Source organism: Notoacmeibacter marinus (assembly GCF_002238045.1).
Lineage (GTDB): Bacteria > Pseudomonadota > Alphaproteobacteria > Rhizobiales > Rhizobiaceae > Notoacmeibacter > Notoacmeibacter marinus.
The window spans coordinates 284133-341803 of sequence record NZ_NBYO01000003.1; the positions used below are offsets into that span (position 1 = coordinate 284133).

General features: G+C 61.6%; 49 protein-coding genes (2 of these 49 cut by a window edge). 18 read left to right on the forward strand and 31 right to left on the reverse strand.

The genetic code is table 11. The features are described 5' to 3' along the window. A protein-coding gene (gene plsY, locus B7H23_RS13710; RefSeq protein ID WP_094078015.1) for a glycerol-3-phosphate 1-O-acyltransferase PlsY crosses the window boundary here: on the forward strand, nt 1-84 show its 3' portion. Its footprint begins 552 nt before the window's first position; only the last 84 of its 636 coding nucleotides appear in the window; its start codon lies beyond the left edge, outside the window; it ends in the stop codon at nt 82-84. Then, entirely contained in the window at nt 68-1213 is a 1146-nt protein-coding gene (gene dprA, locus B7H23_RS13715) for a DNA-processing protein DprA (protein ID WP_094078016.1), read from the forward strand. Before plsY ends, dprA begins: the two co-directional genes overlap by 17 nt. Before the next feature lie 21 nt (nt 1214-1234). On the opposite strand, the gene B7H23_RS13720 is transcribed toward dprA, so the two are convergent. Beyond that, the gene (locus B7H23_RS13720; RefSeq protein ID WP_094078017.1) at nt 1235-1465 is read right to left on the reverse strand and encodes a hypothetical protein; all 231 of its coding nucleotides are present in this window, start codon (nt 1463-1465) and stop codon (nt 1235-1237) included. 257 nt (nt 1466-1722) lie between these two features. Here B7H23_RS13720 and topA point away from each other — a divergent pair, with 257 nt between their 5' ends. The 5 genes from topA to rpmG all read left to right on the forward strand — a co-directional run bounded on the left by topA (nt 1723) and on the right by rpmG (nt 8192). Next, nucleotides 1723-4353, forward strand: coding sequence for a type I DNA topoisomerase (gene topA / locus B7H23_RS13725; RefSeq protein ID WP_094078018.1), 2631 nt, complete (start codon nt 1723-1725; stop codon nt 4351-4353). Further along, nucleotides 4353-6674 carry a ribonuclease R gene (gene rnr, locus B7H23_RS13730; RefSeq protein WP_094078019.1) on the forward strand — a complete coding sequence of 774 codons (2322 nt, stop codon included), beginning with the start codon at nt 4353-4355 and terminating at the stop codon, nt 6672-6674. The genes topA and rnr overlap by 1 nt, the downstream gene beginning before the upstream one ends. Continuing rightward, entirely contained in the window at nt 6671-7129 is a 459-nt protein-coding gene (locus B7H23_RS13735; protein WP_240535114.1) for a DUF983 domain-containing protein, read from the forward strand. Before rnr ends, B7H23_RS13735 begins: the two co-directional genes overlap by 4 nt. Then, nucleotides 7126-7908, forward strand: coding sequence for an NUDIX hydrolase (locus B7H23_RS13740; protein WP_240535115.1), 783 nt, complete (start codon nt 7126-7128; stop codon nt 7906-7908). The genes B7H23_RS13735 and B7H23_RS13740 overlap by 4 nt, the downstream gene beginning before the upstream one ends. A 116-nt stretch (nt 7909-8024) precedes the next feature. Then, on the forward strand, nt 8025-8192 hold the full coding sequence (rpmG, locus tag B7H23_RS13745; protein ID WP_094078020.1) for a 50S ribosomal protein L33: 168 nt from the start codon (nt 8025-8027) through the stop codon (nt 8190-8192). 426 nt (nt 8193-8618) lie between these two features. Here rpmG and B7H23_RS13750 read toward each other — a convergent pair whose 3' ends face one another. Next, a complete protein-coding gene (locus tag B7H23_RS13750) occupies nt 8619-9989 on the reverse strand; it encodes a PleD family two-component system response regulator (RefSeq protein WP_094078021.1) in 1371 nt (456 codons plus the stop codon). Between the two features lie 38 nt (nt 9990-10027). Beyond that, a complete protein-coding gene (locus B7H23_RS13755; protein WP_094078022.1) occupies nt 10028-10399 on the reverse strand; it encodes a response regulator in 372 nt (123 codons plus the stop codon). 190 nt (nt 10400-10589) lie between these two features. On the opposite strand from B7H23_RS13755, the gene B7H23_RS13760 reads away from it, so the two are divergent. The 3 genes from B7H23_RS13760 (at nt 10590) to B7H23_RS13770 (ending at nt 12951) form a co-directional block, all read left to right on the forward strand. Then, nucleotides 10590-10883: a DUF3572 domain-containing protein gene (locus B7H23_RS13760; RefSeq protein ID WP_094078023.1), complete on the forward strand. Its 294-nt coding sequence runs from the start codon at nt 10590-10592 to the stop codon at nt 10881-10883. Continuing rightward, the gene (locus B7H23_RS13765) at nt 10880-11530 is read left to right on the forward strand and encodes a hypothetical protein (protein WP_094078024.1); all 651 of its coding nucleotides are present in this window, start codon (nt 10880-10882) and stop codon (nt 11528-11530) included. The genes B7H23_RS13760 and B7H23_RS13765 overlap by 4 nt, the downstream gene beginning before the upstream one ends. Nucleotides 11531-11625: 95 nt before the next feature. Continuing rightward, complete coding sequence (locus B7H23_RS13770) at nt 11626-12951, forward strand: DNA polymerase IV (RefSeq protein WP_094078025.1); 1326 nt, start codon at nt 11626-11628, stop codon at nt 12949-12951. Here B7H23_RS13770 and alaS read toward each other — a convergent pair. From alaS to dksA, 5 genes are all read right to left on the reverse strand, one after another. After that, nucleotides 12948-15605 carry an alanine--tRNA ligase gene (alaS, locus tag B7H23_RS13775; RefSeq protein WP_094078026.1) on the reverse strand — a complete coding sequence of 886 codons (2658 nt, stop codon included), beginning with the start codon at nt 15603-15605 and terminating at the stop codon, nt 12948-12950. The genes B7H23_RS13770 and alaS overlap by 4 nt on opposite strands. A gap of 186 nt (nt 15606-15791) precedes the next feature. Further along, the gene (gene recA / locus B7H23_RS13780) at nt 15792-16877 is read right to left on the reverse strand and encodes a recombinase RecA (RefSeq protein ID WP_094078027.1); all 1086 of its coding nucleotides are present in this window, start codon (nt 16875-16877) and stop codon (nt 15792-15794) included. Nucleotides 16878-17020: 143 nt separating this feature from the next. Further along, nucleotides 17021-19600 (reverse strand): cell cycle histidine kinase CckA, encoded by a 2580-nt coding sequence (gene cckA, locus B7H23_RS13785; RefSeq protein WP_094078028.1) that lies wholly within the window; start codon nt 19598-19600, stop codon nt 17021-17023. Nucleotides 19601-19623: 23 nt separating this feature from the next. Continuing rightward, a complete protein-coding gene (locus B7H23_RS15960) occupies nt 19624-19818 on the reverse strand; it encodes a hypothetical protein (protein ID WP_139944419.1) in 195 nt (64 codons plus the stop codon). A 20-nt stretch (nt 19819-19838) separates the two neighbouring features. Further along, on the reverse strand, nt 19839-20270 hold the full coding sequence (gene dksA / locus B7H23_RS13790) for an RNA polymerase-binding protein DksA (RefSeq protein WP_094078029.1): 432 nt from the start codon (nt 20268-20270) through the stop codon (nt 19839-19841). A gap of 198 nt (nt 20271-20468) precedes the next feature. Here dksA and B7H23_RS13795 point away from each other — a divergent pair, with 198 nt between their 5' ends. The 4 genes from B7H23_RS13795 (at nt 20469) to B7H23_RS13810 (ending at nt 24186) form a co-directional block, all read left to right on the forward strand. Further along, entirely contained in the window at nt 20469-20987 is a 519-nt protein-coding gene (locus B7H23_RS13795; RefSeq protein WP_094078030.1) for a SixA phosphatase family protein, read from the forward strand. 128 nt (nt 20988-21115) lie between these two features. Then, nucleotides 21116-22522: a YcjX family GTP-binding protein gene (locus B7H23_RS13800; protein WP_173861927.1), complete on the forward strand. Its 1407-nt coding sequence runs from the start codon at nt 21116-21118 to the stop codon at nt 22520-22522. After that, complete coding sequence (locus tag B7H23_RS13805) at nt 22519-23595, forward strand: YcjF family protein (protein WP_094078032.1); 1077 nt, start codon at nt 22519-22521, stop codon at nt 23593-23595. Before B7H23_RS13800 ends, B7H23_RS13805 begins: the two co-directional genes overlap by 4 nt. 63 nt (nt 23596-23658) lie before the next feature. Further along, entirely contained in the window at nt 23659-24186 is a 528-nt protein-coding gene (locus B7H23_RS13810; protein ID WP_094078033.1) for a hypothetical protein, read from the forward strand. Between the two features lie 24 nt (nt 24187-24210). Here B7H23_RS13810 and folK read toward each other — a convergent pair whose 3' ends face one another. The 4 genes from folK to B7H23_RS13830 form a co-directional block, all read right to left on the reverse strand. Then, on the reverse strand, nt 24211-24735 hold the full coding sequence (gene folK / locus B7H23_RS13815) for a 2-amino-4-hydroxy-6-hydroxymethyldihydropteridine diphosphokinase (protein ID WP_094078034.1): 525 nt from the start codon (nt 24733-24735) through the stop codon (nt 24211-24213). Then, a complete protein-coding gene (gene folB / locus B7H23_RS13820) occupies nt 24719-25081 on the reverse strand; it encodes a dihydroneopterin aldolase (protein WP_094078035.1) in 363 nt (120 codons plus the stop codon). Before folB ends, folK begins: the two co-directional genes overlap by 17 nt. Continuing rightward, nucleotides 25081-25971 (reverse strand): dihydropteroate synthase, encoded by an 891-nt coding sequence (gene folP / locus B7H23_RS13825; protein ID WP_094078036.1) that lies wholly within the window; start codon nt 25969-25971, stop codon nt 25081-25083. Before folP ends, folB begins: the two co-directional genes overlap by 1 nt. Nucleotides 25972-26087: 116 nt before the next feature. Beyond that, on the reverse strand, nt 26088-31556 hold the full coding sequence (locus tag B7H23_RS13830) for an apolipoprotein A-IV repeat region-like domain-containing protein (protein WP_094078037.1): 5469 nt from the start codon (nt 31554-31556) through the stop codon (nt 26088-26090). Between the two features lie 287 nt (nt 31557-31843). On the opposite strand from B7H23_RS13830, the gene B7H23_RS13835 reads away from it, so the two are divergent. Together B7H23_RS13835 and B7H23_RS13840 are read left to right on the forward strand one after the other, a co-directional pair. Further along, nucleotides 31844-32221 carry an Hpt domain-containing protein gene (locus B7H23_RS13835; RefSeq protein ID WP_094078038.1) on the forward strand — a complete coding sequence of 126 codons (378 nt, stop codon included), beginning with the start codon at nt 31844-31846 and terminating at the stop codon, nt 32219-32221. Between the two features lie 119 nt (nt 32222-32340). After that, on the forward strand, nt 32341-32661 hold the full coding sequence (locus B7H23_RS13840; RefSeq protein WP_094078039.1) for a 2Fe-2S iron-sulfur cluster-binding protein: 321 nt from the start codon (nt 32341-32343) through the stop codon (nt 32659-32661). Between the two features lie 32 nt (nt 32662-32693). Here B7H23_RS13840 and B7H23_RS13845 read toward each other — a convergent pair whose 3' ends face one another. The 4 genes from B7H23_RS13845 to B7H23_RS13860 form a co-directional block, all read right to left on the reverse strand. Next, nucleotides 32694-33326 carry an ABC-type transport auxiliary lipoprotein family protein gene (locus B7H23_RS13845; protein ID WP_240535116.1) on the reverse strand — a complete coding sequence of 211 codons (633 nt, stop codon included), beginning with the start codon at nt 33324-33326 and terminating at the stop codon, nt 32694-32696. Between the two features lie 157 nt (nt 33327-33483). Next, nucleotides 33484-35145: an MlaD family protein gene (locus B7H23_RS13850; protein WP_094078040.1), complete on the reverse strand. Its 1662-nt coding sequence runs from the start codon at nt 35143-35145 to the stop codon at nt 33484-33486. 36 nt (nt 35146-35181) lie between these two features. Beyond that, nucleotides 35182-35988, reverse strand: a complete 807-nt coding sequence (locus B7H23_RS13855) for an ABC transporter ATP-binding protein (protein ID WP_240535150.1) — start codon at nt 35986-35988, stop codon at nt 35182-35184. Nucleotides 35989-35996: 8 nt separating this feature from the next. Beyond that, on the reverse strand, nt 35997-37151 hold the full coding sequence (locus tag B7H23_RS13860) for an ABC transporter permease (protein ID WP_094078042.1): 1155 nt from the start codon (nt 37149-37151) through the stop codon (nt 35997-35999). A 76-nt stretch (nt 37152-37227) separates the two neighbouring features. Here B7H23_RS13860 and dgcA point away from each other — a divergent pair, with 76 nt between their 5' ends. Both dgcA and B7H23_RS13870 read left to right on the forward strand, forming a co-directional pair. Beyond that, nucleotides 37228-38211: an N-acetyl-D-Glu racemase DgcA gene (gene dgcA / locus B7H23_RS13865; protein WP_094078043.1), complete on the forward strand. Its 984-nt coding sequence runs from the start codon at nt 37228-37230 to the stop codon at nt 38209-38211. 107 nt (nt 38212-38318) lie between these two features. Beyond that, a complete protein-coding gene (locus B7H23_RS13870) occupies nt 38319-38780 on the forward strand; it encodes a hypothetical protein (protein ID WP_094078044.1) in 462 nt (153 codons plus the stop codon). Here the strand turns inward: B7H23_RS13870 and B7H23_RS13875 are convergent. From B7H23_RS13875 to B7H23_RS13945, 15 genes are all read right to left on the reverse strand, one after another. Further along, the gene (locus B7H23_RS13875) at nt 38698-40071 is read right to left on the reverse strand and encodes a glutamate--tRNA ligase (RefSeq protein WP_094078045.1); all 1374 of its coding nucleotides are present in this window, start codon (nt 40069-40071) and stop codon (nt 38698-38700) included. The two genes, B7H23_RS13870 and B7H23_RS13875, sit on opposite strands and share 83 nt — an antisense overlap. Before the next feature lie 32 nt (nt 40072-40103). Continuing rightward, a complete protein-coding gene (locus B7H23_RS13880) occupies nt 40104-41330 on the reverse strand; it encodes an MFS transporter (RefSeq protein WP_094078046.1) in 1227 nt (408 codons plus the stop codon). Between the two features lie 96 nt (nt 41331-41426). Next, nucleotides 41427-44903, reverse strand: coding sequence for a DNA polymerase III subunit alpha (dnaE, locus tag B7H23_RS13885; protein WP_094078047.1), 3477 nt, complete (start codon nt 44901-44903; stop codon nt 41427-41429). A 323-nt stretch (nt 44904-45226) separates the two neighbouring features. Continuing rightward, nucleotides 45227-45913, reverse strand: a complete 687-nt coding sequence (locus tag B7H23_RS13890) for an ABC transporter ATP-binding protein (RefSeq protein WP_094078048.1) — start codon at nt 45911-45913, stop codon at nt 45227-45229. Next, nucleotides 45906-47201 carry a lipoprotein-releasing ABC transporter permease subunit gene (locus B7H23_RS13895; protein ID WP_094078049.1) on the reverse strand — a complete coding sequence of 432 codons (1296 nt, stop codon included), beginning with the start codon at nt 47199-47201 and terminating at the stop codon, nt 45906-45908. The genes B7H23_RS13890 and B7H23_RS13895 overlap by 8 nt, the downstream gene beginning before the upstream one ends. Next, a complete protein-coding gene (proS, locus tag B7H23_RS13900; RefSeq protein WP_094078050.1) occupies nt 47198-48532 on the reverse strand; it encodes a proline--tRNA ligase in 1335 nt (444 codons plus the stop codon). Before proS ends, B7H23_RS13895 begins: the two co-directional genes overlap by 4 nt. A 505-nt stretch (nt 48533-49037) precedes the next feature. After that, nucleotides 49038-49313, reverse strand: a complete 276-nt coding sequence (locus B7H23_RS13905) for a DUF1467 family protein (protein WP_094078051.1) — start codon at nt 49311-49313, stop codon at nt 49038-49040. A 5-nt stretch (nt 49314-49318) separates the two neighbouring features. Beyond that, a complete protein-coding gene (gene mce, locus B7H23_RS13910) occupies nt 49319-49723 on the reverse strand; it encodes a methylmalonyl-CoA epimerase (protein ID WP_094078052.1) in 405 nt (134 codons plus the stop codon). 43 nt (nt 49724-49766) lie between these two features. Continuing rightward, nucleotides 49767-51434, reverse strand: a complete 1668-nt coding sequence (locus B7H23_RS13915) for a ribonuclease J (protein WP_094078053.1) — start codon at nt 51432-51434, stop codon at nt 49767-49769. A 7-nt stretch (nt 51435-51441) separates the two neighbouring features. Then, nucleotides 51442-52194, reverse strand: coding sequence for a biotin--[acetyl-CoA-carboxylase] ligase (locus B7H23_RS13920; RefSeq protein ID WP_094078402.1), 753 nt, complete (start codon nt 52192-52194; stop codon nt 51442-51444). A 26-nt stretch (nt 52195-52220) separates the two neighbouring features. Further along, nucleotides 52221-53666, reverse strand: a complete 1446-nt coding sequence (gene nuoN, locus B7H23_RS13925) for an NADH-quinone oxidoreductase subunit NuoN (RefSeq protein WP_094078054.1) — start codon at nt 53664-53666, stop codon at nt 52221-52223. Nucleotides 53667-53678: 12 nt separating this feature from the next. Further along, a complete protein-coding gene (locus B7H23_RS13930; protein ID WP_094078055.1) occupies nt 53679-55196 on the reverse strand; it encodes an NADH-quinone oxidoreductase subunit M in 1518 nt (505 codons plus the stop codon). 1 nt (nt 55197) lies between these two features. Then, nucleotides 55198-57162, reverse strand: coding sequence for an NADH-quinone oxidoreductase subunit L (gene nuoL / locus B7H23_RS13935; protein ID WP_094078056.1), 1965 nt, complete (start codon nt 57160-57162; stop codon nt 55198-55200). Nucleotides 57163-57172: 10 nt separating this feature from the next. Next, a complete protein-coding gene (gene nuoK, locus B7H23_RS13940; RefSeq protein WP_094078057.1) occupies nt 57173-57481 on the reverse strand; it encodes an NADH-quinone oxidoreductase subunit NuoK in 309 nt (102 codons plus the stop codon). 2 nt (nt 57482-57483) lie between these two features. Next, a protein-coding gene (locus B7H23_RS13945) for an NADH-quinone oxidoreductase subunit J (protein WP_173861919.1) crosses the window boundary here: on the reverse strand, nt 57484-57671 show its 3' portion. Its footprint extends 448 nt past the window's final position; only the last 188 of its 636 coding nucleotides appear in the window; its start codon lies off the right edge, out of view; it ends in the stop codon at nt 57484-57486.

Sequence of the window (57671 nt, forward strand, 5' to 3'; positions counted from 1 at the left end):
TACGCCAAGCATCACGCCAATATCCGCCGCCTACTGGACGGCACCGAACCGCGTATGGGGCAGAAGCGTGAAGCGGCGGGTTGAGGAGGCTTCCAGGGAACGACCGCGCCTTTCGGCCCGGCAGCGGTTTGCCTGGCTGCGCCTGATCCGCAGCGAGAATGTCGGTCCAGCGAGTTTCCGCGCCCTGATCAACCGATACGGCTCGGCGGAGCTGGCCCTTGCGGCCCTGCCTGAACTGGCGGCACGTGGCGGCGCGAAGAAACTGCCGCGCATTGCCGATGAGAGCGAGGTTCAACGCGAACTGGAGACCGCGGAACGGCTCGGCTTCCGCTTTGTCGCCATTGGCGAGCCGGACTATCCCTTCATTCTCTCACGCACGGAATTGCCGCCGCCCATTCTGTGCCTTTCGGGCTCCGCCAAGGTTTTCGAAACGTCGCTGGTCGGGATTGTCGGTGCGCGAAACGCCTCGATCACCGGAACCAAGATGGCGCGCAAGATCGCTGCCGAACTCGGCGAAGCCGGCTATGGCACGGTCTCCGGACTGGCGCGCGGGATCGACGCCGCCGCGCACCAGGCCGCTCTACCCTTCGGCACGGTCGCGGTTCTCGCTGGCGGACTGGATCAGCCCTATCCGCAGGAGAATATCCCGCTCATGGAGGCGATCGTCGAACAGTGCGGCGCAATCGTCAGCGAAATGCCCCTTGGATGGCGGGCAACGGCACGCGATTTCCCGCGGCGCAACCGAATCGTCGCCGCACTCGGCCTCGGCCTCGTTGTCATCGAAGCGGCAAAAAGGTCCGGCTCGCTGATTTCGGCGCGGCTGGCCGGCGAACTCGGACGCGACGTCTTCGCCGTGCCCGGCTCCCCGCTCGACCCGCGAAGCGAGGGCAGCAACAGGTTGATCCGCGAGGGTGCGACGCTGGTCACGTGCGCGGCTGACATCGTCGAGGATCTTAGACCCCAACAAAGCGTTCTGGACAGCGATTCCTCGCTCGCGGCAGACGAGCCGGAACAACCTGCATATGAGCCGAATGAGGACGAGCGCGAGCGGATTATCGATGTGCTGGACTTTTCGCCCGTCGAGATCGACGAACTCATTCGCCATACGGGTTTGCCCGCTTCAGCAGTGCTGGCAAACCTACTGGAACTCGACCTTGCCGGCCGTATTCAACGGCTACCTGGGAATCGCGTTCAACGCCTGCCGGACGAATAGGCGCCAATCGTTGACCACGCGTCAGCTTAGATGGCGCCGAATAGAGATGGGAAGATCACCCAATTTCGTATCCTTCTTTCCGGTCAGCCGGCCGGGCCGCTCGCCACGTAGAACGTCGCTGCATTCAATGTAGGACATCTCGATCATGTAAGCCAAAATGTCATACCTTTCGGCCTGCGCTAGCGTATACAGTTCGCGGAGCATCGTCTGGATGTAATCGAGCGTCTCTGTCCTGCTATTCTGGCTCGCCATGACGGCTCCTCTATCTCGACTGGCTTATGGTTGCATATTTATTATTACACCCCTTTAGATTGTAAAGAAAAATTTCCTACCGCGTCGGAGATATGTCTTTTCGGGCCCGCTCCGGGCTGCCTTGGAGATGCGGACGGTTCGTTTTGCAGAAACTTGAAACTTGTCGAGCGTGTGCGGCGCACTTGACCCAATGCGTTCGTCCCGCCATGTGAAGCGCCACTCGCATCGCATGGCGGTGCCCCAACATTGGAAGTTTCATGGACGTCGTCGTCGTCGAATCGCCTGCCAAGGCCAAAACCATCAACAAATATCTGGGTAAGGGCTACAAGGTCCTGGCCTCTTATGGCCATGTACGGGATCTGCCGCCCAAGGATGGTTCGGTTCGTCCCGACGAAGACTTTGCCATGAGCTGGCAGGTCGACAGTGCATCCAACAAGCGGCTGACGGAAATCGCCAAGGCATTGAAGGATGCCGACAATTTGATCCTCGCAACCGACCCCGACCGCGAGGGCGAGGCCATTTCCTGGCATGTGCTGGACGTGCTCAACAAGAAGCGCGCGCTGAAGGACAAGCCGGTCAGCCGCGTCGTCTTCAATGCCATCACCAAGAAAAGCGTGCTGGAGGCGATGGCCAATCCACGCCGGATCGACGACGATCTGGTCAATGCCTATCTGGCGCGCCGAGCGCTCGATTATCTGTTTGGCTTCACGCTGTCGCCGGTGCTCTGGCGCAAGCTGCCCGGCAGCCGTTCGGCGGGGCGGGTCCAGTCCGTCGCGCTGCGTCTCGTTTGCAGCCGCGAAGCGGAAATCGAGCGCTTTATTCGCGAAGATTACTGGATGGTGGCCGGCACCTTCCTGACACCGCGCGGCGACAGCTTCTCGGCGCGTCTGACGACATTCGACGGCAAGCGGACCAACAAGCTCGACATCAGGGACGAAGATCACGCCAAGCGGATCGAGACCGTCCTAAACCAGTCGGCGTTCCGCGTTGAAAGCGTCGAGGCGAAACCCGGCAAGCGCAATCCCGGACCGCCCTTCACGACATCGACGCTTCAGCAGGCCGCCTCGTCGCGCATGGGGTTCGGCGCCTCGCGCACCATGCAGGTCGCCCAGCGCCTCTATGAGGGCGTCGACATCGGTGGCGAGACAGCCGGTCTGATTACCTATATGCGAACGGATGGCGTGCAGATGGCGCCGGAAGCCGTCAGCGATGCGCGCTCGGCCATCGGCGCGGAGTTCGGCGAGCGCTACGTGCCGGAAAAGCCGCGCCATTATTCCACCAAGGCCAAGAACGCCCAGGAGGCGCACGAAGCGATCCGCCCGACCGACTTCACGCGCACGCCGGCCAGCGTGAAGCGCTTCCTCGATCCCGACCAGTTCAGGCTCTACGATCTGGTCTGGAAGCGGGCCATCGCCAGCCAGATGGCCGCCGCCGACCTCGAGCGCACCACGGTGGAACTGATTGCCTCCGGCGGCGGTGCGCCGGCCACGTTGCGCGCCAATGGCCAGGTCATCCGTTTCGACGGCTTTCTCGCCGCCTATACCGATCAGCGCGATGAAGACGATAAAGGCGACGATGAGAACGACGATCGCCGTCTGCCGGAAATCCGCGCTAACGAAGACGCCGAACGCAAGGCGATCGAGGTCACCAAATCGACCACCGAGCCGCCGCCGCGCTATTCCGAGGCCAGCCTCATCAAGAAGATGGAAGAGCTCGGTATCGGCCGCCCTTCGACCTATGCCGCGACACTCCAAACCCTGCAGGATCGCAATTACGTCAAGGTCGAAAGCCGTAAGCTGGTGCCGGAATCGCGCGGACGCATCGTCACGGCCTTTCTGGAAAACTTCTTCGACAAATATGTCGAATATGATTTCACCGCCGGGCTGGAACAGGAGCTCGACCAGATCTCCGACGGTAAGGCGTCCTGGAAAGAGGTGCTGGCGCGCTTCTGGCGCGACTTCTCGTCCCATGTCGACGATACGAAAGAGCTGCGCGTCTCCGACGTGCTCGACCGGCTGAACGACGAGCTGGCGACCGTCGCATTTCCCGATCGGGGCGATGGCAGCAATCCACGGACCTGCCCGAAATGCGGCAATGGCGAATTGTCGCTCAAGCTCGGCAAGTTCGGCGCCTTCGTCGGCTGCTCGAACTATCCCGATTGCAGCTTCACCCGCCAGCTCGACGGCCCGCCGGAAGGCGATGGCGCGGCCGCCGGCCTCGATGACGGGCCGAAGGTTCTGGGCACCGATCCGCATACCGGCGAAGAGATCACATTACGCTCCGGGCGCTTTGGGCCCTATGTCCAGCGCGGAGAAGGCAAGGAGGCCAAACGCGGCTCGATCCCGAAAGGCTGGGCAGTCGAAGATATCGACCATGAAAAAGCGCTGGCGCTCGTCAATCTGCCGCGCGATGTGGGCCAGCATCCCGAAAGCGGAAAGATGATCTCCGCCGGGATCGGGCGCTACGGACCGTTCCTGCTGCATGATGGCAAATATGCCAATCTGGAAACGGTGGAGGATGTCTTCTCCATCGGCATCAATCGGGCGGTCACGGTGATCGCCGAGAAGGCGAAGAATGGCGGACGCGGACGGGCCAAGGCCGCGGCGCTCAAGGAACTGGGCGACCACCCCGATGGCGGCGCGATGACCGTACGCGACGGGCGCTACGGGCCTTACGTCAATTGGGGCAAGGTCAACGCCACCCTGCCGAAGGGCAAGGACCCGGCGAGCGTGACGGTGGAGGACGCGCTTCAGCTGATCGCGGCGAAGATCGAAAAGGGCGGCGGCAAAAAGACTGCTGCCAAGAAATCGCCCGCCAAAAAGAAGGCGCCTGCGAAGAAGAAGGCTCCCGTCAAAAAGAAGACCGCCGCCACGGCGAAAGAGGTCTGATGGCGAAGAGCAAGGGCCAAAGTGTTTCGTCGAAACGGGTGAAGGCCGTGCCGGATCGCGACACCATTCTCGCCTATCTGAAAGACAATCCGCACGCAGCGAGCCGGCGCGAGATCGCCCGGCATTTCGGGATCAAGGGTGCCGAGCGGGCGGTTCTGCGCGATCTGCTACACGAAATGGCCGATGAGGGCTTGCTGGACGCCGAAGGGCGGAAAATGCGGATACCGGGACAACTGCCGCCTGTCACGCCGATCGTCATCATCGGTCGCGACGCCGATGGCGGTCTGATGGCGCGGCCTCGCAACTGGGATCAGGACGCCGACGGTTTCCCACCCGCCATCGCCGTCAAGCTGCGCAAGGATGAGCGCCGCCCGCCCGGCATCGGCGATGAGGCGCTGGCGAAAATCTTTCCCGCCAAGGGCGAGGAGGGCGTGTCCTACACCGCGCGGATCATCAAGATTTTCGACAGGGCGGAAGGGCGTGTTCTGGGCGTCGTCCGCCGGTTGCAGGATGGTTCCTTCCGGCTCGAGCCGGTGGAGCGGCGGCAGGATGAATTGGTTCTTTCGGAAGGCGGGCTTTCCGGGGCGAAGCCCGGCGATCTGGTCGAAGTGTCTCCGAACCGTGGCAATCGACGTGGCCTCGCCACAGGGTCGGTCGAAGAGGTGATCGGACAGCTCGGCACCGAGCGCGCGATTTCCGCCATCGCCATCCACGCCCATGGCATTCCGCACGTCTTCCCGGACGATGTGCTGGCGGAGGCGAAGAAGGCCGAACCGGTCTCGGCCAAGGGCCGCGAGGATTGGCGCGATGTGCCGCTCATCACCATCGATCCCGCCGACGCCAAGGATCACGACGATGCGGTCTTCGCCGAACCCGATACGGACGAAAGGAACCCCGGCGGACAGATCGTGACCGTCGCCATCGCCGATGTCGCCGCCTATGTCCGGCCCGGCTCGGCCATGGATCGCGAAGCGCTGAAGCGTGGCAATTCGGTCTATTTTCCGGATCGGGTGGTGCCGATGCTGCCGGAGCGCATCTCCAACGATCTGTGTTCGCTGCGCGAAGGCGAAGACCGCCCTGCCCTCGCCGTTCGCATGACATTCGATTCGGGCGGGCGGAAAATCCGCCATTCCTTCCATCGCGTGCTGATGCGCTCGCCGGCGAAACTGGCCTATGAGGATGCGCAGACCGCAATCGACGGCGCGCCGGACGACAAGACCGCGCCGCTTCTGACCACCGTTCTGGAGCCGCTCTGGGCGGCCTATCGCGTTCTGTCACAGGGACGCAAAAGCCGCGGGCCGCTCGAACTGGACCTGCCGGAACGCAAGATCCGCCTTAAAGAGGACGGTACGATCGACCGAATCGAGGTGCCGCCACGGCTCGATGCACACCGGCTGATCGAAGAGTTCATGATCCAGGCCAATGTCTGCGCCGCCGAAACGCTGGAGCGCAAGAAGCATCCACTGATCTACAGGGTGCACGACGAGCCCTCGCTCGCAAAGCAGGAGGTGCTGCGTGAGTTTCTGAAGTCCATCGGCCAGTCGTTGCAGCGCGGGCCGGCGCTCAACTCCAGCGCCTTCAATGGCATTCTGGAGCGGAGTCGCGGCGGACCCTACGAGGCAATGGCCTCGGAGATCGTGCTGCGCACACAGAGCCAAGCCGTCTACAGCCCTTACAATCTGGGTCATTTCGGCCTGTCGCTTGCGCGCTACGCGCATTTCACCTCACCCATCCGCCGCTATGCCGACCTCATCGTGCACCGCGCGCTGATTTCGGCGCTCGGCCTCGGCGATGACGGCCTGTCCGACGAAAAGCAGGAGCGTCTCGACGACATCGCCGCTTTGATTTCCGGCACCGAGCGCCGCGCCATGGTCGCCGAACGGGAGACCGTCGACCGTCTGACCGCCGGCTTCCTGGCCGAACGGATCGGCGAGCGGTTCGATGGCCGGATTACCGGCGTGACAAAGAGTGGTCTGTTCGTCCAGCTCGATCAATTCGGCGCCGATGGCTTCGTGCCCATCTCATCGCTGGGCCATGAGTACTACCATTACGATGAATCGGCTTTCGCACTAATCGGCGACGAGACGGGGCTTGGCTGGCGCATCGGTGATCCTGTAGAGATCAAGCTGCTGGAGGTTCAGCCGCTTGCAGGATCTATTTTGCTCGAAATGCAAAGCGAACCCCATAAACTGGATGGTATCGGCCCTTCCCGCAGCAAAGCGCGGGCCGGCCAAAGACGCATCCGTGCGGCCAACGCCAAAGGCAAGAGCGGCACAGGAAACAGAAAGGTCCGCAAGGGCCGAAGTGGAGGCAAGCGGTGACCGACAACAACATCTCCCACTATGGGGGCGAAAACCATACGGGCCGTCCGGACCGCCCGCTCGGCAGGGCCATGCTGCGCGGTGCGGCAATGCGGTGCCCCAGTTGTGGCGAAGGCAAGCTCTTTGCAAGCTACGTCAAGACTGTGGATCGCTGCGAACACTGCGACGAATCGATCTTTCATCATCGCGCGGACGATCTGCCGGCCTATCTCGTGGTCTTCATCGTCGGCCATATCGTTGTCGGGGCCTATATGGGCGCCGAAGCGATTGTCGACTGGTCGATGGTGACGCACATGGTCGTGTGGAGCGTCGTGACCATCCTGTCGGTGATCGCCATGCTGCCGCCAATCAAGGGTGCGGTCGTCGGGCTGCAATGGGCGCTCTACATGCATGGCTTCGGTGGCGAACCCGATATGATTGACGATCACCCAGCCGATCCAAGGAGCGGTTCTTGACGGATTTTACGTCGCAACTGCCCAAAGGCGCGCCGAAAGATCCACGCGGGGACGATCCTGCCGATATGCGCCGGGGCAAGGGCCCGAGCCTTCGCCCTCGCGATGCCGGCACTCTGCTCATTCTCGACCGGTCCAAAGGCGAGGTTCGCGTGCTTGTCGGCAAGCGCCACGGCAAACATGCCTTCATGGCCAATCGATATGTGTTTCCCGGCGGGCGCACCGATCCCTGCGATTCGCGGGTGACCATCGGCAAGGCCCAGCAATTGCGCTCGGACGATCTGGAAAAACTGACAAGCAGCACGGCCAAGCGTTTTTCGGCGCGGCGCGCAATGGCGACGGCCCTGTCGGCCGTTCGCGAAAGCTACGAAGAAGCCGGACTGATGATCGGCGCGCCGGAACAGACGGTTGCCCGGTTTCCATCCGGCTGGGAAGCCTTTGGCGAGCATAACGTGATGCCGGACCTTTCCAGGCTGCGCTTCGTCGCCCGCGCGATCACCCCTCCCGGCCGGGTCCGGCGCTTCGACACACGCTTTTTCACCTGCTGGCGTGACGAAGCGGTCGCCCACGAACTGCCGGAGGGCGGTCCGACCCAGGAACTGTCCGATCTTGTCTGGATGCCTCTAGGCGAAGCTTTGGCCAGCGATAAACTGCCGGGCATCACCCGCATCATCGTCGCCCATCTGGCCGAACGGTTGGAGGCAGACCCCGATCTGCGCGGTTCGATGCCCGTCCCGGTCCATTTCGAGCGCCATGGAGAGATGGTTCTGGAGCGGATATGACGCCTGTGCTTGACTTTACCGCTCCGATCTTTATTGGTCCGCGCAGATTTGTCGGCGGGCGAATGACGCGCCCTTTGGCGCGTTTGCAATTTCTCTAACAGTCGGAAAGCAAGACCATGGCGAAGGCCACGACCATCAAGATCAAGCTGCAGTCCACGGCGGATACCGGTTTCTTCTACGTTGCCAAGAAAAACAGCCGGACCATGACGGAAAAAATGGTGAAGCGGAAATACGATCCGGTTGCCAAGAAGCACGTCGAATTTCGTGAAGCCAAGATCAAGTAACAACGCTTCTCATCATCGGAAAGCGTTTCGAGCCGGACGTGCACGCGTCCGGCTTTTTGATGTTTACCCGATAGTTGCCTGACGATGTTCAAGTTGTTTCTGAAGTCGGTCTGCCGTAGCGGGTTTGATTCGACCCGTTAGGCCTATTGAGGTGGATTCCTTCCGATTGGTCGTGGAACGCTATGGAAGGAGCCGGCCGACAGACACTCACGGTACGAGGAAACCGATAAGAATGCTGTCGACCGACTGACCCCAAGAACCCAGGAGATGCGGCGGACCTGAGCATCAAGGGGTGTTCTTTCGAAACAGGACGAATGCGTCTGTTTCATAATAATACGATTCGTCAAGTGGGCACGAAAATCAACCGGTTCTTAAGAATATCGGTCGGAAAGCGGCTGGGTTGGTTAATATTGGGACATGTAGAACTCAAGCTGCATCGGCGATGACGCGATTGCGGCCGCTATCCTTGGCTGCATAGAGGGCAAGGTCTGCGCGCTTCAGCAGCGAGCTGGCCGTTTCTTCATCTCCCACTACGGATGACACGCCAATGGAAACGGTCAAATCGATGTCGGGCTTGCCAGGACCGAGCGCGAAAGGCGCGGCTTCGATGGCCATGCGAAGGCGTTCGGCCACCTGCCGGGCCGTCTGCTGATCCGTCTCCGGCATGATGATGATGAATTCTTCGCCGCCATAGCGGCAGGCCAGATCCATTCCGCGCACATTGCGGCGAAGGCGCTGGGCGAATTCGCGGAGCACCGTATCGCCGCCATCATGGCCGTGAATGTCGTTGACCTGCTTGAAGTGATCGAGATCCATCATCATCACAGAAAGCGGCGCCTGGCGCTTTGCCGCTCTGTCGAAGAGGGTCTGAAGATGGCCCTCCAGATAGCGCCGGTTGTGCAGCCCCGTTAGCGGATCGGTGATCGCCAGTTGCAGCGTTTCGGTAAGGCTGGCGCGCAAACCTTCATGAAAATGCTTGCGCTTCAACTGCGTGGTGATGCGGGCCTTCAGTTCCTGCGGCTCGACCGGTCGGGTGACGTAGTCGTTCAACCCGAGTTCAAGGGCTCGCATCACCAGATCGCTTTCTTCCGGGTTGGCGATGAGCATAAGTGGCGTGAAACGCGTGCGTTCGACAGAACGCAACTGGGCGATAATGCGAAGCGGATCGTAATTCTTGAAGCCCGTCGCGATCATGACCAGGTCGGGCTGGCCCTCCACGGCGTCGAAAAAACCGGCCTGGGGATCGTTCTGATGTTGGACCGTGGCCCAGCCATCCAGAACGGATGAAAGGCCCAGAGTGGACCCATCCCTTTCATCGACCAGAAGGATGGAAGGCTGATGTGCCGCTTCGTCGGCGCCGCTCAGAAGGGTTTTGATGGCGATCGTGCGCGACGTGGCGGCTCGCAGCCGCAACTCGTCGGAGAGGTTCTTCAACCGTACCAGGCTTTTGACCCTTGTCAGAAGCTGCATGGTATCCACCGGCTTGGTCAGGAAATCGTCGGCGCCAGCCTGAAGGCCACGCACGCGATCGCTCTGCTGGTCCAGCGCGGTGACCATCACGACGGGAATATGCGCCGTATCCGGTTCGGCTTTCAACCGCCGGCAGACTTCGTAGCCGTCCATATCCGGCATCATGATGTCGAGTAGCACGACATCGATGGGCTGCTCGGCACATGCCGCCAGCGCTTGCGGTCCGCTTTCGGCTGTCACGACATCGAAATACTCGGCACTCAGCCGCGTCTGCAAGAGCAGGACATTGGCTGGAACGTCGTCGACCACCAGTATTCGGGCTGTCATCGCTCTCCCCCCGCTATACGTCGCGATAATCGCATCATTCAGCCGTCGCCCAGATAAGAGCGGATCGTTTCCATGAAGGATCCGACAGCGATCGGTTTTGAGATATACGCTTCGCAACCACCCTGGCGAATGCGTTCTTCATCGCCCTTCATCGCGAAGGCCGTGACAGCGATGACCGGTATCGTGTGCAATTCATCGTCCTGTTTCAACCATTTCGTCACTTCGAGTCCGGACAGGCCCGGCAACTGAATATCCATCAGAATCAGATCGGGACGATGCTCGCGCGCCAAGTCCAATGCATCCTGGCCGTTGCGCGTGCGGACGGTTTCATAGCCCGACGCTTCGATGAGATCGCGAAAGAGCTTCATATTCAGCTCGTTATCCTCGACGATCATCACGGTTTTGGCCATGAACGCCCTCTTTCGCTTTCATTCCAACTCATCACATGCCGAAGTGCCGGTTCTCATGCATGTGAACAATTCGAACGCAGAATAGCGCGATTTGATTGATGAAACGCAAACTGGCGCTTATTCCAAACTACAACCTTCCCTACCCTACATATCGCGCAGTTCGACAATGCGACACGACGAGGAACGCCGCATGGCAAACGACCGATCAAGCGAAGCCGAAGAAATCGCCATAGCTGCGCTCGGTCATATCGCGGCCGACCCCATTCTTCTGCCGCGCTTTCTTTCGCTCACCGGCATCACGATCTCCGAAATTCGTCCCGCTGCGGAAGAGCCGGGGTTTCTCGGCGGCGTCCTGGCCTTCATCCTGGCGCATGAACCGACATTGATGGAGTTTTCAGCGCAATCTGGGATCGAAGCTGAAAGGGTGGCCAAGGCGGCGCGGCGCCTGCCTGGCGGCCAGGATGACTGGGACCGGCAGCCATGAGCGACGATCCGGATACGCGCCGGCAGATCGAATCGATTGCCGAGGACAACCGGCCTCTTCTCGTTCTCGACGTGGACGAGGTGGTTCTGGAGTTTCTCGGCCCGTTCATGCGCTGGCTGGAATCGGAGGGATTTTCCTTCCGGGCCCAATCGTTCGCCCTCAACGGCAATATTTTCGACTCGGAGGGAAGCGCCGCCGCCAAAGAGACCGTCGAAAGCCTGATCACCCGGTTTTTCGAAGTGCAGCACGAATGGCAAATCCTCGCGCCAGGTTTTTCGGACGCGCTGGATTCGCTGTCACAAAAAGCGCAGATCGTCTTGCTGACGGCCATGCCACACCGGCATTTTGCGGCGCGGGAAGCGCTTTTGACATCGCTTAGCGTGCCCTACCCCCTCGTCACCACCGAAAAGGCCAAGGGGCCTGCCGTATCGCTGTTGCATGGCGGGCGGGACGCGCCCGTCGCGTTCATCGACGACATGGCTTATAATCTGTTGTCGGTAGCAAAAGCTCTTCCAAGCGCAACACTGATCCATCTGATGGCGCATCGGCCAATGCGGGACCTGATGCCACCATTGCCCGATTCGATCATCGCGGCAGAGGATTGGCCGATGGCGGCCAGGAAAGCGCGGGAGGCGCTGGGCATCTAGGTTAGCCCATCGACCGTTGGCGCGTGCGCCGATCCGGCGCTAGATTGTATGGCGACGCCTTATCACCGCAGTCTCAACCGGCAGGCTTTCGATTCATGATACGCGACATCGCTCAGGGATTTTGCCGCGATTGTCTCGAAACGCTGCCTCGCACGGCCAAGCGTTGTTCATATTGTGGCTCGCCTCGGCTGCTTCGTCATCCAGAGCTGCCGGAACTCAGCCTGGCGCATATCGATTGCGATGCTTTTTACGCCTCGGTCGAAAAGCGCGACCGGCCCGAACTGGCGGGCTCGCCCGTCATCGTCGGCGGCGGCAAACGGGGCGTCGTGACGACGGCCTGCTATCAGGCGCGAATCTCTGGGGTTCGGTCCGCCATGCCGATGTTCAAGGCGTTGAAACTGTGCCCCGAGGCCGTCATTATCCGCCCGGACATGTCGAAATACGGCCGGATCGGGCGGCAGATCCGTGCGATGATGCAGGATCTCACACCGCTCGTTCAGCCGGTTTCCATCGACGAGGCGTTTCTCGATCTTTCCGGCACGGAACGCCTTCACAATGCGCCGCCCGCTTATGTTCTAGCCCAATTCGCCCAACGTGTTCACACGGAGATCGGCATCACCGTGTCGGTCGGGCTGTCGCACAACAAATTTCTGGCAAAGCTGGCCTCCGATATGGACAAGCCACGCGGCTTTTCCATCATAGGCAGGGCCGAGACGAAGATGTTCCTGGCTGGCCTATCCGTCGGCCGATTGCCGGGTGTTGGCCCCGCCTTCCAGGCAACGTTACGGCGCGATGGCATCGAGCGTATCAGCGACCTTCAGGCCATGAGCGAAGAAGCGCTGCTACGTCGCTATGGCAATGGCGGTCAACGGCTGAAGGCGCTCTCCGAGGGACGCGACGATCGCAAGGTCGTGCCCGATCGCAATCGAAAGAGTCTCTCCTCGGAAACCACGTTCAACAGCGACATTTCGAAGCTTGACGAACTGGTGCCGATTCTTCGCAGCCTGTCGGAGAAGATCGCCGCCAAGTTGAAGGACGAAGCGCTGGCCGGACAGACCGTCGTTCTGAAACTCAAGACCTCCGATTTTCGCAACCGAACGCGCAACCGGACGCTGGCCGATCCGACACGCAGGCCGGGGCGAATTTTCGACACCGCGCTGGATCTCCTGCAGCGCGAGGTCGATGGTACGCCCTTCCGCCTGATCGGCGTTGGCCTGTCCGAACTGACCAGCGACCGATTGGCCGACCCGCCCGACCTGGTGGATCGGCGCGCGCAACGCATGGCCGATGCGGAGGAGACGATCGACCAGTTGCGCCGCCGCTTTGGCGGACGCGCCGTCGAGACCGGCTATACGTTCGGCCGCAAGATTTCACGGGGCGCCAATCTGGCGCCGAGGGACGAAGAGGCGCCCGACGATTAACCGCGGAGCGCCGCGCGCACCGCATCCAGCGCATCGGTCGCTTTGCTGGCGTCCGGGCCGCCCGCCTGCGCCATGTCCGGCCTGCCCCCGCCACCCTTGCCGCCCAGCGCGGCCGATGCTTCCCGCACCAGACTGACCGCGTCAGCCCTACCGGTCATATCGGCAGTGACGCCGACGACCACGGAAGCCTTGCCATCCTCGCCGCGGCCGATAAAGGTCACGACGCCAGAGCCTATCGTTTGCTTGGCTTCATCGACCAGCGGCTTCAGATCCTTGGGCGAAACACCATCCAGCACCCGGCCGACAAAGGCGATATCGCCAATTTTTTCCGGGCCCGTCTCAGACGACGCGGCGGAGCCACCGCCAAGGGCAAGCTTCCGCCGCGCCTCGGCCAGTTCGCGCTCCATCTTCCGACGCTCGTCTAGAATGGCGTTCAGGCGGTCGAGCGCTTCGGCCGGCGACGTTTTCAGCGCACCGGCGATCCGACGCAACCGCTCTTCCTGTTCGGCAAGGTAGCCTCTGGCCGCCTCGCCGGTCAGCGCCTCGATCCGCCGAACCCCGGAAGAGACGGCGTTTTCCGCGACGATCCGCACAAGACCGATATCGCCGGTCGCCCTGACGTGGGTGCCACCACACAGTTCGACGGACCAGGCCTTATCGCCCTCCGCGGCGGGATCGCCCATAGAGACGACGCGAACCTCGTCCCCGTACTTCTCGCCGAACAGCGCCATCGCGCCCGACTCGATGGCATCGTCGACGGCCATCAACCGGGTGGAAACGGGGCTGTTCTGGTCCACCACGGCGTTGGCGATCCGCTCGATGGTCTGCAGCTCATCGGCGCCGATGGGCTTGGGATGGGAGAAATCGAAGCGCAGCCGATCCGACGCAACCAGAGAGCCCTTCTGGGCCACATGCGTTCCCAGCGTCTGTCGTAGCGCCTCATGCAGGAGATGGGTCGCCGAATGGTTGCGGCGGATCGCCGCGCGCCGCGCGTGATCCACCCGCAATTCCAGCGCCATGCCCGGCGCAACGGTTCCCTCTTCCATCGTGACGGCATGAACGAACAAACCATCGGCGCGTTTCTGCGTGTCGGTGACACGGCCACTGACGCCATCGCCGGAAATGGTGCCGGTATCGCCGATCTGGCCGCCCGATTCGGCGTAGAACGGTGTCTGATTCAGGATGAGAAAACCGCTCTCGCCCGCCTTCAGTTCATCGCTCTCTTCGCCGCCACGGACGATCTTGAGGACGGACCCTTCGGCCTGCTCGGTTTCGTAGCCGAGAAACTCCGTCGCGCCCAGTTCGTCGCGAAGCCGGAACCAGATCTGCTCGTCGGCGGCTTCTCCCGACCCTGACCAGGCCGCACGAGCCTCGGCTTTCTGCCGCTCCATGGCAGCAGCAAAGCCATCGGTGTCGACGCCGATGGAGCGCTGGCGCAGTGCATCCTGCGTCAGATCGAGTGGAAAGCCATATGTATCGTAAAGCTTGAATGCGGTCTCGCCCGCCAGAACATCGCCTTCTCCAAGCGCCGCGCTCGCCTCCTCAAGCAGAACAAGGCCGCGGCTGAGCGTTTTGCGGAAGCGGGTCTCTTCAAGTTTCAGCGTTTCCGAAATCAGCGCTTCGGCGCGCACCAGTTCGGGAAAGGCCTGGCCCATCTCGCGGATCAGATATGGCACCAGCCGATGCATCAGCGGCTCGTCCGCGCCGAGAAGCTGGGCATGACGCATGGCGCGACGCATGATCCGGCGCAGCACGTAACCACGCCCTTCATTGGAAGGAAGGACACCATCGGCCACTAGAAAAGCGGAGGCGCGCAGATGATCGGCGATCACCTTATGGCTCGCTTGCTGCGCACCGGCGGGTTCGACGCCAGTTAACTGTGCCGAGGCCGCGATCAGCGCGCGAAACAGATCGATCTCATAATTGTCGTGAACACCTTGGAGGACAGCGGATATGCGCTCCAGACCCATACCGGTATCGATGGACGGGCGCGGCAACGACACGCGCTTGCCGGGCTCGATCTGATCGAACTGCATGAAGACGAGATTCCAGATCTCGATGAAGCGATCGCCATCCTCGTCGGGGCTGCCGGGGGGGCCGCCCGCAATGCCTTCGCCATGATCGAAGAAGATTTCGGAGCACGGCCCGCACGGACCCGTATCGCCCATGGACCAGAAATTATCGGCTGTCGCGATGCGGATGATCCGGTCGTCAGACAGGCCGGCGATCTTCTTCCAGCGATCTGCCGCCTCATCATCATCGTGATAGACCGTCACGAGAAGCCGTTCGGCCGGCAGATCGTACTCCTTCGTCAGCAGCGTCCAGGCCAGTTCGATCGCCTGCTCCTTGAAGTAGTCGCCAAAGGAGAAATTGCCGAGCATTTCGAAGAAGGTGTGATGGCGCGCTGTGTAGCCGACATTGTCCAGATCGTTGTGCTTCCCGCCGGCCCGAACGCATTTCTGCGACGAGGCCGCCGTCGAGTAGGGCCGGTGTTCAAGGCCGGTGAAAACGTTCTTGAACGGCACCATGCCGGCATTGACGAACATGAGTGTCGGATCGTTGCGCGGCACAAGCGGTGCGGAGGCCACGTTCCGATGCCCGTTCTTTTCGAAAAAGTTCAAAAAGGTCGACCGGATCTCGTTGACGCCGCTCATGCGATGATACCCTTGTTCTGCCGCCGCGACTGCCGGCGGAGGTTTGAATTTTCGGGTTTCTAGACGGACTGCAAAGGCCTGTCCATGACGATCCGGCGGCAACCGATAAAGGCGCCAGTATCGCTGTCAACGGAAAAGGCCCACTCGGGACGAACGGGCCTTTCAGTCAGAGCCAGGCGGCGCAATTTACTTGCCGGCGGCCTCATCCAGATCGTCACTGCCCGATTCGTCGGCCAGGAGACCGTCCGCAATCAGACCGGCATTCTGGCGAAGCGCCATCTCGATCTCATCGGCAATGACCGGATTGGAACGCAGGAATTCCTTGGCGTTCTCCCTGCCCTGCCCCAGACGCTGCGAATTATAGGAGAACCAGGAGCCGCTCTTTTCGACGATACCGGCCTTTACGCCCAGATCGATCAGTTCGCCTGTCTTCGAAACACCCTCGCCATACATGATGTCGAACTCGACCTGCTTGAACGGCGGCGCCATCTTGTTCTTGACGACCTTGATGCGGGTCTGGTTGCCGACCACCTCATCGCGATCCTTGACTGCCCCGATCCGACGGATGTCGAGGCGGACGGAGGCGTAGAACTTCAGCGCGTTACCGCCCGTCGTGGTTTCGGGCGAACCGAACATCACTCCGATCTTCATGCGGATCTGGTTGATGAAGATGACCATCGTGTTCGAGCGGGAGATCGAGGCGGTCAGCTTGCGAAGCGCCTGACTCATCAGACGAGCCTGCATACCGGGCAGCGAATCGCCCATCTCGCCTTCGATCTCGGCGCGCGGGGTCAACGCCGCCACCGAATCGACCACCAGAATATCGATCGCGCCGGAACGCACCAGCGTATCGGCGATTTCGAGCGCCTGCTCCCCCGTATCGGGCTGGGAGATCAGAAGATCCTCGAGCGCCACGCCAAGTTTGCGCGCGTAGACCGGATCGAGCGCATGTTCGGCATCGACGAAAGCGCAGATCCCACCACTTTTCTGCGCTTCGGCGACGGTCTGCAGCGCCATCGTGGTCTTGCCGGAACTTTCCGGCCCGTAGATTTCGATGATGCGTCCCTTCGGCAAACCACCGATGCCGAGCGCTATATCGAGCCCGAGCGAGCCGGTCGAAACCGTCTCAATCTCCACCACCTGTTCGTTCTGCCCGAGCCGCATGATGGAGCCCTTGCCGAAAGAGCGCTCGATTTGAGAAAGGGCTGCATCCAGCGCCTTTGATTTGTCCACTGTCTTATCCTCGACCAGCCGTAACGAATTCTGCGCCATTTTAGCACCCGTGCCGTTGCTTCGTTAGCCCGCCTATCGGGCTGTCCCGTATTTATCTGTATCCTTTTTGTTCTCTTTTTTCAAGTCATTCAAATCATTGATTTCGTTCGATAATACGATTTTGTTCTAGAAGCGTTCCGCCCCTAGTCGTCCTTTTCCAGCATTTCCTTCACCGTGGCGGCGAGCTGCTTGAGGGAAAAGGGCTTGGCGAGAAAGCCGAAATTGGCGTCTTCCGGCAGGTTCTTGGAGAACGCCTCCTCGGCATAGCCGGAGACGAAGATGAATTTGACCATATTGTTGCGTGCGCGCAATTCGCGCAGCAGCGTGGGGCCATCCATTTCCGGCATGACGACGTCGGACACGACGATGTCGATCTTGCCGTCCAGCTCCGCAAAGACCTCAAGCGCCTCCACGCCGGATGCCGCCTCGTGGACGTCGTAGCCGCGGGTCGCCAGCGCCCGGACATTGCCCATCCGCACCGCGTCCTCGTCCTCCACCAGCAGCACCGTCGCGGTGCCCGTCAGATCTTCCGGGGCAGCGGCCGCCATATCGGACTTTCCGGCCGCAGCCGCACTGCGTTCCGCTTCCAAAGCGTCGGCCTCGGCTGCCTGCGCTGCGGCGGACGGGGTGTAGCGAGGCAGGAAGATCCGGAACGTGGTGCCCTGTCCCGGCGTCGAATCGGCATAGACGAAGCCACCCGACTGCTTGACGAATCCGTAGACCATGGACAGGCCCAGGCCGGTGCCCTTGCCGACTTCCTTGGTTGTGAAGAAGGGTTCGAAAATCTTCTTGATCACATCGGGCTCGATGCCGGTGCCCGTATCCTGTACCTCGATGGCGACATAGTCGGCCGGTTCCAGCTCTCGATAGTCGAAGCCGCGGCTTTCCGCCTCGGTGATATTGCGGGTGCGCACCGTGACTCCACCACCCTCCGGCATGGCGTCGCGGGCATTGACCACCAGATTGACGATGACCTGCTCGAACTGGCCGAGATCGGCGAAGACCCGCCACAGATCGCGCCCATGCTCGACCTTCAGATCGACTTTCGTGCCGGCCAGCCGGGTCAGAAGCATTCGCAGATCGGCCATCACGTCCGTCAGGTCCAGAACCTCCGGCCGCAGCGTCTGACGGCGCGAGAAGGCAAGCAGCTGACGAACGAGCGACGCGGCCCGGTTGGCGTTCTGCTTGATGTTCATGATGTCCTGGAAGGACGGGTCGGTCGGACGATGATCGATCAGGAGAAGATCGGTCGCCATGATGATGGCGGTCAGCACATTGTTGAAATCGTGCGCGATACCGCCCGCCAGCTGGCCGACGGCCTGCATCTTCTGGCTTTGGACCATCTGCTGTTCCAGCGCCTTCTGCTCGGTGGTCTCCACGGCATAGACGATCCCCACTTCGCGGCGGGCTTCCTCCTCGCCTTCGGATACACCTGCGTCGACGACTGCGTGGATATAACAGCGCAACTGCCGGTCCGGCGCATTGGGCATGCAGGTTTCCAGCGGCGATATTTCCGCCTGCCCGTCACGGGCCAGTTGCAGCGCCTTGCGGAAGGCCGGCCGGTCAGCATCGGCAATAACGTTCTCGAACCGCACATCGTGATCGAGCGCAGCCTGATCCACCGTCCCCGAAAACAGGCGCAGGAACGGGGCATTGGTACGGACGATCCGGCCTTCTTCATCGACCGACGCGATTGCCATGGGCGTCGAGTTGAAGAAGCGGGTGAAGCGCGCCTCCGCCGCGCCGGTATTGGCCGTCACGTCATGGGCGAATGTGCGGTTCAGCACGATCGTGCGCGCATTGGAGACCGAACCGTCCCGATTGGTCGTCACGCGGTGCATCAGGCGAACGGGGAGCGCCGCGCCATCGACGGTCGCCATATCGAGATCGAGCACCGCATCGCGGGTATTGCCGGCAGGCGCGCGCACGGAGCGGATCTGCGCCATGCCATCGCCTGCCACAATCGTCGCAAGGGACGTCTGTCCCGGCAGAAAGGTGCCGAGGTCGAAGCCCAGCCATTCGGCCAGCGTGGCGTTCACATAGGTCAGTCGGCCATCCGCATCGGTCGAAAAATAGCCGGCCGGAGCATGATCCAAATGATCGATCGCGTGCTGCAATTCCTGGAAGAAGCGCTCTTGCTCGGTCCGTTCCTCGGTGATGTCCATCAACTGCCAGGCGCTGGCCGGGCGCCTTTGCCCCGGCACCAGAAAGGTGCGGGCGCGAAGCCGATACCAGTGCGGAATGGGCTCATGGCCCGGCGCAATGGCGGTAGCGAGCCGGAACTCGCCCTCGTCGGACTTTCCATCGGAGAGCATCTTGTCCAGCCGTGCGACGATCGGCCCCGCATTGGGCTCGTCCCCCAGAAGAGAACGAGGCGTGCGAATATCCCTGGCGTCGATGGCCCCGGTCAATTTGGCCCAGGCACGGTTGGCGTAGATGATGCGGTCACGGCCATCGGTCACAACAAGGCCCTGAGACATCGTATCCACGAAGGCGCGGGACAGTTCATCGCTGGCGGAGCGCGGCGCGATCTTCACGATGCCGACCACGGTGGCGAACAGATAGCCCACGCCGATCATCGCCAAAAGCCCGAGAAACGCCAGCAGAACCGGTTCTTCGAGTTGTTCGCGGAACAGGAAAAAGACGACCGACGTCGCTGTCAGCACCGCGGCGAAGATCAGCAGCCGCGCCACCGGTCCGGGGCGCATGGTCTCATCGATCATTGGCGTCGGGTAGAACCTATCCGTCACCGTTTGTTGCTTTGGCGCCACGCCGCCTTCCCCGCTTCAGCCATCCGGATCAGTTCCGCATGGCGAATCCCGATCCCGTCTTCTTTGCCACAGCAATAGCCGAGCGTCACGTCACCGCGAAGCGTTGCCATTTCACAAACGCCAGGGGCACCGGTTTGCCGCCGATGCCCCTGGTCGTCTTGTGCGATCATGCGGCGGTTTCACCCACCGATCAGTCGTCGCGATAGACCTTCTCGCGCCGTTCGTGCCGCTCCTGCGCCTCGATCGACAAAGTCGCGATGGGCCGGGCATCCAGACGCTGCAACGCGATCGGCTCGCCCGTTTCCTCGCAATAGCCATAGGTACCCTCGTCGATACGGCGAAGGGCCGCATCGATCTTGGCGATCAACTTGCGTTGACGGTCCCTGGCGCGCAATTCGATGGCGCGATCAGTTTCCGAAGACGCCCTATCCGCCAGATCGGCGTGATTGGCGTTTTCCTGCTGGAGGCTTTCGAGCGTCTCACGCGCCTCGCGCAAAATCTCGTCCTTCCAGCCCTTCAATTTGGCGCGAAAGTAGGTCTTCTGCCGTTCGTTCATAAACGGCTCGTCTTCATTGGGTCGATAACCTGACGGCAACGACTCCTTCTCCAGTGCATCAAGCATACGACTCTCCCCGCGTGTCGTTTCATGAAGCCATAGTGCCCTATACGAAAAGCCTAGATTCGGCACAAGGGCGCGCGCCATAAGAAAGATTGCACCTTTTCTTGAAAAGCGTGCAGGAGGCCAACCCCACGTCGCTTGCGCAGCGCATGACGATCCGTTTAGCTGACAGTCCACGAATTTGGGGGCCATCGCTCGGATATGAGCCGACTTTATCTACTGCGTCACGCCGTCGCCGCCTGGCCGCAACCGGGCATGAAGGATTTCGATCGGCCGCTGGAGCCTGCCGGACTGGTCGATGCGAAGCGCCTTGGCGGCGTCATGAGGGACCGTCAGCTCCTGCCGGACCGCGTCCTTTGCTCCACTGCATTGCGCGCTCGCCAGACATGGGCCGAACTGGCCGAGGGCCTTGGCATGAGCGCCGATCGGGCGACCTATCTGGACGAACTCTATCATTCCGACATCGGCACCTATTCCGACCTGATAACCGACGCGGCAGGCAACGGATCGCTGCTGGTCGTCGGCCACAATCCGATGATGGAAGACGTGGCGATCGCTCTTTCGGCAGAAGGCGAAGCGGAGGCCAGGCGCGCGCTCCGGGCCGGTTTCGCCGCTTGCGGGCTTGCGGTGATCGATGTCGATGGACCCATCGACAACGCTCTTCCCGATATGGGCTATCTTCGGATGTTCCTGCGACCCCAGGATCTAAACGGCCTTTAGCGCGCTCACTTCTCAATCGTGGCGGTCGCCCCTATGTAGGCGTTGCGGATACAGCGGACGAAGAGGAACGTGGTTTGGCGCGACTGACAGGCATCGCCGACGAAGCGCTGATCGCGGTCGATACCGTGATGGACCGGATCGCGGGGCTGGCCGAACCCACGCTACGCCTCGGCGTGACCGGACTGTCGCGCTCGGGCAAGACGGTGTTTATCACCGCGCTCGTCCACAACCTTCTGCATGGCGGGCGGTTGCCCCTGTTCGAACCGCAGAAGACCGGCCGGTTGCGCCATGCCTATCTGGAGCCCCAGCCGGACGACGCTGTGCCGCGCTTCCAGTATGAGGATCACGTCGCCGCGCTGGTGAAGGAACGCGTCTGGCCCGAATCCACCCGCGCGATCTCCGAAATGCGCCTGACCGTCGACTACGACGCCGGCAGCTTCATGAACCGGCTCTTTTCCGGCGGGCGGCTGTCGCTCGATATCGTGGACTATCCCGGCGAATGGCTGCTCGACCTGCCGCTCCTCGGCAAGGATTTCGAAGCGTTCAGTCGCGAAGCCATCGAACTGGCCCGCCTTCCGATCCGGGCCAAACTGGCGGAACCCTTCCTGGCCCGGCTCCAGACCATCGAAGCCGACAAGACTGCGTCCGAATCCGATGCGCGGGAATTGGCAACACTCTTTACCGACTATCTGCGAGCCTGCCGTGCCGACGAATTGGCGCTTTCAACGCTGCCACCCGGCCGCTTTCTGATGCCCGGCGATCTGGAGGGGTCGCCCGCGCTGACTTTTTCGCCGCTTCTTCCGAGCGATGGCAGCCCGGCCCGCGATTCGTTGCGGGCCATGATGGGGCGCCGTTACGAAGCCTATAAAAGCCATGTGGTCCGCCCCTTTTTTCGCGAGCATATCACGCGGCTCGACCGGCAAATCGTATTGATCGACGCCATGCAGGCCATGAATGCCGGCGCCGATGCGGTCGTCGATCTCGAACGCGCCCTGACCGGCCTGATGGAGTGTTTCCGCCAGGGGCGGTTCAACGCAATGACGGGCCTGTTCTCCCGCAAAATCGACCGGCTGCTCATTGCCGCCACCAAGGCGGATCACATTCATCACGAAAGCCATGAGCGGCTTGAGGCCATCGTCAAACGCCTTGTCGACAAGGCGTCTCAGCGGGCAAGCTATCATGGTGCAGAGGTCGCCACGCTTGCGATGGCCGCCGTCCGCGCGACGCGGGAAGGCACCGTGCAGCAAAACGGTCACGCGCTTCCGGTCATTTCCGGCGTGCCGATCGCAGGCGAAACGATCGGCGACGAAACCTTCGACGGGCAGGCACGCACCGCCATCTTTCCAGGCGATCTGCCGCCCGATCCCGATGCGATCTTCACACGAGGGAAGGATGGCGAACCCGCCCATCCGATCCGCTTCGTCCGGTTCCGCCCGCCGGCCGTGGAAACGACCGCCAATGGCGCCGCCCTTTCGCTGCCGCATATTCGCCTGGACCGCGCGATGCAGTTCCTTCTCGGAGACCGGCTGGTATGAGCGATACACCCCGCACGCCACAGAGTTTTCGCGTTCCGGAGGATGCGGCGCCCGCCCCGGCAGCGGCACCAACGGAGCCTCGCGTCCCTCTGGCCGTTCGCGAGATGGAACGGATCAATTTCTCGCCGGAAACGGACGATCCGTTCGACCTGGATGGACTGGAAGCGCCCCCTCCTCCACCGCCGCGAAAACGCCGGCTCTTCACGCTGCGGCGGCTGTTCTTCGGAGCGCTGGGTCTGCTCCTGTCGCTGGCGATCGGCCTTTGGATCGACCAACTCATCCGCGATCTCTTCACGCGTTCGGACTGGCTCGGGTGGACAGCCGCCTGTCTTGCCGCCTTGGCGCTCGTGGCGCTTGTGGTGGGGGTGCTGCGCGAGTTATGGGCTCTGCGCCGGCTGGGTTCGGTGGAGCGGCTTCATGCGCGCGGCATCGAACAGGTGACGCATCCGACGCGTGACGGCGCGCAGGCGCTGATCGGCGATATCTCCAAAACGCTCGCCGACAGGCCTGAAGCCAAGGCGGGGCGGGCCGAGATGGCGCGGCTGATGGACGACATCATCGATCCGCCCGATCTGTTGGCGCTGGCCGAAAAGGAAATGCTCGGGCCGCTGGATAAGAAGGCGATCCCGATGATCCTGAATTCCGCCAAGCGCGTCAGCGTGGTGACCGCCGTCTCACCGCGGGCTGTTGTCGATCTGGCCTATGTGCTGTTCGAATCGGGACGGCTCATTCGCCAAATCGCGGAACTTTATGGGGCGCGTCCCGGCACGCTCGGCTTCATCCGGCTGGCGCGGGATGTGCTTGCCCATTTGGCGGTCACCGGCTCGATTGCCGTTGGTGACGGTCTCGTCCAGCAGGTGGTCGGTCATGGGCTTGCCGCCCGCCTTTCGGCGCGGCTCGGCGAAGGCGTGGTCAATGGCCTGATGACCGTGCGTATCGGCATCGCAGCGCTCGATACGGTGCGCCCCATGCCTTTCAACGCTAGGAAACGGCCGACCATGAGCGACTTTCTGGGCGAATTGACGCGGCTGAGTACTGCGGAAAAAGTGAAAGACGACCCGGCGCGCTCATGAATGATTAACCGCTTTCGGTAACACTCGCCTCACCTTGTCCCCTTGTGTGAGCCGAGCTGTTTCATGTTCCGATCGATAGTCGCCGCCGCCAGCCTTCTCATTCTGTCCGCTGGTCCGGTCATGGCCGGGCCTCCGAGCAGCGATCAGGCCTTTTTCCAGTCCGTGCAGGGCGAATGGGCCGGGGCCGGCGAGATCGTCGCCGGCAAGTACAAGGGCACGAAATTCAACTGCAAGCTTGCTGGCGTGCAGAGCCTGGCCGATGCGGCAATGACAATCGGCGGAACCTGCCGGGTGGGCATTTTCTCGCAGAGAATGGAAGCCAAGATCCACTGGGCGAAAGGCGGCTATCGCGGCGCGTTTCTCGACGGCGCACTTGGCAAAGGCCTCGACATTATCGGCGGCAATGTCGGCGGCAGTCGCGCGATTTTCACTTTGAAGCGCAACGAGCTGAACGGCGCAATGCTGGCCCGGGTCACCGATGGCGACAAGATGACGATCACCATTTCGGTGCGCGTGGGCGATGGCATGGTTCCGGTGATCGGGCTGGGGCTGAATCGCATCGATGCCGTGACGACCAGTTCGGTTCGCTAGGCTTATCAATCTTTCTGGAAGCGCTTACCGGCTTACCCACCAATCGGCAGGCGAAGCGATGATGTCGAGACCGGTCCGGTCGGAGCGGGCCGCAAGCACCTCGATGGTCTCGTTTTCGTAGCACCAGTCCGGCGCGATCTCCGCAAGCGGCAGCAGCACGAAGGCACGCTCGCCAATACGCGGATGGGGCAATGTCAGCCCTTCTTCCGCAATCGACCGCATTCCGAAAAACAGTAGATCGAGATCGACGCTTCTGGGGCCCCAGCGGACACCGCGGATACGGCCTTCCGCCTCTTCGGCGGCGAGGAGCCGCTGTAACAGCAGTTGGGGCGACAGCGCAGTCGTTCCGCGCGCGCATGCGTTCAGATAGTCGGGTTGATCCTCCATGCCCCAGGGCGGCGTTCGCCAGAGCGAAGAAACCGCGCTGATGACAAGTGAGCCTTCCGCCGACAGACGTTGCAGAGCACGACGAAAAGCGCTTTCCGGATCGCCAAGATTACCGCCCAGGCCAATGAGAACCTCGGTCGGCTCCCTATTGTGGCCAGGCAACCTTCACCTCCACGAAGTCCAGAACGCCTCGAACGGGCGCATTCGGCTTGCGGATCGTCACCTCGGCCCGAATAACGGGCTCGAAGCGCTCCACCAACGTTTTCGCGGTCGTCATCGCGATGGATTCGATCAGATAGCGCCGTTCGCCCATGACGACTTCGGCAATGAGATCGTAGGCCTCGCCATAATCGACCGTGCCGGCAAGCGTATCCGTCTGCAGCGCGTCGCCTACTTCGAGATCGAGAACGGCGTCCACGTAAAAACGCTGCCCCAACGCTTCTTCTTCGCGAAAGACGCCGTGCCGAGCGAAAAACCCACAATTGTCTATGCGTATCGAATAGCGCATCAGGCCTCTCCCGACAGGTCGAACAAGGATGGTTGCCGCATGGCGTCGCACACGTCCAGCGCGTCGGCATGAGCGGCGACATGATGGACGCGAACGATCGCGGCCCCCGCTTGTCGCAATATCACACTGGAAGCGACAGTCGCCATATCGCGCTCATTCGCCGCCCGACCGGTGATCTGGCCCAGAAAGCGCTTGCGCGACGTGCCGACAAGAAGCGGATGGCCCAGCGCGTGGAGTTCGTCGAAACGCGCCATGAGGGCCAGATTATCGACGGGGGTCTTCGCAAAACCGAAACCAGGATCGAGAACAAGCCGATCCTTCCCGACGCCAGCCTCCGCCGCCAGGCGGATGGCCTTGTTCAGGAAAAATCGCTGGTCCGCCAAAGGGTCCGCAAGCCGTTCGCGATCCCGCCCGGTATGCATGGCCACGAGACCAGCCCCGCTAACCGAAACCGCATCCACCATGCGAAGATCATGCTGCAACCCTTCGACATCGTTGATGATATGGGCGCCCGCCCTGATCGCGAGGCGGGCCGTTTCCGCGCGCCGGCTATCGATGGAGATCAGTACGTCGGACTGGGCCGACAAGGCTTCGATAACGGGCAGAACACGATCCTGCTCAGCGCTTGTATTCACAGGCTCGGCGCCGGGACGAGTCGATTCGCCACCGATATCGATGATGGCGGCGCCCTCACTCACCATTTTCAATGCGTGCTCGACAGCCTGATCGACGTTTGCATGACGGCCGCCATCGGAAAAACTGTCGGGGGTCACATTGAGGATGCCCATAATGACAGCGCGCGGGCCAAGCACGAGTGCCCGACCATGGGCGAGCCGCCATTGCCGCTCGGCGAACGGATCGCCCGACTCGATCGACGCGGTTGTGGTCATGGCTCGCCTCCCTGTCGATCTTTTTCTTCCAGCCCGCCCATGCCACAGGATCATTCAAGAAAAAAGGGAGGGCCGTGAGACCCTCCCTTTTTGATTATCGAGTGGAAGGCGTCCTCTTAGCGAAGACGGCCGCTGGCATGGGCAAGCATGGTAAAGACCTTGCCCTGGTCGCTGCCGAGATAACGTTCCAGCGCCGCACCATCCTTGGATGCGGACTGCAGGAGGCGTTCGAAATCCTCGCAATAGCGGTCCACGGCGTTGCGGAATTCACGGTCCTTATCGTATTTGGCGCGAATATCGTCAAAGGTGCGCTGTCCCTTCAGCGTGTAAAGCCGGCGGGTGAAGACGTTGCGTTCTCCAGCCTGATAGCGCTTCCACAGATCGAGAGCGGCGTTCTGATCGATGGCCCGGGCGATATCGACCGATAGCGAATTGAGGCTGTCGACCACCTGCCCTGGCGAACGGCGCTCGGACTGCGTCGGTTCTTCGTCATGGCTCGCACGGCGCAGAAGGCCGCGTACCCAGGAATCGCTCTCATCCGCCGCACTCGGCACTGTTTCTGCGGGCCGGTAGGCCGGACGCGATGGCGCAGCACTGGCAGCTTCCGCACGCGGAATATCAGACTGCGCCGGCGCTGCGGGTGCGGTCGGATAAGCGCCTGAGGGCGGCGAAACATTCTCCATGCCCACAGCGGCCCGCATGGGCGGCGCCTCAGCCTGCGGTTGCGTGACGACAGAAGCGGATTGGCTGACGATCTGCGACAATTCCCGAAGCGCGCTGATCTGGTCGGCCACCGCGCGACGCATCTTGCTCGTGCTCTCGCGCGTCTCGTCGGGCAGATCGAACACGCCGCGCTTCAGTTCGCCGCGGGTCTCTTCCAGTTCCTTGCGAATATCCTGCGCGGTCTTGCGCATTTCTTCCGTGGCGTCTGCAAAACGACCGGTCGCCGCTTCGACCGCGGCCGAGACCTGCTTGTCCAGCGTGTCCGTCGTCTCGCTGACGCGACTGCGCAGACCATCGGTCGTTTCGGAGACCCTTTGGGTCAGACCGTCGGTCTTCTCCGTCAGTTCGGTGGCCAGTGTTTCTGTGGCACTACGCGCACGGCTTTCCACATTGGAGATCGCGCCGGACACCAGAAGCTCGAAGCCCTTCATCGACTTTTCGATTTCCTGGCTGCGCAGGACCAGGCCATCCGCCAGATCGCGCAACGCATCCTGCCGGTCGGTTACGGTCGACGAGAGATTTGACTGCGCGGCGTTCAGCAGATCGGTCGCCTCGCGCAGCATGCCGCCGTGCTGGTCCAGCGTGGCGACGATGGATGCGACATCGCGCAGTGTCCCGCCGGACATTTCATGCAAGCGCTCCGAATTGTCGTCCATCAGGCGGGCGGAAGCAGCAAGATTGCGGCTGGCCTCCTCGCTGCGGCTCGACAGCCGTTCGATCGTCTCCGAAAGCGAACCATCCACTTCGCCGAGGCTTTCGCGGGCGCTTGCGATCAATTGATCGAGGCGACCGTTGGATGTCGAAAGCCGGCCAATCAGGCTGCCCACTTCCTCGCTGAGCGAGCTGCGAGCGTTTTCCATTGCCGTCAACGTCTCGGCGGTGCGATGCGCCAAAGCGTTGACGAGCTTGGCGTTTTCTGCCCGCAAATGCTCGGTTGCCGCGCGGCTCGCTTCTTCCAACTGCCCCTGCAGGGTGGACCCCTGCTCCGCCAACCGATCGATCAGTGGAGCGGCCGTTTCGTCAAGGATACGGTTGAAGTCGGTCGCACGCATGGCAAGGCTGGTGTTGAGTTCGCGGCTACGCGCATTCAGCGTGTCTTCGATCTGCTTGCTATGGCCAGACAGCGCTTCATTAATTTCGTTCACGCGGCCGGAGAGCGTTTCTTCGATTTCCTTCGCACGGTTGGACAAGGTCTCGTCGATACCGTTCGTGGTGCTTTCGATGACTTCGCCAAGCTCACGGGCGCGAACCGAAATGCTGTCGCTCAGTTCACCCGTCCGACGCTCCAGATCGGCCTTCGTTTCACCAACGGTAGCGGCAAAGCGCTCCCCGGCCCTGTCGGCGCCAGCCTTCAACGCGGCCTCAACTTCAGCGACACCGCTACCGAGCCGCTGATCTATTTCTTCGAACGCTTTGGCGATCGTTTCAGCTCGGTTGCGCAGATCGCTATTGGTCAGGCTTGTGCGAGTACGGATGCGGTCATCAGCTTCGCTGAAGGCGCGTTCCACGTCGGTGACTGTCTCACGAACGCGATCGCGATTGGCGTCCAACACATTGGCGAAATCGCTGTCTGCCGCCGCAATCGTCTGCATGATGGCTTCGACGCGATCGTTCAGCTGATTGCCGGTCTGCGACATGCCGTCGGCAAGACGCATCTCCGCCGCGGCAAGAAGGGTCTGGAGTTCAGCGATCCGCTCGGCGATATTTTCGGCCGATCCGGCGACCGAACGGCCCAACTGATGGCCGGCAGCTTCGACCAGTCCTTCCATATCGCCAACGCGATTACGCAATGCATCGCCAGCCTTTTCGGCCGATGCGACGAAGCGATCGCCGAGATCGGCAAGGGTGCGGTCGACAGCCTCCGCTTCGCTCGTCAGCGAGCCCTTCAGCCCGTCGACACGAGCGCCCATGCGCTCGACCTGTTCGTCGACATCACGGAACAAGCCACGAAGGTTCTCGGTCCGCTCCACAAGGCGGCGCTCGGCTTCCTCGCCTGCACGGCCCGCATCCTCGGCCAGGCGTTCCCCGGCCTCGACGACAACGCCGCGCAATGAGCTGGCCACTGTGCCGGCCGATTGCTCCAGCGCACGCCGAACGCCGTCAGCGCCAACGGTCAGGGCGTTTTCCATCGTCGTCGAACGCTCATCGATCATGCTCAGCCGTTCGGCGAAGACGCTATCGAGGCGTTCACTGCCGCCACGAACTTCGTCCATCAAATGGCCGATCAGATCGGACAGACGTTCCCGATTGTCATGGCTCTTGGCGAATTCCGCAGCGATCTTGTCGGACAGTTCCGTCTGGATCCGCTCCGCTTCGGACACATCGTCACGCAGCGCATTGGCGATGCGATCACGGCCTTCCTCGAGACGGCCGATCATATTGTCGAGACGGTCGTCGACCAGACGCGCCATCTCGCTCGAAAGAGCGCCAACACGTTCCGAAAGACGAGCGCTGCCCTGATCAATCGAGGCCGTGAGCTCATCGCGAGCGCTGCTCATCGTACCCGCCAGTTTCTTTGTACGGTCCAGCAGCGTGGCGTTCATGGCATCGGCGCGGGTCTGTAGTGCGTCATTCAGACGTTCGGTGTTGCTCTCCAGCGCCCTGGCGCGCGTGTCGAACTCACCCAGCAGCATTTCGCCGCGTTCGTCGAGATTGACGCGGATGGCCTCGAGGCGGTTGTCGAACTGCTGGCCGAATTCGCCGGTGGCAGTGTTCATCCGGTCCATCGTCTCGCGCGAGCGGGTTTCCAGCGTTTCGCCGAGACCTGTGGCCGCACTGTCGAGACGTTCCACTGCCTGCTGCGTCCGGCTCTCGAGGGCCTCGCCCACGCGCGTCGCCACGCCGTCGATGCGCTCCAGGCTGTCGCGGCTGTAACTGTCGAGCGTCTGGCCGAATGCGTTCGCCGATTCGCCGACTTTTTCGTCAAAGGCCTCACGATGGTGGGTGAGTGTTTCGTCCAGCCTGTCGAGATGACCGGCGATCGTTCCGACGAAGTTCTCTTCGCCCGCACTGACCGTATCGGCGAAGGAGCGCGTCCCGTCCGTGAGCGTGGACGACAGGCTGGACGCCCGTTCTTCCATGATCTCCGAAAGCTCGGCGATTCGCGCATCCAGTGATGCGGCGAGTCCGGCGCCGAGCGCGGAACCCTTGTCTTCCAGACGCGCCAGCCGCTCATCCAGAGAGCCGATGAGACGATCGTTTATCGCGGCACCCTTGGATTCCAGCGCATCGATACGTTCGTCGAGGGTGCCGGAAATCGTCGAGGTCATCGCCACGCTGCGTTCGTTCAGAATGGCAAGCCGGCCATCGAGGGCATCGGCGATCTTTTTCTCGATCTCAGAGGTCTTGCCGTCCAGCGTTTCGAGACGCCCGTCGACGGACTGCGCAAAGCGGATGGCAAAAGCATCGCTGCGCTCATCAATGGCGGTCAGCCGCTCGTCCAGCGCAGCGGACACGCCTTCCTCGAACCGGCGGCCGCGTTCCGTCATCTTTTCAACGGTCTGGTCCAGGCCCGTGGTGGTCTCTGCGATACGCTGAAGCAGCGGCGTCGCTGTCTCATCGAGACGCGTTCCAACGGAATCGGCGATTGCGCCGATGGCGGCAACCCGCTCATCCAGCAGATTACTCAGCCCTTCGCCAGAGAGCGAAAGCTGCGAGGATAGGGAGGTCGAGGCCTTGAGAATATTGTCGCGAATGAAATCGGTCGATTCGCTCAGCTCGTCGCGCAGCGCTTCGTGGGAAACGCGGACGGTTTCGCGCATGCGTTCGGCATGGTGGGAAACGGCGTCGCGTTCGGCTGCCAGGCCATCGAGCAAACCGCGCATGCGCGATTCATTCTCTGCATAAGAGCGTTCCAGTTCGCCCATTTCGCCGCGCATGACGCTTTCGAGACCGGCGGCGCGATTGATGGCCGTATCGATCCCTTCCTGCATGGCGCGGACTTCACGCCGCACGGCCGATCCGACCGTGTGGACACGCTCCATCGCCAGTTCTTCCGGCTCCACCAGCCGATAGGCGATCTCCGTCATGGACTGCGCGACCATGCGCATTTCCTGAGCCCGGCGGATCAGCGAGGCAAAGGCAAAGAAAAGAAGGCAGGGAATGAAGGCGATCAGTAGCGTGATGAGAAGAGCTGGCGAGGACGTCACGTTCTGAAGCGTACCGGCTTCCCAAACCGGCGCGTCGAAGACGAAACCAGCCACGGCGAAGGTGCCGATGAACCACACGATGGAAACGAGCGCCGCAACCCAATAAGCGATCAGAGGCGCGCCACGGCGCAACGATGCGATTGTGGCGCGATAATCCTTGCGCCGATCATCATCATTGGCTGCGGCAAAGCGGCCCCGTTCCGGGGTTGGATCATTACTGGCTATGGGTGCAGCGCTCGTTTTCGAGCTCGCTGCCACCCCGCCCGCTGCGGCCGCACCGGCGGCGGCGGCAACCGGCGTTTCATCGCCAGCAATGGCCGTATCGGCTTGCGCCGTCTCCGTCAGGCCAGTCTGGAAATCGTAGGTGTCGAGTTCCGCGGCAAAATCGTTCTGCGCCTCATCCGCGGCCAATTCGAAATCATCGGCCGTGGTCGTCCATGCAGGCTGCTCTGCCTCGAAAGGTTCCGGCGCAGTGGTTTCGTCGCTGCCTTCGGATGTCAGATCGCGCGCGGCGGTCTCGATCTGCGCGGTCAACTCATCAAGGTCAAATTCCTCGAGCTGAAACGACTGATCGCCAGCTGCGACCGGCGTGGCATCTTGCACCTGTTCGTCGCCGAACTCGGCCTCGATCTCTCCGATATCCAGATCGAAATCGCCATCGAGCAGACCTTCAAGGTCCTCGAAATTCTCTTTTTCGTTGGGTTTGCCGGCCATACGCAACACCTTTGTCTACCGGTTCCAGCCACTCCTTCGGAGTGAAGCCCGCCATTGAAAGCGGACGCATGAGCCACAACCATACTACTTCCATCGTAAAGACAGCGAGCCCGGTTTAAAACCATTTCGTCCGGGCTTCTTCATTTGTCTTTAAGTTTAGTTAACGCCGAGCGGAGCCAGCATTTTCCTTGGGCACAGCTCTATGGCCTCGTTAAGGCAAGGTTAAGCGAAACGGTCCCATTATCGTTACAAACCTTATCAGCGCCCTTTGGCCGCAGGAGTTCGCCATGATCCTTGCACGCAAAATCCAGTCCGTCGCGTTCGACCGACCAGGTGGCGAACGATGCGCCAAATCGAAGGGCCGGCCGATCGATCTGGATCATCTGTCCGAGCAGACATTCGGCGACCGGGCCCTTGGCGAGGAAGTGCTCCGACTCTTCTGCACGCAGGTTCAGCAAAGTGCGGCGTCCCTGAAGCACGCCTCGAGCGAAGAGCGGCATTTTCTGGCTCATGCGCTGAAGGGCTCCGCCCGCGGCGTCGGCGCAATGGATCTTGCGGATGTGGCGGCCCGGCTGGAAAGCGATCGCGACAACGATCAAGCCCTCGGCGAGCTCTTTACCGAAATCGAGCGCGTACAGGAATTCTGCGCCTCGATCCTTCGCTGAGACGCCACCTGCCTTTGCTTCGGCGGAGTTGACAGCTCTCTCAAGCTTTGCCAATCGGACACCGACCAGAAACGGGCGGGTCGTTCCGTTCGCGCCATTCCTTCCTCTCTGAGGGTCTCATGCCGAAAATCACCTTCGTTGCCCCTGACGGGACGCGCTTCGATATCGCCGCCGAAAACGGCGCCACGCTGATGGAAACGGCCGTTCGGAACGCCGTTCCGGGAATCGAAGCGGAATGCGGCGGCGCCTGCGCCTGCGCCACCTGTCATGTCTATATCGACGAGCCCTTCATGAAGATGGTCGGCGAGCCGGACGTCATGGAAGAAGACATGCTCGATCTCGCCTATGACGCGCGCGAGACCTCGCGCCTGTCGTGTCAGGTGCCGATCATCGATGAGATGGACGGTATGGTCGTGACCGTACCGGAGCGTCAGGCCTGACGACCGCGGTTCGGCGCTCCTGAACGCCCTATTCAGATCAGACCGAGCGCCCAGTTGACGATCCGGCTGGCAACGTCTTCGAACGCCAGATTGAGCGTGCTGGCGTAGGCATCCGGACCGGACCCCGCGACAGCGACTTCTGCATCGAAGGAAGCCTGCCGAACCACCTGACCGTTCCGGTCATTAAGCAGCCGCACCGAAATCTCCACGAACGCAGTTTCCGGGCCGGAGGCACGGATCTCGAAGGCGCGAATATCGGTGATGAGCTGATAGTCGATCGCGAGCCCCTCGCCCGGCGTACCGACACCGGCAATGCCGGCCATTTCGAAGGATTGCAGAAGCCTTGCCTGGACCAGAAGCGGCAGCCGATCGCTCCACTGCGCGCCGTCCAGATAGGTCACCATGGTCGGCGACGTCATAACCACGATGTTCTGCCCATCCAAGGCCTTGATCGCGCTCGGCTCCGGCAGCAGAATCTGCCGGCGGGTGGAAAGGCGCGTCTGCGGATCGGGTGCAGTCAGGCCAAACGTATCGAGCTCCGGCGAACCGCCGCCCACCAGCGCGCAACCTGGCAGAACGGCCACAAAGACGGCCATCAGCAATAGGCGCAGGCTTTTTGCAACATTATCGCCAAACATCTTGATCGTCGAATGTGGATCGCTCACGGAAATACGCTTCTCTTCCCTCGTTCTCGCCCCGTTGAGAACGTTTACGCGGCGCGACTAGGCGGCACGCCATCGAATAATGTCAAGGAAGGTCCGACCTGTTCGGCAGTTCGCACCTTCCATCGGCCTCGTCGTGTCGCCGCCGCGCCACGTTTTCTTATCGTCTCTGGCGACCGTCATAACTGCGCACCTGTCCTTCTCCGCCGGTAATGATCCGCTGCGGATTGCGGCCCAACTCCGTCAGGCTTCGCTCGATCCGCTCGATGGACCTGCTTGCCTGGGTAATGAGGGACCGCACGTCCTTCAGTCCGCGATCGGTGAAGTTCTGAATCGAGCCGGCGATCGGATCGATGCGGCTATTCAAGGTGTTGGAGGTCTGCTGGATCGTGACCGCAGCCTCGCGAATGCTCGCCAGGGTACGCTGCGCTTCGGTCATCAATGTGTTGCCGGCATCGGCGTCCAGCCCGCCCATGAAGGCGTCGGCCTTGGCCAGAATGCCGTCGATGCGAACCGAAGCCGCATTCAACCGTTCGGCAAGCTCACGCGTATTTTCAACCGCCTGCTCGACTTCCTGCGGTTCGACCGTCTCCAGAATCGCTTCGGCGCGTTCGACCGATTGCTGCACGCTTCTGACGATCGGATCGATCCGCGAGCCGACATCCTCGGTGATAGCCTGCAGCGAGGAGAGCGTCGACCGGGCATCTGCCACCAGCGCGCTGCCGGCGCCCGGCTCCACATCGCCAAGGAAGGTATCGGCCTTTGCAACCACCGTATCGACTCGTTCGGTCAGGGTGGTCAGCCGCTCCGAAACCTGACGCGCATTTGCGACGGTCTGGCCGATATCTTCCGATTCCACGCCATCGAGTATGGCTTCGGTCTTCTGCAGGGTGTTCTGAAGGCTGGCGACGATCGGATCGATGCGCTGTTCCACATTGGCCACCACCTGCCGGACCGATGACAATGTTTCGCTCGCATCGGTCATGAACTGCTGGCCGACGCCGGGCTCCAGTTCGCCGATGAAGGTTTCAGCCTGCGCCACCACGCCGGAAACCCGCTCCGACGCAGCCACGAGTTCCTCGGTGATTTTCCGGACATTGGCCACGGACTGGCCGAGATCTTCCGGATTGATGGCGGTCAGCAATTGCTCGATCTGCCTGACCGAGCCCTCGATCGTGCCGGACAGACCGCCAATCGTTTCGGACAGATCTCCGGCGGCGGCCAGGAAATTACCGATCTCGTCGGAATTGTCCGCCAGCGCGGAAGTGAACTCTTCGACATTCTTCAGCGACTGGGTCAGCGGCTGGCGCGCATCGCTCGTAAAGCCCTCCAGTTCGCCTACCACCTCGTTGACGCGGTTTAGAATGCTTTCTCCCGTTTCCATAAGGGTTGCCAGCTGGGACGGCTGGGCCTGAATGATCGCGCTGCGATTCTCCGCGGCCGCCTTGCGTAGGATGTTCTCTTCGTTCGGATCGCCGCCGGACAGTTCGATATTGGCCGTGCCTGTCAGACCGGCGATGCCGACGCCAGCTCGGGTCGAGGGCGTCACCGGCGTTGCGATGTCGACCTGCGCGTTCGCGAGCGCAACATCGGGGCGCGAACCATCGATGAAAACGGATGAAATGGTACCGACCCGCACACCGTTAAAGGTGACGAGGCTGCCGCGTGTGAGGCCGCTCGCAGAGCCGGGAATCTGGAACTGAACCGGCACCATCTCCGCCTTGTCGCCCGCACCGCTCGTCCAATAGACGAAGCCGAAAGCGGCCAGCAGCAGCACAATGGTGAAGGCACCGACTGCAACGTAATTGGCGCGTGTTTCCATAAGTCGTTCATCACTTCGCTGCAGCCGCGGAGGCGATCATCGTTTGATCTGCCGCGCACGTTTTCCGTTAAAATACGATTGAACCCAAGGGTCCTCACATACCAGCATGTCTTCGATCGTGCCAGCGACGCGAACCTTCTTATCGCCAAGTACGGCAATTCGGTCACAGACCGAAAACAGGCTGTCGAGATCGTGGGTGACCATATAGACGGTCAGGCCAAGCGTGTCGGAAAGCTGCCGGACCAGTTCGTCGAAGTCGGCTGCGCCAATCGGATCGAGCCCGGAAGTGGGCTCATCCAAGAAGACGATGGCGGGATCGAGCGACAGGGCACGGGCCAGAGCCGCCCTCTTGACCATCCCGCCGGACAGTTCGTCGGGAAACTTCCACGCCGCTTCCGGCGGCAGGCCGACCATCTCGATCTTCAGCATGGCCAATTCGTTCATCAACTTCTTGGGCAAATCGAGATATTCGCGCATTGGAACCTGGATATTTTCCAACACATTCAACGAAGAGAACAGCGCGCCGTGCTGAAACAGAACGCCCATCGCCATATCGATTGCGGTGCGTTCGTCCTCGTCCAGTTCTTCGATATTCTGACCGAAGAGGCTGATCGTTCCGCCCTGCTTGCGGTTGAGGCCGAGAACGGTTCGCAGAAGAACGCTCTTGCCGGAACCGGACGGTCCGATGAAACCCAGCACCTCACCGGCATAAACATCCAGATCGAGTCCATCCAGAACCGTTTGCGTACCGAACCGAACCGTAATGTCCTCGGCCGACAGAATCACCCGCCGCTCCTCGGCGTCACCAACTTGCCATTCGGTCTTGTCGACGGTTTCGGTCATCGCCATGGTCAGAACCCGATCGAGGCAAAGAAGATGGCGAACAGGCCATCGAGCACGATGACCACGAAGATGGCCTTGACCACGGATGCCGTGACGCGCGCACCGAGACTTTCGGCGCTGCCGCCGACCCGCATGCCCTCCATCGATGCGATCACGCCGATGGCGAGCGCCATGAACGGCGTTTTGACAAGCCCCGCAAAGACAGTCGTAACATCGATCCATCCTCCCATGCGGGTAATGAAGGCCGTGTAGCTGATGTCGGAATAGTAGTTCGCAATGACCATCGCCCCGGCCAGCCCCGCCGCATTGGCGGCGACCGTCAGCAAAGGCAGGGCGATCATCAGGGCTACCAGACGCGGGAAGACCAGAACACCGATGGGATTGAGGCCGATCACCTTCAGGGCGTCCACCTCTTCGCGCATCTTCATGGAGCCGATCTCCGCCGTGATGGCCGAGCCGGACCGACCGGCGATCATGATAGCAGTGATCAGCGCACCGGTTTCGCGAAGAACGAGTACCGAGACCAGATCGACCACGAAGATCTCCGCGCCGAAATAGCGAAGCTGGAAAGCGCCTTGCTGGGCAACAATAGCGCCGATGATCGCATTCATCAGCAGTACGACGGGAATGGCGCCGACGCCGATGCGGTGGATCTGCGCAACGATCGCGGTCAGCGAAATGCCGTGGCCGGACGATCCGGCAATAGCCGAGCCGAGAATGCCGAACGCGTATTTCATCTGTTCAGCCATCGCAAAGACGCTACGGCCGATAACCGCAAAGGGCGTCAGAAGACCGAAACCCGAGGACGGCTTTTCCGGCATGCTCTGGCTGGCCGCATCGGCCACCGCATCCAGAAGAACTTCTTCGCTGTGCGATATGTTACGAAACTCGACCGATTTGCCTGCCTGGCGCAATTCCTCGACGGTACGGCGGATCACGAACGCCCCCGCCGTATCGATATTGGCGATGGACGCGAAGTCGAGAACGATCCTTTCTGGCGCCGTGGATGCGAGTTCACGCATCCAGCCGTCGATGGCGGCGATGCTACGCGTCGTCCAATTGCCGGTCAGCGACAGTTCGCGGCCATCCTCGGAACGGTGCTCCTGGACACCGGCCGCCTCGCCTTTTGCTATTGATTCGGCATTGTCATCTTCACTCGCCATGCGTTCTTCATTATCGGTGTCTTCGACTCATGTCATCCGTCATTAAAAAGGATGGCCGGTGGTTCAGGGAGATCGTATGCCCCGCACGCTCGTTGCGACGCCCGAGCGCTTTCCGATAGCCGGAGCGTTCGTCATATCACGTGGCGCGAAAACCGAAGCCTGCGTCGTCCATGCACGCATAAGCCAGGATGGCGCGGCCGGCCATGGCGAATGCGTGCCCTATGCGCGCTATGGCGAGACCGAAGAAAGCGTTCTGGCGCAAATCGAAGAGGTGCGTCCCGCCATTGAGAACGGGATGGACCGCTACGAACTGCTGGACGCGCTGCCTGCCGGCGCGGCCCGCAACGCCATCGATTGCGCGCTCTGGGATTTGGAAGCCAAGCGTTCGGGCCGCGGCGCCCATCTGGACATCTGCACCATGCCGCCCGTTCCGGTGACAACCGCCTTTACCATTTCGATGAACGATACCGCCACGATGGCGGACCATGCACGGGTCGCAGCCCACCGGCCCCTCATCAAGGTCAAGGTTGGCGGCGACGGCGATCACGCCCGCCTTCACGCGGTTGCAGGCGCGGCCACCACATCACGCTTCATCATCGACGCCAATGAGGCGTGGTCGCCGGACAATATCAGCGAGTACCTTCTGTCCGCGCTGCAATACCGCGTCGCGCTGGTGGAACAGCCCCTGCCGGTCGGGCACGATGAAATTCTGCGTTCGGTGCCGCACCCCGTTCCCGTCTGCGCCGATGAGAGCGCCCACACCATAGACGATCTGGACAAGCTCGTCGGTCTATACGACGTCATCAACATCAAGCTGGACAAGGCGGGCGGACTGACCGCCGCGCGCATGATGATGGAACGCGCCCATGAGTTGGGATTCGGCGTCATGGTGGGCTGCATGGTCGGCACGTCACTCGCTATGGCGCCAGCGGTGCTGCTGGCCCAGAATGCCGACTTCGTCGATCTTGACGGCCCACTCCTGCTGAAACGGGACCGTCAGCCCGCACTGCGCTACGCGGGATCTCTCGTCTCGCCACCCGACGCCGAATTGTGGGGCTGACGCCAGTCAGCCTAGGACGGCGGCATGCCTGTCGACCAGAATTCGCATTGCACTTTTCAACAGGTCGTGGCGCCGCCCTCTCGCAGACGCCGCCCGATTTGGCCATTATGGCGGCCATGCAACGGGGCTGGCACGCTATCTCGCTAACGGTTTGGTTTATCGCGGCGGCGCTTACCGCTTCGGTGGCGATTTTCCCCGCCATGGCCGATCATGTCGGACACAAGCCCTGCGACATTACTCCAGCGCGTTGTAATAGCGTCTCCGGTTCGGAGCTTGCCGAAATGAATGGCGCGCGTTCGAAACGCGCCCGCATCCGTCTCGACAGCCTGTCGCGCGGTCGTATCGAACGCGCCGCAAAGGGCTATCCCTCCGCGCCTGTGGAAATCATCGAGATGACCGAGTTGCCCGCACCCAAACCCACGCCGCCGCCGGCCGCCATCGCCAGGAAGCCGGAACCGATCTGGCGAGAACTGCCTGACGGTCCGATCAGGGCCGTCGGGCCAGTGTTCTTTCCCGACCGAGAAGCGCGACAAGGTCTGCGAGTTCCGGGCCCGAGCGGCGACCGGTAAGCGCCAGCCGCAGCGGCATGAACAGAGCGCGGCCCTTGCGGCCTGTCTCAGCCTTCACCCCGTCGGTCCACCGCTTCCAGACCGTTTCGTCCCAATCGCCTTCCGGCACATGGGCAAAAGCTTCGGTCGCAAAGGCGCGGTCTTCATCGGTCTCGAAGGGGACGGGCTGTTCGGGACCGTTTTGTAAGATCCCCCACCATTCGCCCACCTCCTCGAAACGCTCGAGGTTGGAACGGACCATCTGCCAGAACGGCGCGGCGTCCGGCCCTTCGATTCCCACCGTACGAAGCCTTGCTTCGACATCCTCGTAGGACAGTTCGTGGAGAATTGTCCGGTTCAACGCTTGCAGCTCGCTCTGATCGTAGCGCGCGGCGCTTCTGGAAGCTGACGACGCTTCGAATGTCTGTGCAAGGGCTCGGAGGCTGTCGAACGCCTTGACGGGCTGGGACGTGCCGATCAGCGTTGCCATGCTGGCGACCGCCATCGGTTCCAGGCCCGCCGCACGCAGGCCACGGATGGACTGCGCGCCGGTCCGTTTCGAAAGGCCTGCCCCGGTCGGATCGGTCAGCAGATTGTGATGGCCGAAGCGGGGACGCGCCAGGCCCAGCGCATCGAACAGCGCCAGCTGCACGCCCGTATTCGTGACGTGATCGTCGCCGCGGATGACATCCGTGACGCCAAGATCGCCATCGTCCACAACGGAAGGTAGCGTATAGAGCCAGGTGCCATCCGCCCGGATGAGAACCGGGTCGGAAAGCGATGCCAGATCGACTTGCTGCGGCCCACGCACAAGGTCGTCCCATTCGACGACGGTCGATTGCGGCGCGAAAGGATCGTCCGCGAAGTTTGGCAGGAGAAAGCGCCAATGCGGCTGTCGACCTTCCCCTTCCAACCCGGCCTTGTCCGCATCGCTCAGCTTCAACGCCTCGCGGCCGTAGACGGGCGGCAAGCGCCTCGACAACCGCAGGCGGCGACGCCGTTCCAGCTCGTCGGGCGTTTCATAGCAGGGATAGAGAAGGCCGGCCGCCTTCAGTTTTTGTGCGGCCGCATCGTAGAGGGCAAAGCGATCGGACTGGCGCACAGTCTCGTCCGGCACGATCCCGAGCCATCGTAAATCCTCCACGATCGCCTCGGCAAAGCGCGGCTCGGACCGCGCGCTATCGGTATCGTCGAGCCGCAGGATAAAGCGGCCATGCCGCCGTTTGGCGTGCAGCCAGTTGAACAGCGCGGTGCGGGCATTGCCGATATGAATGTATCCCGTCGGCGACGGGGCGAAGCGTACGGTTATCATGACGCAGTCGCTAGGCCGGTTTTACCGTTTGATCAAGCCACCGCACGTGCTTCGGCCGCCTGGCGGCGGCGCAACCGAACCGAAAGCGGCACCAATATCGCCATCATGATGGCGGCCATCAGGGCCATGGCCATCATCTGCATGGAGTAATCATAGCCCTGATCGATCAGCATGCCAGTCAGACCAGGACCGGCTGCCGTTGCGAACACCGTTGCGGCAACGATGACCGAACGGATCGCGCCGAGATGGGCCGTGCCGTAGACCTCCGGCCAGACCGCGCCAAGCAGCGTGCCGGACGTGCCCAGCGCCATGCCGAAGCAGGCCATCCAAGCGAAGATCGTCCATTCCTCGCGGCCGAGCGCCAGGGTGACCGTGCCAATGATGAGCGGGAGAAGGAAGACCGGAAGGATTCGCAGGGCAGTGAAGCGGTCGATCAGCGATCCGCACAGCAGCGCCGAGACCACAGTGGCCCCGCTGAAAAGCGGATAGCCCGAGGCGAATGTGGCCAGCGACCAGCCGCGCAGTTCGGTCAGATAAACCTGGTGGAAGGCAATCGTGGTGCCAACGAATGGCGGGATGAGAACACCCGCCAGCAGGAGATAGAAGAGCGGGTCGCGCAAAGCTTCGCCGCGCGTCCAGTCCCGGACCGCGGGGCGCGTCGAGACGGGGTCGGACGCACGCGGGGCACGGTCCACACGCAAGAGCGAACCGACAAGCGGCGCAACGACGAACAGGGCCATGGCTGCTGCCACGAACCAGGCCGTTCGCCAGCCCGCCGCCTGCATGATGAAGACGAAGGCCAGCGGCAGGATAGCCGCTCCGCAATCGATACCGATGGTCGTGAGGGACAGGGCGCGGCCCCGCTGGGCGACGAACCATTTGGCGATGGCGGTGGTGGCCACGTGAATGCACATGCCCTGGCCGAAAAGGCGGAGCAGCCAGACCGTGACGCCCAATAGAACGATGCCCTGGCCAAACCCCATCATCAGGCAGGCGATGGCCAGCCCACAGAGCGATGCGGCGCCGACCAGACCGGCTCGCCAGGCATCGACCGAACGGCCTACCCATAGGAGCGTCACGGCGCTGGCCAGCGTCGCCATCATGTAGAGACCGCCCCACTGGCCGTTGGTCAGCCCGTATTCCGCCCGAATCTCGCCTGCCGACAGCGAGATGAAATAGGTCTGACCGAAGGACGAGAAGAAACTGAGGAGAAAACCGCCAGCCAGCCAGCGCGCATTGGACCGAATGAAGTGGAGCATGTGTGAGGCCAAGGTTTGCGGAACACACCACCTGCCTTGGCGCACGCCAATCGAGGCTCCAGCAGTCGTGATGTTGTCACCCGGTCGGATGACTGATCAGACGAGTTCCACATCCACTACGCCCGGCAGCGCCTTCATGGAAGAGGCAATGGACGGGCTGACGCGATAACGGCCCGGCAGGGCAAGTTCGACCTCGCCGCCATTGTCTGGCTTGAGAACGACGAGGCAGATTTCGCCTTCGCCGCGCGGGGCCAGGTTGCGCTGAAGCGGCGCCAAGGCCTCATCTCCGCGCAGGAAGACGCGCAGGGCCGAATGCTGACTCTCGGCCGCCTCGTCCAGGCTGCGCAACGATCCGATCCGCACACTCGGACCCTCTGGCCGGTTCTCCGCCGTCACGGTCAAAAGCACCGGACGGCCCGGCTCCAGCAGATCGCGGTATTCCACGAGTTGCTCGGAATAAAGCACCGCCTCGTAGGTGCCGGTCGGATCGGACAGCATGACGATGCCCATCTTGCTGCCGGTTCGCGTGCGTCGCTCCTGCTTGCTGGTCACGGTGCCGGCCAGTCGTCCGGCCTTCACGCCGCGGCGCACGGCATTGGCGAAATCGGCCCAGTTCTGCACCCGCATGCGGGCCAAGATGTCCTTGTATTCATCGAGCGGGTGCGCCGAAATGTAAAAACCGGCGGCCTGATATTCGCGATGCAGCTTCTCGGCGCTGCTCCACCGCTCGGCCCCCGGAAGCGGCAGCCGGTCCCTCGCATCAAGTGTGCCTGAGCCGAAGAAATCGTCCTGCCCGCTCACAGTCTTTTCCTGCGTCCGCTGCGACAGGCCGATCATCCGATCGAGACCGGCGATCATGGCCTCGCGCCGCTCACCAAAACCGTCGAGCGCGCCGGCGCAGATCAAGCTTTCCAAGACGCGCTTGCCGACGATACGCGGATCGAGCGCTTCGCAGAAATCGGCCAGCGAATCGAACCCGCCCAACGCCTCGCGCTGCTCGACGATGTGATGAACGGCCGCTTCGCCCACGCCCTTGATGGCCGACAGAGAGTAGAGGATCGCGCCGTTCCTGACCTCGAACAGATGGTGCGAATAGCGCACGTCGGGCGCGCGCACCTCGATCTCCAGCCGCTCGGCATCACGCCTGTACTCATTTAGCTTGTCCGTATTGGCCATGTCGAACGTCATGGAGGCGGCCAGGAACTCAGCCGGATGATGCGCTTTCAGAAAAGCCGTCTGATAGGAGACGATGGCGTAGGCCGCCGCGTGCGACTTGTTGAAGCCGTAATCGGCGAATTTGGCCAGCAGGTCGAAAATCTGGTTCGCCTTGGGCTTGGCGACGCCGCGCTCGACCGCGCCGTCGACGAAGCGAACGCGCTGCTTGTCCATCTCGGCGCGGATCTTCTTGCCCATGGCGCGGCGCAGCAGGTCGGCTTCTCCCAGCGAATAGCCCGCCAGTTCCTGGGCGATCTGCATGACCTGCTCCTGATAGACGATGACGCCCTGCGTCTCCTCCACCAGATGATCGATCTTCGGATGAATGGACTCCACCTCTGCCTGGCCGTGCTTGCGGTCATTATAGAGCGGGATGTTCTCCATCGGGCCGGGCCGGTAGAGCGCGACCAGCGCGATGATGTCCTCGATGCAATCCGGTTTCATGCCAAGCAGGGCCTTGCGCATGCCCGCGCTTTCCACCTGGAAAACGCCAACCGTCTCGCCTCGAGAGAGCATCTCGTATGTCGGCTCATCATCCAGCGGCAGAGCGCCCAGATCGATGGCCTCGCCCTTTCGCGCGATGAAGCGCACGGCCATATCGAGAACGGTCAGCGTCTTCAGGCCAAGGAAGTCGAATTTGACCAACCCCGCCTGCTCCACCCACTTCATATTGTATTGCGTGACCGGCATTTCGGAACGCTGATCGCGATACATCGGCACCAGTTCGGACAGCGGCCGGTCGCCGATCACGATACCCGCGGCGTGGGTAGAAGCATGGCGGTACAGCCCTTCCAGCTTCTTAGCGATCTCGATCAGCCGCCCGACCACCGGCTCTTTTTCGATCTCCTCGGCAAAGCGCACCTCGTCCTCGACCGCTTTGGCGAGCGTGACCGGATTGGCGGGATTGGCGGGCACCAGCTTGCAGAGCCGGTCCACCTGGCCGTAAGGCATCTGCAGAACCCGGCCGACATCGCGCAGCACGGCCCTCGCCTGCAGCGAACCGAACGTGATGATCTGCGCGACCTGGTCGCGACCGTATTTCTGCTGGACGTAGGTGATAACCTCCTCGCGCCGCTCCTGGCAAAAATCGATGTCGAAATCCGGCATCGAGACGCGTTCGGGATTGAGAAAACGCTCGAACAGAAGCGAGAAGCGCAAGGGATCGAGATCGGTGATCGTAAGCGCCCAGGCAACGACCGAGCCCGCGCCCGAGCCGCGCCCCGGCCCGACCGGGATCCCCTCGCCCTTGGCGTACTTGATGAAATCCGAGACGATCAGGAAGTAGCCGGGAAAGCCCATCCGCTCGATGACGCCGAGCTCGTAATCGAGCCGGTCGCGATAGTCCTGTTCGCTGTAATTCTCCCACGGACCGTGTTGGGCGAGCCTGGCGGTCAATCCCTCATGGGCCTGTTTGGCCAGCTCCGCCGCCTCCGCCGCCACAACCACCGCCGGATCGTCCACGTCGGCACCGGCGAAACGCGGGAGGATGGGCTTGCACGTTCTGGCGCGAACGCTGCAACGCCTAGCGATTTCCACTGTATTTTCCGCGGCTTCCGGCAGATCGCTGAAAAGGCGATTCATCTCGTCCTGTGACCGGAGATGATGGTCCGGCGTCAGCCGACGCCGCTCGTCCACCGCGATGACCGTCCCCTCGGCAATGGCCACCAATGCGTCATGCGCCTCGTAATCGTCGCGGGTCGGAAAGAACGCCTCGTTCGTCGCCACCAACGGCAGATCGTGATCATAGGCAAGGCGGACCGTATGATACTCGATGGTTCCGTCATAGCCTGCCGGACGCTGCAATTCGACGTAAAGACGATCGCCGAAAATCCGCGCCAGACGGTTCAGACGATCCTTTGCGTTCTCCAGCCTGTCGGCGGCGATCTCCGTACCGACCGGACCGTTCGGGCCGCCTGTCAGACAAATGATCCCATCGGACAGATCCTGCAAATCCGGAACAGTCAGATGCGCCTGCTCGCCCGAAGTCACCTCGAGATAGGAGCGACTGACGAGGCGAACGAGATTGGCCCAGCCTTCCTCCGTTGCGGCAATCAGAACGAGCGAGGGCCGCGTGACCGGAACATGGCTTCGGTTTCGGACCTGGTCCGGCTCGCCATCGCCGAACTCCACCGCCAACTGACAGCCGAGTATCGGCTGAAGACCGGCTTTGGCCGCTTTCTCGGAAAATTCGAGCGCGCCGAACAGATTGCCCGTATCGGCAATCGCGATGGCCGGCTGCTGATCGGCCAAGGCGCCCTTGATGATCTTGTCGACCGGCAGCGCACCTTCCAGAAGCGAATATTGCGAGTGGACACGCAGATGCACAAAGCGCGGCATTGTCTGCGTCTCACCTGCCATTCCACTCTCCAAAGTTCAGCGACTCGCTCGCACCACCCTCATCCTACTTGGTCTTCCACGGGTCGTCGCGGACAACACCCACAAGAAAAGCGGCAGCGGCGGACCGTCCCCAGTTTCAACAGGCGTCGATCCCTACATTGCGCCGAGCCAGAAGGCGCTGGCGACCAGAAAGCTGCCTATCGATACCAGTGCAGCCATGTCCTGAAGAATGTCGCTCATCGGAAAGCCCTTTCATATTCTCGTTTAATACGTCTTTTGTATTTGTTTTGTTCTGTTTTGTCAAACGAGATTTGTTCCGACTTTCGGATCCCTCTTCTTCGGTTTCAGGCGGAAACGACCTTACCGGCAGAGAGGGTGACGCGGCGGTCCATGCGGGCGGCGATGTCAAGATTATGGGTGGCAATCAGAGCGCTCAAACCGGCGTGACGGACAAGAGAACTCAAAGCCTCGAACACGTAGGACGATGTCTTGGGATCGAGGTTGCCGGTCGGCTCATCGGCCAGAAGAAGCGCTGGCGCATTGGCCACGCCGCGAGCGATCGCCACACGCTGTTGCTCGCCGCCCGACAGTTCCGCCGGGCGATGGCTGGCACGCGGTCCGACCCGCATATAGTCCAGCAGTTCTTGGGCGCGGGACCTTGCAACCGAGGTGTCGACGCCGCGAACGAGCTGCGGCATCATGACATTCTCGAGCGCCGTAAACTCCGGCAACAGATGGTGGAACTGATAGACGAAGCCGATCTCGCTGCGCCGCATGGCGGTGCGCTGATCGTCCGACAGCCGTCCGCACGACTTGCCAAGCAGTTTCACCTCGCCCGCATCGGGTTTTTCCAGCAGGCCGGCCAGGTGAAGAAGTGTCGATTTGCCGGTGCCGGACGGCGCGACCAGTGCGACCATTTCTCCCGGGAACAAAGTAAAATCCGCGCCCGACAGGATGACGAGCGGCTTCTTGGCCTCGTCATAGGCGCGGTCAACGCCGCAGAGTTCCAGAACGGGTTGCGCGTCACTCATAACGCAGGGCCTCGACGGGATCGATTCGCGCGGCTCGCAGAGCAGGCAGCAATGTGGCGAAGAAGGAGAGCGTCAGCGCCATCAGCAGCACAGCCACGGTTTCGCTGACATCCAGCTTGGCCGGCAACTGGCTGAGGAAATAGAGGTTCGGATCGAAAATCGTCGTGCCGGACAGCCAGGAGAAGAACTGGCGGATGCTCTCGATATTGGCGCAAACCAAGAGGCCGATCAGGAGGCCGGCAATGGTGCCGGTTACGCCGATGGCCGCGCCGGTCATCATGAAGATGCGCAGCACCGCGCCGCGCGAGGCGCCGATCGTGCGCAGCACGGCAATGTCCCGCCCCTTGTCCTTCACCAGCATGATCAGGCCCGAAATGATGTTGAGCGCGGCCACGAGTACGATCAGCGTCAAGATCATGAACATGACGTTCCGTTCGACCTGCAATGCGGAGAAGAAGCTGCGATTGCGCTCGCGCCAATCTGTCAACAGCACCGGCCGCCCCGCCGCCTCCTGCACGGCGGGCGTGATCGCCTCGACGTCGTCCGGTTCGTCGAGGAACACTTCGATCGAGCCGACCCGCCCTTCCTGATTGAAATAGAGCTGCGCTTCCGGCAGCGGCATGTAGACGATGCCGGCATCGTATTCGCTCATGCCGATCTCGAAAATGGCCGTGATCGGATACGCTTTCACACGCGGGGTCATACCCATCGGCGTCACGTCGCCATTGGGCGAGGTCAGCGTGATGAGGTCTCCGGCAATCAGACCGAGGCTTTCAGCGAGGCGCGCGCCGACAGCCACGCCCTCGGACTGTTCGAATCCGTCGAAGCTGCCCTGGCGGACATTCTGCGTCACCATGTCGAGCTTCGGCAGGTCCTCATCGCGCACACCCCGAACCAGAACGCCGGTACTGACGCCCGATTTGCCATCGGCCAGCGCCTGCCCCTCGACAACAGGCAACGCAGCACGCACGCCGGCCAGCGCCGACACACGCTCGGCAATGGTATCGTAATCGTCCATCGGTGAATCGACCGGCTGCACGATGATATGGCCATTAATGCCGAGGATGCGGGTCAGCAGTTCCTCGCGGAACCCGTTCATGACCGCCATTACGATGATGAGCGTGGCCACGCCCAGCATGATGCCGATGAAGGAAATGAGCGCGATGGCCGAAACGAAGGTGTCCTTGCGGCGCGCGCGCAGATAGCGGAACGCGACCATGCGTTCGAACTTGCCGAAGGGCCGGGCCCTGGTATCGCCCGTCACGGAAGCTTCGGCTGCCACGCTCATTGCATCGCGCCTGCCGCCAGCCTGTTCAGCGCCTCATCGAGCGGCATTTCCTGCTTGTCGCCACTCTTGCGGTCGCGCCATTCCACCACGCCATTGGCGAGGCCACGCGGACCGGTGACGATCTGGGCGGGAATGCCGATCAGTTCGTGTGTGGCGAATTTCGCGCCGGCGCGCTGATCGGTATCGTCCAATAGTGGGTCGAGCCCGCCATCCTTCGCCGCCCGATAGAGCTTTTCGGCAGCCTCGTCGCAAACGCCATCGCCGACTTTCATGTTGATGATGGACACATCGAAGGGCGCAACGCCCTTCGGCCAGACAATGCCCGCATCGTCATGGCTGGCCTCGATGATCGCGCCGAGAAGGCGTGTCGGCCCGATGCCGTAGCTGCCCATCGAAACCGGCACCTGCTGACCGTCCGGTCCCGCCACTCTGGCGCCCATGGGATCAGAATATTTCGTGCCGAAATGGAAGATGTGACCGACTTCGATACCCCTAGCGCTGATACGCTCGTCTTCTGGCAGTTTCTGCCAGGCGTCTTCGTCGTGCATCTCGTCTGTCGCGGCATAGGGCGTCGTCCACCTGGTCACCAGATCGGTGAGAACCTTGTCGTCACTGTAATCGGTATCCACGCCAGGCGTTTCAAATTCCAGAAAGGCGCGGTTGCAGAAGACCTCCGATTCACCGGTATCGGCCAGAACGATGAATTCGTGGGAAAGGTCGCCGCCAATCGGGCCGGTATCCGCCCGCATGGGAATGGCAGTCAGTCCACAGCGTTCGAATGTCCGCAGATAGGCGACGAACATGCGGTAATAGGCAATCTTGCCGCGCTCATAATCGAGATCGAAGGAGTAGGCGTCCTTCATCAGAAATTCGCGGCCGCGCATCACGCCGAAACGAGGTCGCACCTCATCACGGAACTTCCACTGCATATGGTAGAGGTTGAGCGGCAGGTCCTTGTAGGATCGGACATAGGTGCGGAAAATATCCGTTACCATTTCCTCATTGGTCGGGCCGTAGAGCATATCGCGGTCGTGCCGATCGCGAATACGCAGCATTTCCGGGCCGTAGGCGTTATAGCGCCCGCTTTCCTGCCAAAGGTCCGCCGGCTGCACCGTCGGCATCAGGATCTCGATGGCCCCGGCCCGGTTCTGCTCTTCGCGAACGATGTCGCAAACCTTGTCCAACACCTTCTTGCCAAGCGGCAGAAAGCTAAAAATACCGGCGGCCTGCTGTTTGATCATACCGGCGCGCAGCATCAGGCGATGGGACACGATCTCCGCTTCGCGCGGCGTCTCTTTCAATATGGGCAGGAAGTAGTGCGACAAACGCATGTGGGTCGGCCTTTTGACACGGAAGGCGAAGGAGAATCGGTCGGATCGACCGCAGTTGTGCGATCTTCTAAAGCAGAGTCCAGCCGATTAAAACCGCCAAGCGCCCGCTCCGGCGGACTGGCGCCGCGGCCTTTCAAAAGATGAGTAAAGTGGAAGGTTTTCCGCTCCTGGACCGAAAGGAACATTCGCAATTATCTAAAAACCGCTGGCGGCGGACTACGCCGCCCAGCAACATCTCGACCGTGCTGCAGTGCATCATAGATTTTTAGCGCGTACCACCAGATTTAAGGTGACAAAACGGCCAGCCTCTGCTTGTTTGCGCGACACATGAAAGAGCCGGGACCGAACCCGGTCTGTCAGAGCGCGAAATTTGTCTTGGGAGGATGAGATCGCGGCGCGCCTTGCGCAGCCGACCCGCAATGCGGGGAAACGATCACGCGTTCGAACTATAACGGGACCGCTTGGCGGTCCCGTTTCCTTTTGCAGTCCGCAAAAGCCAAAACGCCTACATATTGGGAATGAGTACCGGCAGATCGTTCAGCGACCAGCCCGACGCCCAGCTGACCAGCATGTAAAGGCCCATCAGCAAAGCGGATACGATCGTCGTACGCAAAAAGGCGCGTAGCATATGGCGCTTGCCCATTTCGGGCGCGCTATCCGGCGTGCCGAGCGTAACGCCCTCCTCCCCTTCGTTCTGCGCCCGCATGGAGAAAGGCAGAACGGCAAACAGTGTGATCCACCAGAGCACGAAATAGACCGCCAATAAAAACGCCCAGTCCATCGGCTCTAGACCTGCTCCAGCTCGACCAACGTGCCGGCGAAATCCTTCGGATGCAGGAAGAGAACCGGCTTGCCGTGGGCGCCCGTCTTCGGCTCGCCATCTCCCAGCACGCGCATCCCGTCGGCCTGGAGGCGGTCGCGCGCTGCAATGACGTCGTCAACCTCGTAACAGAGGTGGTGCATGCCGCCCGACGGGTTCTTCTGGAGGTAGGCGGCAATCGGTGAATCGTCGCCCAGTGGTTCGAGAAGCTCGACCTTCGTGTTCGGCAGTTCCACGAAGACGACTGTGACCCCGTGCTCTGGCAGCGCCTGCGGCTGACTGACGTTTGCGCCGAGCGTGTCGCGGTAAATCGCAGCAGCCGCTTCAAGATCGGGAACGGCGATGGCCACATGATTGAGACGTCCGAGCATAATGCCTCCCTTCGTTTGTTGAACCGGTCCGAGCAACCGGACCTCAGACCTGGGACACGAAAACGGTCACCTGCGGTTTTTTGCCCCATACATCGCGCGCTTCGGCGCGAATGGCACGACGGGCAGCCTCGGCGACGAGGTCGAGGTCTCGGCGCCGCTTGGTCGGGATGCTCTCAATCGCACCGATCGCGGCTTCCAGAAGAATGTCCTCCAGCCCTTCGCCGCCGCCATCGGTGAAGGGTAGACCGACCGCTTCGATATCCGGATCATCCAGAAGGTTCAGTTTCTCGTCCATGATGACGTTGAGGCACACGATTCCGGCGAAAGCGAGCTTGCGACGATCGCGCAGGCCGATCTGGCGGTCATCGCCATAGAGAAGGCCATCCTTGTAATGACGGCCCGCCTCGATCTTGTCGACGATTTCCGCATTGCCAGGAGCGATCTTCAGAAGGTCGCCATTGCGGATAGACGCAACCTGCGCAATGCCCTCACCCGCCGCCAAAGCAGCATGGGCCGCCAGATGCGCCGCTTCCCCGTGCACCGGCACGGCAATGGTGGGCCGCGTGAGGCCGTACATGCGGCGCAATTCGTTCCGGCGCGGATGTCCCGAGACATGCACGAGCGCTTCGTCGTTCTCCAGAATGCGCACCCCCATTTCTACAAGGCCGTTCTTGATGTCGTTGATGGCCTTCTCATTGCCCGGAATGGCGCGCGAGGAGAAGATCACCATATCGCCCTTGGTCAGGCTGAGGGACCGCATTTCATCGCGCGCCAGCTTGGCCAGCGCCGCGCGCGACTCTCCCTGGCTGCCGGTGCAGATTACGGCGAGATTTTCGCGCGGAATGCTGTCGGCCTCGTCTTCGGAAACCGGCTCGGGCAAGCCGTCAAGGTAGCCGAGATCGCCCGCCACATCCATGACGCGCCGCATGGAGCGGCCTAGGACCAGCAGCGAACGACCGCTATCGCGGGCCGCTTCCATGACGGAACGGATACGGCCGACATTGGACGAAAAGGTCGTGATGACCACCCGCCCCGGCGCCTTCGTGATCTGCTCGGTCAGACTTTCATTGACCGCCTTCTCCGAAGGGCTTTCGCCATCCGTCATCGCATTGGTGCTGTCGCAGACCAAAGCGAGAAGGCCTTCATCGCCGATCTTCGATAATTGGTCCTCGTCCACCGGCTGGCCGAGGGCGGGCTCCGGATCGAACTTCCAATCGCCTGTGTGCAGCACACGGCCGAACTCCGTCTCGATCAGCAGGCTGAACGGCTCAGGGATCGAGTGGGTAACCGAAATGGCCTTGATACTGAAGGGGCCGACCGCGAAGGTCTCATTGGCCTTAAACAGCCTGATGTCGATCTGATGTCGCTGATGCGGCTCACGCTTGGATTCCAGCATCGCGGCGGTGAACGCGCTCATATGGACCGGGCATTCCAGGCGTGGCCAAAGGTCCAGAATAGCGCCGTAATGATCTTCATGGGCATGCGTGATGACCATGCCGAGGAGATTGTCGCGCTGCTCCTCGATAAAAGAAATGTCCGGCAGAACGAGGTCCACCCCAGGCAGTTCGGGTCCCGGAAAGGTCACACCGCAATCGACGATCATCCATTTGCGGCTGCTCTTCGGCCCGATACCGTAGAGGCCGAAATTCATGCCGATTTCGCCAACCCCGCCAAGCGGCGCGAAAACGAGTTCGTTATTCTTTTTATTCATTGAGGTCTCATTTGAAAAAGAGGTCGCCCGCTGAAATCCGGGACAGCTGCCCGTCAGGCCTTTCGAGCATCAGATAACCCTCCGAATCCAATCCGGCGAACAAGCCGGTGAGGGTGTCGTTATCCAAATTGACGCGGATGGGCTTGCCGATCCCCTGCGCCCGGTCCATCCACAATTGGCGGATCGCGGCAAAGCCGTTGCCATTGTCCCAGAGGATAAGAGCTTCCGCCATCTCTGCTGCTAGATAGGGCATCAGACCCGCCGCCGCCACGTCGGCACCCTCGGCGGAGAGATGTGTGGCCGGGTAGGCAGGATTGTCGGGATGGTGACGACAATTGATGCCGCAACCAATGATGATCGACAGGCCGGAAGGCTCGTCGACCGCTTCCAGCAATATGCCGTTGACCTTCGCGCCGTCGATCAGCACGTCATTGGGCCATTTCAGCCGTAGCCGGCGGTCGGCATAGGGAAGAAAATGCCCGATCGCACGGTGGACCGCCAACGCCGCCACCAGCGGCAACGTTCCCGCCAACGATGCACGACCATCCAGTGGCAAAAGAAGCGAAGCGTAAAGGTTGCCCGGCTCGCTGACCCAGCTCCGACCTCGCCGCGCCCGACCCGCAAGCTGCCGCTCGGCCATAATCCAGACCGGACCGGTTTCACCCGCCGACGCCCTGCGACGTGCCTCGACATTGGTGCTGTCCACATCGCCGAGCGCAATGAGGCCGACGCCTTCCGGCCAGCGCGGATCGGCAAGAATTCTTGCAGCGTTAGCGGCGGGATGCGTCACCCGGCGAAGAAAGCCCGGGCCGCGACTTCCGCATAGGCTTCGACCGGGCCGGCCACGATCACATAGAGAAGCGTGAAGACCGTCGATACGCCAAGCACGGTGCCAAGTTCGCCCTGGACCGGCTCAAGCCGTCCCAAAGGCTCGTCGAACCACATGATCTTGATGATCCGGAGATAGTAGAACGCTCCGACGACGCTGGCGATCACGCCGATAATGGCCAGCGCGTAGAGATCGGCCTCAATCGCAGCGAGGAAGACATACCATTTGGCCCAGAATCCGGCGAGAGGCGGGATACCGGCCAGGCTGAACATCAGAACCGTCAGGGCCGTTGCCATCAATGGATTGGTCGAGGAGAGCCCTGCCAGATCGGAAATGTTCTCGAAATTGCCGCCCTTCCTGCGCATGGCGAGGATGAAGGCAAAAGCGCCAAGCGTCATCGCCAGATAGATCAGCATATATATCGCGACGCCGCGCACACCGGCCTGCGTTCCAGCCGCCAGACCGACAAGTGCGAAACCCATATGGCCAATGGAGGAGTAGGCCATCAGGCGTTTGATGTTGCTCTGGCCGATAGCGGCAAAGCTGCCCAGCACCATGGAGGCGATGGCGATGAAAGCGACGATCTGCTGCCAGTCGGACGTCAGCGGCTCGAACGCATCCATAACGACGCGGACAAGCAACGCCATGGCCGCCATTTTGGGGGCGGCGGCGAAGAAGGCCGTGACCGGCGTCGGCGCACCCTCATAAACATCGGGCGTCCACATATGAAACGGCACAGCGGAAATCTTGAAGGCCAGGCCCGCCAGCACGAAAACAAGGCCGAAGAGAAGGCCGAGCTGACGCTCTTCGCCGTTTGTGACGGCCGCTGCGATGCCCTCGAACTCGACCGTTCCGGTATAGCCGTAAACGAGGCTGATCCCGTAGAGCAGCATGCCCGAAGAGAGGGCGCCGAGGACGAAATATTTCAAACCCGCCTCTGTCGCGCGCACGCTGTCGCGATTGATCGCGGCGACGACGTAAAGCGCCAGGCTCTGTAGTTCCAGGCCCATATAGAGGCTGAGCATGGAATTGGCGGAAATCATGAACATCATGCCGAGCGTCGCCAACATGATGAGGACGGGAAACTCGAACTTGTCGAAGCGCTCGGCCTTGGCGAAGCCGACACTCATGACGAGTGTTACGGCCGAGCCGATCAGCGTCAGGATCTTCATGAAGCGGGTGAAGCTGTCCGACACGAAGGCATCGTTGAAGGCCGTGCCGTCGGTCGGCATCAGGATGACGAGCGCGCCGGCGAAGATCAGGATGGCAACGGCCAGCCCGTTCACGATCCGCACACCGCTGCCGGTCGCGAACACGCCGATCATCAGCAGCGATACCGCGCCCAGAACGATGACCAGCTCCGGCGCCAGAGCGATGAGTCCCGAATTGAGATCGATCGACATATCGATGTTCCCCTAGCGCTGCAGAAGTGCGGCGGCTTGCGCGCCGTCCGAGACGGCCCGTTCGATTTCATTGAGAAGCTGGTCGACGGACGCCGCCATCACATCGAAGATCGGCATCGGCCACACGCCGAACAGAATGACCAGCGCCACCAGCGGATAGAGAATGAAGCGCTCGCGGCTGGACAGATCGACCAGACCCTTCAGGCTCTCCTTGTCCAGCTTGCCATAGACGACACGGCGATAAAGCCAGAGTGCATAAGCCGCCGACAGGATCACGCCGAGCGTGGCAATGGCGGCGTACCATGGCTGGGTCTGGAACGTACCGAGCAGCGTGAGAAACTCGCCGACGAAGCCGGAGGTGCCTGGCAGGCCGACATTGGCCATGGTCAGGATCAGGAAGGCCACGGCGTATTTCGGCATATTGTTGACGAGGCCGCCATAGGCCGCGATCTCTCGGGTATGCATGCGGTCGTAAACAACGCCGACGCAAAGGAAGAGCGCGCCGGACACCAGGCCGTGGCTCAACATCTGGAAGATCGCGCCCTGCACACCCCACTCGTTGAAGGCGAAGATGCCCATCGTTACGTAGCCCATGTGAGCGACCGACGAATAGGCGATCAGCTTCTTCATATCCTCCTGCATGAGCGCGACGAGCGACGTATAGACGATCGCCACGACCGACAGCGCCATGACCATTGGCTGGAAGAAGACCGACGCATCCGGGAACATGGGCAGCGAAAAGCGCAGGAAGCCGTAGCCGCCCATCTTCAGAAGAATGCCCGCCAGCAGGACGGAGCCCGCCGTCGGCGCCTCGACGTGGGCGTCCGGCAGCCAGGTATGGACCGGCCACATCGGCATCTTCACGGCGAAGGAGGCGAAGAAGGCCAGCCATAGCCAGGTCTGCATTTCGGCCGGGAAATCATAGGCCAGCAATTCGCGGATGTCAGTGGTGCCGGCCATGCCGTACATCGCCATGATGGCGAGCAGCATCAGCACCGAGCCGAGCAGCGTGTAGAGGAAGAACTTGAACGAGGCGTAGACCCGTCGCTTGCCGCCCCACACGCCGATGATCAGGAACATCGGGATCAGACCGGCTTCGAAGAAGACATAGAAGAGCACCAGGTCGAGCGCGCAGAAGACGCCGATCATCAGCGCTTCGAGCACCAGGAAGGCGATCATGTATTCCTTCAGCCGGTGTTCGATGGCGCGCCATGAGGCGATGATGCAGATCGGCATCAGGAAGGTGGTCAGGATGACGAACAGCATGGAAATGCCGTCGACGCCCATACGATAGCCGATATTGCCGCCGAGCCAGGCGATCTCCTCTTCCATCTGGAAGCCGGCATAGCCATTGTCGAACCGGATCCAGATGACCAGCGACAGAAGGAAAGTGACGACGGTGACCAGAAGCGCGACATTGCGAATGTTGCGCCGGCCATAGCCTTCGTCATCATCGCGGATCAGCGCGATCATGAGCGCGCCGAGGATCGGCAGAAACGTTACCAGAGATAGGATCGGCCAGTCAGTCATCTCAAAGGGCGCTCCCGAGCATCATCCACGTGACGAGGGCCGCGACCCCGATCAGCATCGCGAAGGCGTAGTGATAAAGGTATCCGCTTTGCAGGCGGACCACCCGGTTGGTGATATCGACGACGCGGGCGGAGATACCGTCCGGTCCCATTCCGTCAATGACGGTCCCATCGCCGCGCTTCCATAGAAAGCGGCCGAGCCACATGGCCGGGCGGACGAACAGAAAGTCGTAAAGTTCGTCGAAGTACCATTTGTTCAGCAGGAACTTGTAGAGGCCAGACTGGCTTTGCGCGAGCGCCTTGGGCATGCCCGGCGAACGGATGTAGAACCAATAGGCCACCAGTAGCCCAACGATCATGGCGATGAAGGGCGACAGCGCCACCCAGGCCGGTACGTGGTGGAATTCCTCCAGCAATTCGTTGCCGCCGGCGACGAATAACGCCTCTTTCCAGAATTCCGCATATTCGTGGCCGTAGAAGAATTCCTTGAACAGCACCCCTGCGAACAACGCACCAGCGGCCAGCACGAAGAGCGGAGCCAGCATGACCCAAGGCGATTCATGAACATGGTGCATGACGTCGGCGGTGGCGCGCGGTGTGCCATGGAAGGTCATGAAAATCAGCCGCCAGGAATAGAAGGAGGTAAAGCAGGCCGCGATCACCAACATAACGAACGCGAAGGTCGACACCACGCTGTGGCTGGCGAAAGCCGTCTCGATGACGATGTCCTTGGAGAAGAATCCAGCCGTGCCGATCATGGTGAAGGGAATGCCGACGCCGGTGAGCGCAATCGTGCCGATGATCATCATCCAATACGTCGCCGGAATGTGTTTACGCAGCCCGCCCATGTAACGCATATCCTGCTCGTCGGAGACCGCGTGGATCACCGATCCGGCGCCGAGGAACAGCAGCGCCTTGAAGAAAGCGTGGGTGAACAGGTGGAAGATCGCCGCGCCGTAAGCGCCGACGCCGAGCGCGACGAACATGTAGCCGAGCTGCGAGCAGGTCGAATAGGCGATCACCCGCTTGATGTCGTTCTGGACGAGGCCGACCGTCGCCGCGAAGAAGGCGGTGATCGCGCCGACGACCGTCACGACGACAAGCGCCGTTGTCGACAGTTCGAAGATCGGCGAAAGACGCGCGACCATTACGACGCCAGCGGTGACCATGGTCGCCGCATGGATGAGTGCGGAAACCGGCGTCGGGCCTTCCATCGCGTCCGGCAGCCAGGTGTGCAGCGGCACCTGCGCACTCTTGCCCATGGCGCCCATGAAGAGCAGCAGGCAGGTCGCGGTAATGGCGGTCGCGGCCGGCACGGCGTAGCCGAAGAAGTCGATATCGCCCGCCGGATCGAATTGGCGCGCATTGGCGAAGATCGTGTCGAAATTGACCGAGCCGAACAGAAGGAAGATTCCGAAGATGCCGAGGGCAAAACCGAAATCGCCGACGCGGTTGACAATGAACGCCTTCATCGCCGCGGCATTGGCCGAGGGCTTCTTGTACCAGAAACCGATCAGCAGGTAGGAGGCCAGACCGACGCCCTCCCAGCCAAAGAACATCTGGACCAGATTGTTGCTCGTCACCAGCATCAGCATGGCGAAGGTGAACAGCGACAGATAGGCGAAGAAGCGCGGCCGATGCGGATCGTGGTGCATGTAGCCGATGGAGTAGGTGTGGACGAGGGCCGAGACGGTGTTCACGACGACCAGCATCACCACCGTCAGCGTATCGATGCGGAACGACCAGTCGACCGCCAGTGAGCCGACATTCATCCAGGTCATGACCGGCACGACCATCGCCTCCTCGTGGCCGAGGCCGAAATCGAAGAAGGCGATCCAGGACAGGACGGCGGAGACGTAGAGCAGGCCCGTCGTCAGATATTCGCTGGCCTTGGCGCCAATGGAGCGTCCGAACAGGCCGGCGATCAGGAAGCCGATGAGCGGCAGGAAGACGATGAGGTGAAACATGGGTCTTTCCTCAGCCTTTCATCTGGTTGACGTCTTCGACCGAGATCGTGCCCTTGTTGCGGAAGAACACCACAAGGATCGCGAGGCCGATGGCTGCTTCGGCGGCCGCCACAGTCAGCACGAAGAGCGAGAAGATCTGCCCGACGAGATCGCTGAGCTGGGCGGAAAAGGCGACGAAATTGATGTTCACCGCCAGAAGGATCAGTTCGATGCTCATCAGGATGACGATGATGTTGCGGCGATTGAGGAAGATGCCGAACACGCCGATGGTGAAGAGAATGGCGGAAAGGGTCAGAAAATGTCCGATACCGACGCTCATGATCAGATCCCCTTGCCGCTTTCGACTTCGACCACTTCGATCGAGGTTTCCGGCGTGCGCGCCACCTGCCTGGAAATATCCTGCCGTTTGACGTCGCGCCGGTGATGCAGCGTCAGCACGATGGCGCCGATCATCGCCACCAGCAGCACCAGCCCGGCGAGCTGGAAGAAGAAGACGTATTCGGTGTAGA

What these genes read in the sequence shown, in the direction of transcription:
- B7H23_RS13720 (WP_094078017.1), bottom strand. Translation starts at nt 1,465, where the DNA reads ATGGCGAGCCAGAATAGCAGGACAGAGACGCTCGATTACATCCAGACG.
- topA (WP_094078018.1), top strand. Translation starts at nt 1,723, where the DNA reads ATGGACGTCGTCGTCGTCGAATCGCCTGCCAAGGCCAAAACCATCAAC.
- rnr (WP_094078019.1), top strand. Translation starts at nt 4,353, where the DNA reads ATGGCGAAGAGCAAGGGCCAAAGTGTTTCGTCGAAACGGGTGAAGGCC.
- rpmG (WP_094078020.1), top strand. Translation starts at nt 8,025, where the DNA reads ATGGCGAAGGCCACGACCATCAAGATCAAGCTGCAGTCCACGGCGGAT.
- B7H23_RS13750 (WP_094078021.1), bottom strand. Translation starts at nt 9,989, where the DNA reads ATGACAGCCCGAATACTGGTGGTCGACGACGTTCCAGCCAATGTCCTG.
- B7H23_RS13755 (WP_094078022.1), bottom strand. Translation starts at nt 10,399, where the DNA reads ATGGCCAAAACCGTGATGATCGTCGAGGATAACGAGCTGAATATGAAG.
- B7H23_RS13760 (WP_094078023.1), top strand. Translation starts at nt 10,590, where the DNA reads ATGGCAAACGACCGATCAAGCGAAGCCGAAGAAATCGCCATAGCTGCG.
- B7H23_RS13765 (WP_094078024.1), top strand. Translation starts at nt 10,880, where the DNA reads ATGAGCGACGATCCGGATACGCGCCGGCAGATCGAATCGATTGCCGAG.
- B7H23_RS13770 (WP_094078025.1), top strand. Translation starts at nt 11,626, where the DNA reads ATGATACGCGACATCGCTCAGGGATTTTGCCGCGATTGTCTCGAAACG.
- alaS (WP_094078026.1), bottom strand. Translation starts at nt 15,605, where the DNA reads ATGAGCGGCGTCAACGAGATCCGGTCGACCTTTTTGAACTTTTTCGAA.
- recA (WP_094078027.1), bottom strand. Translation starts at nt 16,877, where the DNA reads ATGGCGCAGAATTCGTTACGGCTGGTCGAGGATAAGACAGTGGACAAA.
- cckA (WP_094078028.1), bottom strand. Translation starts at nt 19,600, where the DNA reads ATGATCGATGAGACCATGCGCCCCGGACCGGTGGCGCGGCTGCTGATC.
- B7H23_RS15960 (WP_139944419.1), bottom strand. Translation starts at nt 19,818, where the DNA reads ATGATCGCACAAGACGACCAGGGGCATCGGCGGCAAACCGGTGCCCCT.
- dksA (WP_094078029.1), bottom strand. Translation starts at nt 20,270, where the DNA reads ATGCTTGATGCACTGGAGAAGGAGTCGTTGCCGTCAGGTTATCGACCC.
- B7H23_RS13795 (WP_094078030.1), top strand. Translation starts at nt 20,469, where the DNA reads ATGAGCCGACTTTATCTACTGCGTCACGCCGTCGCCGCCTGGCCGCAA.
- B7H23_RS13800 (WP_173861927.1), top strand. Translation starts at nt 21,116, where the DNA reads ATGGACCGGATCGCGGGGCTGGCCGAACCCACGCTACGCCTCGGCGTG.
- B7H23_RS13805 (WP_094078032.1), top strand. Translation starts at nt 22,519, where the DNA reads ATGAGCGATACACCCCGCACGCCACAGAGTTTTCGCGTTCCGGAGGAT.
- B7H23_RS13810 (WP_094078033.1), top strand. Translation starts at nt 23,659, where the DNA reads ATGTTCCGATCGATAGTCGCCGCCGCCAGCCTTCTCATTCTGTCCGCT.
- folB (WP_094078035.1), bottom strand. Translation starts at nt 25,081, where the DNA reads ATGCGCTATTCGATACGCATAGACAATTGTGGGTTTTTCGCTCGGCAC.
- folP (WP_094078036.1), bottom strand. Translation starts at nt 25,971, where the DNA reads ATGACCACAACCGCGTCGATCGAGTCGGGCGATCCGTTCGCCGAGCGG.
- B7H23_RS13830 (WP_094078037.1), bottom strand. Translation starts at nt 31,556, where the DNA reads ATGGCCGGCAAACCCAACGAAAAAGAGAATTTCGAGGACCTTGAAGGT.
- B7H23_RS13835 (WP_094078038.1), top strand. Translation starts at nt 31,844, where the DNA reads ATGATCCTTGCACGCAAAATCCAGTCCGTCGCGTTCGACCGACCAGGT.
- B7H23_RS13840 (WP_094078039.1), top strand. Translation starts at nt 32,341, where the DNA reads ATGCCGAAAATCACCTTCGTTGCCCCTGACGGGACGCGCTTCGATATC.
- B7H23_RS13850 (WP_094078040.1), bottom strand. Translation starts at nt 35,145, where the DNA reads ATGGAAACACGCGCCAATTACGTTGCAGTCGGTGCCTTCACCATTGTG.
- B7H23_RS13855 (WP_240535150.1), bottom strand. Translation starts at nt 35,988, where the DNA reads ATGACCGAAACCGTCGACAAGACCGAATGGCAAGTTGGTGACGCCGAG.
- B7H23_RS13860 (WP_094078042.1), bottom strand. Translation starts at nt 37,151, where the DNA reads ATGGCGAGTGAAGATGACAATGCCGAATCAATAGCAAAAGGCGAGGCG.
- dgcA (WP_094078043.1), top strand. Translation starts at nt 37,228, where the DNA reads ATGCCCCGCACGCTCGTTGCGACGCCCGAGCGCTTTCCGATAGCCGGA.
- B7H23_RS13870 (WP_094078044.1), top strand. Translation starts at nt 38,319, where the DNA reads ATGGCGGCCATGCAACGGGGCTGGCACGCTATCTCGCTAACGGTTTGG.
- B7H23_RS13875 (WP_094078045.1), bottom strand. Translation starts at nt 40,071, where the DNA reads ATGATAACCGTACGCTTCGCCCCGTCGCCGACGGGATACATTCATATC.
- B7H23_RS13880 (WP_094078046.1), bottom strand. Translation starts at nt 41,330, where the DNA reads ATGCTCCACTTCATTCGGTCCAATGCGCGCTGGCTGGCTGGCGGTTTT.
- dnaE (WP_094078047.1), bottom strand. Translation starts at nt 44,903, where the DNA reads ATGGCAGGTGAGACGCAGACAATGCCGCGCTTTGTGCATCTGCGTGTC.
- B7H23_RS13890 (WP_094078048.1), bottom strand. Translation starts at nt 45,913, where the DNA reads ATGAGTGACGCGCAACCCGTTCTGGAACTCTGCGGCGTTGACCGCGCC.
- B7H23_RS13895 (WP_094078049.1), bottom strand. Translation starts at nt 47,201, where the DNA reads ATGAGCGTGGCAGCCGAAGCTTCCGTGACGGGCGATACCAGGGCCCGG.
- proS (WP_094078050.1), bottom strand. Translation starts at nt 48,532, where the DNA reads ATGCGTTTGTCGCACTACTTCCTGCCCATATTGAAAGAGACGCCGCGC.
- B7H23_RS13905 (WP_094078051.1), bottom strand. Translation starts at nt 49,313, where the DNA reads ATGGACTGGGCGTTTTTATTGGCGGTCTATTTCGTGCTCTGGTGGATC.
- mce (WP_094078052.1), bottom strand. Translation starts at nt 49,723, where the DNA reads ATGCTCGGACGTCTCAATCATGTGGCCATCGCCGTTCCCGATCTTGAA.
- B7H23_RS13915 (WP_094078053.1), bottom strand. Translation starts at nt 51,434, where the DNA reads ATGAATAAAAAGAATAACGAACTCGTTTTCGCGCCGCTTGGCGGGGTT.
- nuoN (WP_094078054.1), bottom strand. Translation starts at nt 53,666, where the DNA reads ATGTCGATCGATCTCAATTCGGGACTCATCGCTCTGGCGCCGGAGCTG.
- B7H23_RS13930 (WP_094078055.1), bottom strand. Translation starts at nt 55,196, where the DNA reads ATGACTGACTGGCCGATCCTATCTCTGGTAACGTTTCTGCCGATCCTC.
- nuoL (WP_094078056.1), bottom strand. Translation starts at nt 57,162, where the DNA reads ATGTTTCACCTCATCGTCTTCCTGCCGCTCATCGGCTTCCTGATCGCC.
- nuoK (WP_094078057.1), bottom strand. Translation starts at nt 57,481, where the DNA reads ATGAGCGTCGGTATCGGACATTTTCTGACCCTTTCCGCCATTCTCTTC.